This window comes from Marinobacter litoralis (genome assembly GCF_016427555.1).
GTDB lineage: Bacteria > Pseudomonadota > Gammaproteobacteria > Pseudomonadales > Oleiphilaceae > Marinobacter > Marinobacter litoralis_A.
Genome location: NZ_JAELVS010000002.1, coordinates 288,358 through 346,028, shown reverse-complemented (window position 1 = coordinate 346,028; position 57,671 = coordinate 288,358). Strand labels below are relative to the sequence as shown.

Annotated in this window: 53 protein-coding genes and 2 tRNA genes (2 of these 55 only partly in view); 16 read left to right on the top strand and 39 right to left on the bottom strand. The window is 51.1% G+C overall.

Annotated features, from left to right (window positions below; all coding sequences use genetic code 11):
* The 6 genes from JAO79_RS09210 to JAO79_RS09185 form a co-directional block, all read left to right on the top strand.
* Positions 1–2,864, top strand: the 3' portion of a protein-coding gene (locus tag JAO79_RS09210; protein WP_199006962.1) for a kelch repeat-containing protein. The gene continues 1,642 nt to the left of window position 1, outside the view; 2,864 of the gene's 4,506 nt are visible here — the last part of the coding sequence; its start codon lies off the left edge, out of view; the stop codon is at positions 2,862–2,864.
* A gap of 103 nt (positions 2,865–2,967) precedes the next feature.
* Positions 2,968–3,948, top strand: coding sequence for a glycosyltransferase family 2 protein (locus JAO79_RS09205; protein WP_199006961.1), 981 nt, complete (start codon positions 2,968–2,970; stop codon positions 3,946–3,948).
* Between the two features lies 1 nt (position 3,949).
* Positions 3,950–5,470, top strand: coding sequence for a lipopolysaccharide biosynthesis protein (locus JAO79_RS16510; protein WP_199006960.1), 1,521 nt, complete (start codon positions 3,950–3,952; stop codon positions 5,468–5,470).
* Between the two features lie 52 nt (positions 5,471–5,522).
* Positions 5,523–6,482 (top strand): hypothetical protein, encoded by a 960-nt coding sequence (locus JAO79_RS09195; RefSeq protein WP_199006959.1) that lies wholly within the window; start codon positions 5,523–5,525, stop codon positions 6,480–6,482.
* The gene (locus tag JAO79_RS09190) at positions 6,482–8,047 is read left to right on the top strand and encodes an oligosaccharide flippase family protein (protein ID WP_199006958.1); all 1,566 of its coding nucleotides are present in this window, start codon (positions 6,482–6,484) and stop codon (positions 8,045–8,047) included. Before JAO79_RS09195 ends, JAO79_RS09190 begins: the two co-directional genes overlap by 1 nt.
* 75 nt (positions 8,048–8,122) lie before the next feature.
* Positions 8,123–9,070 (top strand): glycosyltransferase family 2 protein, encoded by a 948-nt coding sequence (locus JAO79_RS09185; protein WP_199006957.1) that lies wholly within the window; start codon positions 8,123–8,125, stop codon positions 9,068–9,070.
* Between the two features lie 23 nt (positions 9,071–9,093).
* Here JAO79_RS09185 and JAO79_RS09180 read toward each other — a convergent pair whose 3' ends face one another.
* Both JAO79_RS09180 and JAO79_RS16420 read right to left on the bottom strand, forming a co-directional pair.
* Positions 9,094–10,449: an O-antigen ligase family protein gene (locus tag JAO79_RS09180; protein ID WP_199006956.1), complete on the bottom strand. Its 1,356-nt coding sequence runs from the start codon at positions 10,447–10,449 to the stop codon at positions 9,094–9,096.
* Positions 10,446–11,591 (bottom strand): glycosyltransferase family 4 protein, encoded by a 1,146-nt coding sequence (locus JAO79_RS16420; RefSeq protein WP_199006955.1) that lies wholly within the window; start codon positions 11,589–11,591, stop codon positions 10,446–10,448. Before JAO79_RS16420 ends, JAO79_RS09180 begins: the two co-directional genes overlap by 4 nt.
* A gap of 273 nt (positions 11,592–11,864) precedes the next feature.
* Between JAO79_RS16420 and JAO79_RS09170 the strand changes: the two genes are divergently transcribed.
* Positions 11,865–12,956, top strand: a complete 1,092-nt coding sequence (locus JAO79_RS09170; protein ID WP_199006954.1) for a hypothetical protein — start codon at positions 11,865–11,867, stop codon at positions 12,954–12,956.
* A 77-nt stretch (positions 12,957–13,033) separates the two neighbouring features.
* Here the strand turns inward: JAO79_RS09170 and JAO79_RS09165 are convergent, their stop codons facing one another.
* From JAO79_RS09165 to JAO79_RS09070, 20 genes are all read right to left on the bottom strand, one after another.
* A complete protein-coding gene (locus JAO79_RS09165) occupies positions 13,034–14,014 on the bottom strand; it encodes a glycosyltransferase (RefSeq protein WP_199006953.1) in 981 nt (326 codons plus the stop codon).
* Positions 14,004–14,846, bottom strand: coding sequence for a polysaccharide deacetylase family protein (locus tag JAO79_RS09160; protein ID WP_199006952.1), 843 nt, complete (start codon positions 14,844–14,846; stop codon positions 14,004–14,006). The genes JAO79_RS09165 and JAO79_RS09160 overlap by 11 nt, the downstream gene beginning before the upstream one ends.
* A 186-nt stretch (positions 14,847–15,032) precedes the next feature.
* A complete protein-coding gene (locus JAO79_RS09155; RefSeq protein ID WP_199006951.1) occupies positions 15,033–15,920 on the bottom strand; it encodes a glycosyltransferase family 2 protein in 888 nt (295 codons plus the stop codon).
* The gene (locus tag JAO79_RS09150; RefSeq protein WP_199006950.1) at positions 15,917–17,266 is read right to left on the bottom strand and encodes a phenylacetate--CoA ligase family protein; all 1,350 of its coding nucleotides are present in this window, start codon (positions 17,264–17,266) and stop codon (positions 15,917–15,919) included. Before JAO79_RS09150 ends, JAO79_RS09155 begins: the two co-directional genes overlap by 4 nt.
* Positions 17,263–18,363 (bottom strand): glycosyltransferase family 4 protein, encoded by a 1,101-nt coding sequence (locus tag JAO79_RS09145; protein WP_199006949.1) that lies wholly within the window; start codon positions 18,361–18,363, stop codon positions 17,263–17,265. The genes JAO79_RS09150 and JAO79_RS09145 overlap by 4 nt, the downstream gene beginning before the upstream one ends.
* Positions 18,360–19,502: a glycosyltransferase gene (locus JAO79_RS09140; protein WP_199006948.1), complete on the bottom strand. Its 1,143-nt coding sequence runs from the start codon at positions 19,500–19,502 to the stop codon at positions 18,360–18,362. The genes JAO79_RS09145 and JAO79_RS09140 overlap by 4 nt, the downstream gene beginning before the upstream one ends.
* Positions 19,503–19,507: 5 nt before the next feature.
* A complete protein-coding gene (locus tag JAO79_RS09135) occupies positions 19,508–20,587 on the bottom strand; it encodes a glycosyltransferase (protein WP_227664480.1) in 1,080 nt (359 codons plus the stop codon).
* Between the two features lie 93 nt (positions 20,588–20,680).
* Complete coding sequence (locus JAO79_RS09130; RefSeq protein ID WP_199006946.1) at positions 20,681–21,538, bottom strand: XrtA system polysaccharide deacetylase; 858 nt, start codon at positions 21,536–21,538, stop codon at positions 20,681–20,683.
* A 29-nt stretch (positions 21,539–21,567) separates the two neighbouring features.
* Positions 21,568–22,860, bottom strand: coding sequence for an outer membrane beta-barrel protein (locus tag JAO79_RS09125; RefSeq protein WP_199006945.1), 1,293 nt, complete (start codon positions 22,858–22,860; stop codon positions 21,568–21,570).
* The gene (locus JAO79_RS09120) at positions 22,853–23,758 is read right to left on the bottom strand and encodes a hypothetical protein (protein WP_227664479.1); all 906 of its coding nucleotides are present in this window, start codon (positions 23,756–23,758) and stop codon (positions 22,853–22,855) included. The genes JAO79_RS09125 and JAO79_RS09120 overlap by 8 nt, the downstream gene beginning before the upstream one ends.
* Positions 23,758–25,278, bottom strand: a complete 1,521-nt coding sequence (locus tag JAO79_RS09115) for an XrtA system polysaccharide chain length determinant (protein ID WP_199006944.1) — start codon at positions 25,276–25,278, stop codon at positions 23,758–23,760. Before JAO79_RS09115 ends, JAO79_RS09120 begins: the two co-directional genes overlap by 1 nt.
* 41 nt (positions 25,279–25,319) lie before the next feature.
* Entirely contained in the window at positions 25,320–25,964 is a 645-nt protein-coding gene (locus JAO79_RS09110) for an XrtA/PEP-CTERM system exopolysaccharide export protein (protein ID WP_199006943.1), read from the bottom strand.
* Between the two features lie 55 nt (positions 25,965–26,019).
* Positions 26,020–27,432, bottom strand: a complete 1,413-nt coding sequence (locus tag JAO79_RS09105; protein WP_199006942.1) for a TIGR03013 family XrtA/PEP-CTERM system glycosyltransferase — start codon at positions 27,430–27,432, stop codon at positions 26,020–26,022.
* Positions 27,433–27,609: 177 nt separating this feature from the next.
* On the bottom strand, positions 27,610–28,449 hold the full coding sequence (locus JAO79_RS09100; protein ID WP_199006941.1) for a PEP-CTERM sorting domain-containing protein: 840 nt from the start codon (positions 28,447–28,449) through the stop codon (positions 27,610–27,612).
* Positions 28,450–28,458: 9 nt separating this feature from the next.
* On the bottom strand, positions 28,459–29,949 hold the full coding sequence (gene prpD, locus JAO79_RS09095; protein WP_199006940.1) for a 2-methylcitrate dehydratase: 1,491 nt from the start codon (positions 29,947–29,949) through the stop codon (positions 28,459–28,461).
* 49 nt (positions 29,950–29,998) lie between these two features.
* A complete protein-coding gene (prpF, locus tag JAO79_RS09090) occupies positions 29,999–31,177 on the bottom strand; it encodes a 2-methylaconitate cis-trans isomerase PrpF (protein WP_199006939.1) in 1,179 nt (392 codons plus the stop codon).
* A 107-nt stretch (positions 31,178–31,284) separates the two neighbouring features.
* On the bottom strand, positions 31,285–33,909 hold the full coding sequence (gene acnD / locus JAO79_RS09085) for a Fe/S-dependent 2-methylisocitrate dehydratase AcnD (protein ID WP_199006938.1): 2,625 nt from the start codon (positions 33,907–33,909) through the stop codon (positions 31,285–31,287).
* Positions 33,910–34,016: 107 nt separating this feature from the next.
* A complete protein-coding gene (prpC, locus tag JAO79_RS09080; RefSeq protein ID WP_199006937.1) occupies positions 34,017–35,150 on the bottom strand; it encodes a 2-methylcitrate synthase in 1,134 nt (377 codons plus the stop codon).
* Between the two features lie 41 nt (positions 35,151–35,191).
* A complete protein-coding gene (gene prpB / locus JAO79_RS09075; RefSeq protein ID WP_199006936.1) occupies positions 35,192–36,076 on the bottom strand; it encodes a methylisocitrate lyase in 885 nt (294 codons plus the stop codon).
* Positions 36,077–36,092: 16 nt separating this feature from the next.
* Positions 36,093–36,773, bottom strand: a complete 681-nt coding sequence (locus tag JAO79_RS09070) for a GntR family transcriptional regulator (protein ID WP_199006935.1) — start codon at positions 36,771–36,773, stop codon at positions 36,093–36,095.
* A 231-nt stretch (positions 36,774–37,004) separates the two neighbouring features.
* Here JAO79_RS09070 and galU point away from each other — a divergent pair, with 231 nt between their 5' ends.
* On the top strand, positions 37,005–37,841 hold the full coding sequence (gene galU, locus JAO79_RS09065; protein ID WP_199006934.1) for a UTP--glucose-1-phosphate uridylyltransferase GalU: 837 nt from the start codon (positions 37,005–37,007) through the stop codon (positions 37,839–37,841).
* A 4-nt stretch (positions 37,842–37,845) separates the two neighbouring features.
* Here galU and JAO79_RS09060 read toward each other — a convergent pair whose 3' ends face one another.
* Positions 37,846–38,262: an XRE family transcriptional regulator gene (locus JAO79_RS09060; RefSeq protein WP_199006933.1), complete on the bottom strand. Its 417-nt coding sequence runs from the start codon at positions 38,260–38,262 to the stop codon at positions 37,846–37,848.
* Between the two features lie 213 nt (positions 38,263–38,475).
* Between JAO79_RS09060 and JAO79_RS09055 the strand changes: the two genes are divergently transcribed.
* Entirely contained in the window at positions 38,476–39,435 is a 960-nt protein-coding gene (locus JAO79_RS09055; RefSeq protein WP_199006932.1) for a DMT family transporter, read from the top strand.
* Between the two features lie 45 nt (positions 39,436–39,480).
* A tRNA-Val gene (locus JAO79_RS09050) sits at positions 39,481–39,557 on the top strand.
* Positions 39,558–39,746: 189 nt separating this feature from the next.
* On the opposite strand, the gene JAO79_RS09045 is transcribed toward JAO79_RS09050, so the two are convergent.
* The 3 genes from JAO79_RS09045 to JAO79_RS09035 are packed head-to-tail and all read right to left on the bottom strand — an operon-like array spanning position 39,747 to position 42,517.
* On the bottom strand, positions 39,747–40,988 hold the full coding sequence (locus JAO79_RS09045; RefSeq protein WP_199006931.1) for an NAD(P)/FAD-dependent oxidoreductase: 1,242 nt from the start codon (positions 40,986–40,988) through the stop codon (positions 39,747–39,749).
* A 5-nt stretch (positions 40,989–40,993) separates the two neighbouring features.
* Positions 40,994–42,079, bottom strand: a complete 1,086-nt coding sequence (locus tag JAO79_RS09040; protein ID WP_199006930.1) for a hypothetical protein — start codon at positions 42,077–42,079, stop codon at positions 40,994–40,996.
* 42 nt (positions 42,080–42,121) lie between these two features.
* Positions 42,122–42,517 (bottom strand): RidA family protein, encoded by a 396-nt coding sequence (locus JAO79_RS09035; RefSeq protein ID WP_199006929.1) that lies wholly within the window; start codon positions 42,515–42,517, stop codon positions 42,122–42,124.
* 95 nt (positions 42,518–42,612) lie between these two features.
* Between JAO79_RS09035 and JAO79_RS09030 the strand changes: the two genes are divergently transcribed.
* Positions 42,613–43,245, top strand: coding sequence for a helix-turn-helix domain-containing protein (locus JAO79_RS09030; protein ID WP_227664524.1), 633 nt, complete (start codon positions 42,613–42,615; stop codon positions 43,243–43,245).
* A 276-nt stretch (positions 43,246–43,521) separates the two neighbouring features.
* Positions 43,522–43,644, top strand: a complete 123-nt coding sequence (locus JAO79_RS16415) for a hypothetical protein (protein WP_265091647.1) — start codon at positions 43,522–43,524, stop codon at positions 43,642–43,644.
* A 2-nt stretch (positions 43,645–43,646) separates the two neighbouring features.
* On the opposite strand, the gene JAO79_RS09025 is transcribed toward JAO79_RS16415, so the two are convergent.
* Positions 43,647–43,823, bottom strand: coding sequence for a DUF2897 family protein (locus tag JAO79_RS09025; RefSeq protein WP_199006927.1), 177 nt, complete (start codon positions 43,821–43,823; stop codon positions 43,647–43,649).
* A 135-nt stretch (positions 43,824–43,958) separates the two neighbouring features.
* On the opposite strand from JAO79_RS09025, the gene JAO79_RS09020 reads away from it, so the two are divergent.
* Together JAO79_RS09020 and JAO79_RS09015 are read left to right on the top strand one after the other, a co-directional pair.
* The gene (locus JAO79_RS09020; RefSeq protein ID WP_199006926.1) at positions 43,959–44,774 is read left to right on the top strand and encodes an RluA family pseudouridine synthase; all 816 of its coding nucleotides are present in this window, start codon (positions 43,959–43,961) and stop codon (positions 44,772–44,774) included.
* Positions 44,775–44,968: 194 nt separating this feature from the next.
* Entirely contained in the window at positions 44,969–45,793 is an 825-nt protein-coding gene (locus tag JAO79_RS09015) for a vWA domain-containing protein (protein WP_199006925.1), read from the top strand.
* 72 nt (positions 45,794–45,865) lie between these two features.
* Here the strand turns inward: JAO79_RS09015 and JAO79_RS09010 are convergent, their stop codons facing one another.
* Genes JAO79_RS09010 through dapA form a run of 5 tightly spaced genes read right to left on the bottom strand, consistent with a single transcriptional unit; the run spans position 45,866 to position 50,461 of the window.
* A complete protein-coding gene (locus tag JAO79_RS09010; RefSeq protein ID WP_199006924.1) occupies positions 45,866–46,873 on the bottom strand; it encodes an NAD-dependent epimerase in 1,008 nt (335 codons plus the stop codon).
* A 48-nt stretch (positions 46,874–46,921) separates the two neighbouring features.
* The gene (locus JAO79_RS09005) at positions 46,922–47,659 is read right to left on the bottom strand and encodes a TIGR04219 family outer membrane beta-barrel protein (protein WP_199006923.1); all 738 of its coding nucleotides are present in this window, start codon (positions 47,657–47,659) and stop codon (positions 46,922–46,924) included.
* 35 nt (positions 47,660–47,694) lie between these two features.
* Positions 47,695–48,408 carry a phosphoribosylaminoimidazolesuccinocarboxamide synthase gene (gene purC, locus JAO79_RS09000; RefSeq protein ID WP_199006922.1) on the bottom strand — a complete coding sequence of 238 codons (714 nt, stop codon included), beginning with the start codon at positions 48,406–48,408 and terminating at the stop codon, positions 47,695–47,697.
* Positions 48,409–48,452: 44 nt separating this feature from the next.
* Entirely contained in the window at positions 48,453–49,547 is a 1,095-nt protein-coding gene (gene bamC / locus JAO79_RS08995) for an outer membrane protein assembly factor BamC (protein ID WP_199006921.1), read from the bottom strand.
* Positions 49,548–49,582: 35 nt separating this feature from the next.
* Positions 49,583–50,461, bottom strand: coding sequence for a 4-hydroxy-tetrahydrodipicolinate synthase (gene dapA / locus JAO79_RS08990; RefSeq protein ID WP_199006920.1), 879 nt, complete (start codon positions 50,459–50,461; stop codon positions 49,583–49,585).
* 74 nt (positions 50,462–50,535) lie between these two features.
* Between dapA and JAO79_RS08985 the strand changes: the two genes are divergently transcribed.
* Positions 50,536–51,003, top strand: coding sequence for a peroxiredoxin (locus tag JAO79_RS08985; RefSeq protein ID WP_199006919.1), 468 nt, complete (start codon positions 50,536–50,538; stop codon positions 51,001–51,003).
* A 3-nt stretch (positions 51,004–51,006) separates the two neighbouring features.
* Here JAO79_RS08985 and JAO79_RS08980 read toward each other — a convergent pair whose 3' ends face one another.
* Positions 51,007–52,083: an AI-2E family transporter gene (locus JAO79_RS08980; RefSeq protein ID WP_199006918.1), complete on the bottom strand. Its 1,077-nt coding sequence runs from the start codon at positions 52,081–52,083 to the stop codon at positions 51,007–51,009.
* Between the two features lie 15 nt (positions 52,084–52,098).
* Positions 52,099–52,326 carry a sulfurtransferase TusA family protein gene (locus tag JAO79_RS08975; protein ID WP_199006917.1) on the bottom strand — a complete coding sequence of 76 codons (228 nt, stop codon included), beginning with the start codon at positions 52,324–52,326 and terminating at the stop codon, positions 52,099–52,101.
* 116 nt (positions 52,327–52,442) lie between these two features.
* Between JAO79_RS08975 and JAO79_RS08970 the strand changes: the two genes are divergently transcribed.
* Positions 52,443–53,912 (top strand): M48 family metalloprotease, encoded by a 1,470-nt coding sequence (locus tag JAO79_RS08970; protein WP_199006916.1) that lies wholly within the window; start codon positions 52,443–52,445, stop codon positions 53,910–53,912.
* Positions 53,913–53,931: 19 nt separating this feature from the next.
* Here the strand turns inward: JAO79_RS08970 and nadA are convergent, their stop codons facing one another.
* From nadA to tolB, 5 genes are all read right to left on the bottom strand, one after another.
* Entirely contained in the window at positions 53,932–54,996 is a 1,065-nt protein-coding gene (gene nadA, locus JAO79_RS08965; RefSeq protein WP_199006915.1) for a quinolinate synthase NadA, read from the bottom strand.
* Between the two features lie 153 nt (positions 54,997–55,149).
* Positions 55,150–55,225: transfer RNA gene (locus JAO79_RS08960), tRNA-Lys, on the bottom strand.
* Positions 55,226–55,343: 118 nt separating this feature from the next.
* Positions 55,344–56,108 (bottom strand): tol-pal system protein YbgF, encoded by a 765-nt coding sequence (gene ybgF, locus JAO79_RS08955; RefSeq protein ID WP_199006914.1) that lies wholly within the window; start codon positions 56,106–56,108, stop codon positions 55,344–55,346.
* Between the two features lie 25 nt (positions 56,109–56,133).
* Positions 56,134–56,709 (bottom strand): peptidoglycan-associated lipoprotein Pal, encoded by a 576-nt coding sequence (gene pal, locus JAO79_RS08950; protein WP_199006913.1) that lies wholly within the window; start codon positions 56,707–56,709, stop codon positions 56,134–56,136.
* Between the two features lie 48 nt (positions 56,710–56,757).
* Positions 56,758–57,671, bottom strand: the 3' portion of a protein-coding gene (gene tolB / locus JAO79_RS08945; RefSeq protein WP_265091658.1) for a Tol-Pal system beta propeller repeat protein TolB. It continues 343 nt past the right edge of the window; the window shows 914 of its 1,257 coding nt (coding positions 344–1,257); its start codon lies off the right edge, out of view; it ends in the stop codon at positions 56,758–56,760.

Here is a 57,671-nt window from a genome sequence, read left to right as displayed (position 1 = left end):
CTGTTCAATTAACCGTTGCAAGCTCAGACAAATGTGCCCCGGTGCAATGCAGCGATGTCCGTATAGATCTGCCTTATCAGCTCAGCTTCACCGAGGGCCAAGGCTACTACATGGATAAGAACGGCAGAGGTACCGGATTTACCTGGGTGGATAAACCGACCTCAGGAACCGGCTACATCCAGGACAACCTTGAGATGTTTTTCTTGCAGGGTTATCTGGAACTGACCACCACCTCTGGGCTGAATATCGGCGGGGTCAACTCGCTGGATAATGCTCTGGCCGTTGGTTTTGCTGCGCCGAACCAAATTACCCGGATCACCACTCAAGTACTGGATGTACCGCAGGGTACGGGCAACTATGAACAGGCCGGGCTTTGGTTCGGAAATGATGAGGACAACTACCTCAAACTGGTTGCGGCCTCTACGCCCAGTGGCACCGTTCTGCATTACTTGCTGGAAGTAAACGGGCAAAAACTGATCGAAAAAAATGTTGCAGTGGCGGGGCTCGTTGGCTCGGATGCTAAATTCGGCCTGATTGTAGACCCCTACTCCCGTAGCATTGACTTGAATTACAGCCTTAATGGGGGATCAACCTACAAGCTCGATACCGTATATCCGCCTGACGAGTTCTTTAGCTTCGACGCCGCAGGTATCGACCCAGAAATAGGAACACGGAGTTTTACCGGTATTTTTGCGACTCATCGCCATGCCGCCGCACCAATCATCTACCGCTTTAACGAATTCACGTTACAGGAAGGTGAGGCTCCTCTCGCACCAAATTCTGGTGTCGACTTCATCAAACGGCAATACAACATAGACTACCCGACATCGATGGTCTGGGGGCCTGATGATCGGCTCTACGTAACCCAACTATTCGGTACCATTCGGGCTCTTACCTTTGACGGCGAGCTCAACGTTATCAACGATGAAGTCATTAACGCACTTGAAAACGACCTAGGCCCAAGACTAACCCTAGGAATCACCGTTTCTCCGTACTCCACAGCCAACGACGTAGAACTGTGGGTAGCCCATAGCAGCCCATCGATCGATAATGGCGAACCGAATTCCGGCATGGTGACGCGCATTGGCGGTCAAGGTTTCGGAACGGTTGAACACGTTATCACGGGGTTGCCAAGGGCAATAGCCAACCATTCGATCAACTCCATACACTTCGGCCCGGATGATAATCGCCTGTATATTGCCATGGGCGGCAATACCGGCGCTGGAGCGCCCAACGAATCGAATTCTGAATTCGGGCAAATGCAAGAACAGCCTCTGAGCGCGGCTATTCTTGTGGCCGATGTGTTTTCCGCCAACTTTGACGGCACATGCCATAATGCTAACGATTTATTCGGCCCCCCACCCTGCGATGTCACCACCTACGCAACCGGCCTGAGGAATAGCTATGACTTTGTGTTCCATTCCAACGGGAACATGTACGCAACCGACAATGGCCTTGGTGTAACCGGCACCTTCCCGCCAAAACCAGAGCCCCAGTGTCTCGGATTAGCCAGCACAGCGAGCTACCAAAACGGGGGACATAACCCTGGCGCTCAGCCTGATCTGCTGCTGCTTATCAAACAAGGTGCCTATTATGGCCACCCCAACCCGCACCGCGATGAGTGCGTCTTTAAAGACGGCTCCTACCAAAACGTCGCGCCTTTACCGAACTACGAAGAGCCCGCTTATCTTCTTGGCGAACACAAATCGTCCAATGCCATTATTGAATACCAAGGCGGTCAAGGTTGTGTGGGCGATTACTTGAATGGCCAGCTGTTGATCACAAACTACTCGGTAGGAGACGATATTTTCAGAGTCAAACTCGACAGTACCGGAAACTACGGCATCGAAGGCAGCCCGTTGGTAACAGGATTCAACGACCCGCTGCCCATGACAAAGTCACCATCTGGCAACCTGTTTGTCGGCGAATTCGGTGGCGGCAACCTCACCTCGCTTAAGCCCGTTAGCCTGGGCTGCTGGGAACCCAAGGCACCTGCGCCCATTGCGGTACTGGATGCCTCCGGGGCAACTATCGACGGCAAGTTCTACGCTGTGGGCGGCAAAAACAGCAGCGGACACCTGAACAACTTGCTCATATACGATCCGGCATCAGACAGCTGGAGCCAAGGAGCGCCGCTTCCCGGTGCCGGGGTTGAAAACCCTGCTGTCGCAGCTTATAACGGCGAACTTTATGTATTTGGCGGATCAACGGCACCTTTCTCAGGTGCCGTGACCAACGCCTCAGTGTACAACCCCTTAACCAACACTTGGGCAACGCTTCCTTCCATGCCAACCGCAAGGGGTGGCGCAACTGCCCAAGCCCTCAACGGCAATCTTTACATCATTGGCGGTATGGGGACTGCCGGCAATTCTCTAAATACAGTGGAAGTGTTCGATCCCCTTTCAAATACCTGGCAGCCTGGCCAATCCCTGACGTATGTTCGCGACAACCCCGGCTCTGCAGTTATGAACGGAAAGATCTACGTCTTTGGTGGTCGTCATCGTGAAGCAAGCGGCACTACAATTGAAGGCGCAATGAAAACGGTTGAGATGTTCGACCCGGCAACCGGCAATTGGTCGAACATGAGCCCAATGCCAACCGGCAGACGCACCATGAGTGTCGGTGTGATTGGGGGCAAAATTCAGGTGGCCGGTGGCGAGTTCAACGCTAACAATACAACCGGCGTGTTCGAGCAGAATGAAGAGTTCGATCCGACCACGAACACGTGGCGCCCTCTAACCAATGTTCCAACGCCCAAGCACGGAGCCGCGGCAGCGACGATCAACGGCACACTCTATATAATGGGTGGTGGCGCAACAGCTGGGTCATCGTACACCAGCTCCATGGAAGCATTAAGATATTAATTCAAGGAATCATCAGAGAGACGGTTTGATTTGCCTATCGAATGCCTATGAAACTGGCTATACTTTAGGCAATCAAACATCCTCTGAAGTGGCAAGGACGCAAATGCCAAAAGCTTCAATCATTGTGCCCGCGTTCAACGCGGCACAATACATCGGTAAGACACTGGATTCGATCCTGAATCAGTCATTTCAGGACTTCGAGGTAGTGATTATTGACGATGGATCGTCTGACGAGACCGCCAGCATTATCTCCCAGTACGACGACCCCAGAATTCGATACTTCCATCAGGACAACAGTGGCAAACCGGCCATCCCCAGAAACCGTGCAATACAGAAAGCTCGGGGCGAATTCGTTTTCATTTTCGATTCAGACGACATCATGCTGCCGGGAAAACTGGCAACAACGGTTGAATGCATGGAAAAAGCCCCAAAAGCCGGACTGGCTTTTACAGGGTTTGCATGTATCGATGAGGTCGGGCATGTCATCAATCCGGATTTTCTAGCCCCATATAAGACCCTGCATAATCTGAAAAAGAGCGCCGTATCGAACAATGCCTATCTGATCCAAGCTAGTGAAGCGCTGAAAGGTCTGGCTGTATCAAATTACTTAGGTACATCAGGTGTAGCTATTCGGCACGAAGTCTTCGAGCAGGTGGGCGGTTTTGATGAGGACGTCCGAAATTCAGACGATTACTTAATGTGGCAAGCTGTCGCGAGCCGCTACGACTTTATCTATATCCCTGGCATTTTTCATCAGTACCGCGTTCGGTCAGGCAGCATTTCACTCCGGAGCATTCAGGATCGTGCACCCGGATTAATCGCCTGCACCGAGAAAATGATGCAGTACCACAAGGGCGACACCATATCGTTGAATCATTTGAGGCAAAGGGTTGGGCGATTCCACTTTGAAGTTGGCTATTCACATTTCAAACAGCAAAGCATGGCGTTAGCACGGAAATCGTTCTTCAAAGCGCTTGTCAAACGAAAAGATCGAATTAGCCTTTTTTACCTTTTTTTATCTTGCCTTCCCCCTTTCGTCTTAAACCAATTAAAACAACTAAAAGCAACAGGTAGTAACGGCTAACGTGTCAACCGCCATTGAACTTTTAAAAGGCTCCGTCACCAGGGTTTCACAAACATTCGTGAGCATCGTCGTCGCTTTCTTCATGATGCCTTTCCTTATTCATGAACTTGGTGACCACTGGTACGGCATCTGGACGGTCGTAGGAAGCTTAGCTGCCGCCTATCATCTTTTCGACATGGGCATGGCCAGTGCCGTAACCCGGTATGTCAGTCGGGCTTTTGGCCTGAACGATGACCAACAAGCCAACGTCACGATTAATACCGCACTGGCCATATATATCGCCATCGCCGTTGTAATCATCCTCGTGAGCATTGTCGCAAGCGCAATAAGCCGTGGATTCATCGATAACGAAGCTGACAAAGATACTATTCAATGGCTCGTGCTTATCATAGGAGTATCCGTCGCTCTAGAATTTCCCTTTAACGCCCTGGCCGGCGTAGCGAATGCGAAGCTGAAGTTTCATCAAGTAGCCTTGGTACGAATCATCATGACTCTGCTCGGAGCAGTACTGACGTGGTGGTTTATATCTATAGGCTATGGAGTCGTTGCCTTAGCCGTCATCACTTTCTGTACTGCCAGAGTGTCCAATATCCTCTATTACCTTGTCTGCAAATCGGCCTTCCCCGCCCTCAGAATTTCGCTGTCGTTAGCCGCCCGTGACAACAGTAAGGAATTATTTAAGTACAGTATTTGGTCGTTCGTTATTGCCATCGCCTACCAAATGCGCAACAACGTGGACAACTTCGTGATTGCCGGGTTTCTTTCTGCCGCGAGCGTAACGCCCTATGCAATAGGCTTGCGGCTCGTGGACTACGTGGCCCAGTTTCTCAGCCAGGCGACCAACATGTTCGTGCCTATTTTTACGGCTTACCACGCCAAAGAGGATAACCGCGAGTTACATTCGAAGCTTCTCTTTATCACTCGCCTGAATCTTGTACTGGCACTCATCGCAGGAGGAGGATTAGTGATATTTGGCGAAGCGTTCATTAATCGCTGGATGGGGCCAAGTTATTCAGAAGCCTATTGGGTGATGGTGATACTACTCGTTGGCCGAATGATTGGCTTCGCCAACCATCCACTCAATTCGGCTATGTACGCGGCGAACAAGCACAGCATCGTCGCAAAAATTGACGTTGTGGAAGTGAGCTTTAATTTGGTGCTAAGCCTTATTTTAGTGCAATATTATGACTTGATCGGTGTTGCTTTAGGCACCATGATACCGCTACTAACCCTTCGCGCATTCGTACTTCCTTTCTTCGCTTGCCGATCCATAGATATGCCTGCCTATCACTACTACGCCTGCTTAATTCGACCTTTCTTGGCAACAACCTTGCCACTTGTGTCCATTTATCTTTGGGTGCATGCCACCGTTAAGCCTGAAGATTATTTTCAGCTCGCTGGATTATCAGCTCTGATGATAATCATAGCCGCGGGTATAGGCGTAAAATTCGGCTTTTCCGACAGCGAAAAGACTGAATTGCGCAAACTGTTACCAATTAAACAGTTAAAAATTCTTATTTAACTAAAACTCACGTATTGACTAGCAATGTTGAGTTATAAGTATGCCACACTGTTTGAACCCTAAACTTTGGTTAAAAATTTGTTTAAAACGCCTTGCTGGGCTTATGGGCTATAAGCTCTCAAAATATGGAGAGTTACCCCCGATCGATGTCCGATCAAGTGGAAACCATCCAGCGCTACTGCTTTACCAGAGCACTACCCAGCCAGTATTAGTTGACGTTCCTATTTCCAAAGGCCGAGGCCTGCGCACCCTACCGCTAGATATTACGTCCACACACCCGTTCGTGCTAGCGTCGAAAGCAGGACTCTCAGCCCAAAATAGTGAGCAAAGCATTCACCATGCGTTAAAGCATTACTATACCTACGTACAACCCAAGACAGCAGCTGAGTGGCTAGGACTTGCAGAACATCACCATTCAAGGCTCCACAATGAGGTTCCTTGTGGCATATCTATGCCATGGGATACACGAACCCCTACCGAGTGGCGTGAAGCAAGAGAGTTATTCGCTCAATCTGAAAGCAAAGCAGCAGGCCGAAACCTCTCTATTGAAAACGGCTGGCACTTCTGGGGCCCGGTTGATGAACAGAAACTTTTAGTCGAGGCCCGGCGAATCCACAGATTGATGGCGTCGCTCGAAGCGAACGGCCATCATCGTCATAATGGCCACGATGGGGACATTCGCGGCATCATGCTACGCGTTTCGAATGATGAATGGTGTTGGCAAGTAGCAGGAGGAGAACACCGAGCCGCCGCCCTTAGCGCACTTGGATTTAAGACTGTGCCGGTAAGAATAATACAAGTTGTGGACCGTAAGGACGTTGATATCTGGCCGGGTGTAATCTCGGGTGTGTTCTCTCGCGAAGCCGCGTTAAGTGTCTTCGACCGGATACTTGAGGGTGCAATCCCTTATTCTGTTCATCAATGGAGTATGACTATTGTAAACCGCAATACTCACTCTGCTCCCAACACAAAGCCGCGGTCGGCCGCCGAAGAACCTGCTGGCGCACTCTGATGACATTATTAGGAAAACTGATAAAAAGCTCCGCTTTTCGCACCATCGAGACGGCGATCAATATAGGCATCGGATTCCTGATGTTGCCACTTCTGATGCACCATTTGGGAGAGGAAATCTATGGTATTTGGGTACTCGTGGGGAGCATTACCGCGTCGTTCTACCTGTTTGACCTCGGTTTCGCCTCAGCAGTCACTCGTTTTATCGCAGCCTCATTGACCCGAGGGGATCGAACCGAAGCTCAGTATGTGTCCTCAACAGCCTTCGTTCTCTACTGCGCACTAGCGTTGCTCATCATCCTTACCACGATTATCATTGCTAGCCTTACCCCGAATATAACCAGCTCGGGCGATCATACCACTCTCATCCAGTCGTTGATTATCATTACAGGTCTTAACCTTGCGTTAGAGTTTCCGTTCAAAGCCTATGCCGGGATAATTTCCTATCATGTACGGTACGATCTAATGTCGGCTGTACGGATCAGCGTTAAACTAGCCTCAACAATAGCAACGATTGCCGCGCTACTGATTGGCAAAGGCATCATTGAAGTGGCTCTTATTGGGCTTGCCGGCTCACTAATCTCAAACCTTGCATTTCGGTATTTCTCCCACCGCCTTGAACCTGATGTCCACGTTAAAATTTCCCGTTTTCGACGTGCTCACCTAAAAGACCTTTTCAATTTTAGTACCTGGACATTCTTGATCGATGTATCTCGTTTGCTCCAAGAGCGCGCCCCACTCTGGTCAATTGGTTTTTTTCTTGGCCCGCAATTGTTAGCAGTATTCTATGTAGGGCAGCGCCTAGTGGAATACCTCTTTCAGTTTTTATATCGGGCTGTGAGCATGTATACACCAATACTGACCCGTGAGCACGTAAACAACAACATACACGGTTTTACGAGCAAGCTGATCATTTTCACTAAACTCAACGTAATTCTTGCATGCACATCTATGGTCGGGTTTATTACTCTCGGAGAACCATTAATCAAATTATGGATGGGCAATAATTTTGACTATAGAACCGCCTATTTGTCAGGGCTTTTTCTTTTAGCTGGAAAAATGCTCTTATTCATAACCATGCCGATTAATAGTGCCTTCTTATCAAGGCAGAAACCTCGCGTTATGTCGTTTGTCAGCATGGCAGAAACTTCATTCCTTGGCGCACTATTAATTGTAGTTCCCATATTATTCGATACGAGCCTTATTAACATCGCATTTTCCGTGATGGTTTCGTACGCTCTAACACGACTCATTCTTGTCCCTGCCTTAATATGCAAAGAACTCAACTTGTCTATAGGTAAAATAACATTTCTTTGGGGTCGCCCCCTGCTCGTATCGTGCGTCGGTTACTATTTGATAAGCTCACTGTATTCGAACGTACAAACAGAGATTCCACAGATAACAGCAATACTGATTTGCGCCACATTCTATGGTTTTTACGTGCTTATGACCCTACCTTTCTTGCTTTCTGCCCTTGAACACACCCAGCTAGCCAGAGTCTTGCCGGAGAGGTGGATGCTTTTACTCAATTGGCCGACACTATTCGCGAAGCATGGCGAAACATGAGCAACGAGCTATACTTTGATTTGCCCACTAGAACACGCTGCCGTGCTCCAATGCCAAACTTAGGATGGTCGTTCTATGGATGAACCTCTAGTCAGCATAATTATCGCCGCTTATAACGCTTCTGAATTTATCACCGAAACGCTCGACAGCGTTTTTTCTCAAAGTTACAAAAATTTAGAAGTCATCGTCGTAGACGATGGTTCAACCGATAATACTGCCGAGATCGTGAAAAATTACGGCACTAACATAATATACATACACCAACCGAACAGCGGTAGCTGCGCAGGCCCCAGAAACCACGGTTTAGAGTATGCTACTGGTGAGTTGGTAAACTTCTTCGATGCCGACGACATCATGCTTCCTGAGAAAATCGAAACCCAGGTAAAAGCTCTGCAAGCCCACCCCGAATCTGCTTTATGCGTAGTGAACTACCGAAACTTTACCGGCGGGACTCGATCAGCAGACCATTTCAGCAGTTGCCCAAATCTAGTTCCTTATTTACTAGCCTATAAGAACAAGCACTTTACCCTAACGTCAGAAGAATGCCGGAACATATTGATTGACGACAACTTCACAATTGCCTCTTCTCCAATATTCAGGACTGCTTACGTTAAGCAAGAACAAGGATTTGATGTATCGCTAACGGCATGCGAAGACTTCCATTTAATATACCGAGTCGCTATGCACGGAAATATCGTAATTGTCCCTGGGATAGGATTTGAGCGTAGAGTGCATGGCGCGAATATGAGCAATGATAATGAACGCATGTTAAGAAATTTGATAGATAGCCGAAAACACCTATCATCAATAGAACCAAATATCGAATTAAGAAAGCGGTTAGAGATCCGTGTTATTAGATATCTACGAACACTACAATCATGCTTTGTTAACGAAGGCATGCTTATTTCTGCATTAAAGATGTATAAAGAAACCTTCCCCCCCAGCTCAAAATCGGAGCTAAATCATGATCTGCGACAAGGCGTGAAGATCCTATTACGCAGAGTAGGCCCGAAAAAAAACTAATAAAACAGTATTCTACGATCAGATCATCTTACCTTCTTTGCTAATATAAATTTTTCGTTAGTTTTTGGACCGACTGAAAAATCTTTTTCAGCACCTAGGCTAGAGTTAGCAATCCGATCCTTCGTAATGTTAAGCAAAGCCACAGAAAGCCCCCCAAAAAAGTACCACTCATAGCTTTTCAAGCCATAGCTCGCCAAACTAAAAAGTAAATTCATTAATAACCAAACCTGCATTGCCTGGGAACAACGGAAAAGAAAATCATTGGTTCCCAAACTTATCTTGATAAGGCTAGCTGCTTCACGGAAATTTTTGACCATTGATTTCAAATATAAAACAAATATAAGAAGTCCGATCATCCCTATTTCTTGCCAAATTTCAGCCCAAAGAATATGCGAGATCTGATCTTTACCCCTAACATTCCAATTAGCCTCTCTGGAAGTACCTAATCCATGACCAATGATAGGCCTATTCATCGCCACCTTGAAATCTGCTGACCACCCGTCAATACGGCCCTCCGCTGAAGCGGACTGACGAGCATCATCACTAACTAGAGACAAATAACGATCTTTCTGAATCTCATTTAAATTCATACCTATAACTAATAGGCCAACCAAACCCAACATCAGAAGCCTAAACTTGTATTTGCTTTTTACCCAGATCCCAAAAGCTATAATTCCGAGCGCTAGAATACCGGACCTTGAAAGAGTAAGCCCCATCGCATAAAGTAGAACAGGGATGAGTAGCGCGTAGATGAAAAATGCTTTCTTTCCGCTTGGGGCAAAAACGTAATGTAGAAATGGAAACACTGTCGCAATTATAAACGCTAAACCATTAGGGTTCACAATATCCGATGGTGCTCCGGAAAGCCTGCCCGCAAATTCCCCCCCCCCTAAATGCGTAACAGAACCCAAATAACCAGATGTAATATTTAACAATAAAGGTTCCAATATTCTTATAACATTACATGCCACAAAAAATGAAATTACAGCCTTCAACCTCCTTTCACTGACAACAAGATTTACTGTAAAAAAATAGAATATAGCCGCTTTTATAAATTCTATAATTCCCTTATTTAAAACCGATCCTGGCCACTGCACTAACGGAATCGTGATAATTGCATATAAAAGTATCGCTAACAAATATTTTGATGCGTCATCAATGCGAGTCCCTTTCTTTGATTGAGAAGAAAGTATTAAAAACGTTATCACGCCGACCAAAATAAAATCCAGCCTGATCGCGCCTAAAATAGAAATACGAGACGGCAAATGAAGAAAAAAGCTAACTAAATAAACAAGAAATAGAGCGAAAGCTACCTTCGTTTTTTTCTCTATAACTCCATCTCTTTCCTTATTATTAAGATCAACGCCAAGGGGATTCATCGACAAACCTGTTCATACATCAGCTGGATCTGCTCAACCGTTTTACTAACCTCGAACCGTTCAACAGCCTCTGAAGAAAAATTATCAAATGGTTGGCGCCCTTTTTCCAGGCAGTCTACAATTCCTTGTGCCAGACTCTCAGCACTCCCGGCCTCAACCACCACAGCAGGCGTATCGGCAAGCACCTCTCTAAGCCCAATGCAATCGCTGCCAACAAAAGGAACTCCGGCACAAAGAGCCTCCATTGGTTGAAGCGGACAAGCTTCCCAAAGCGAGGGCATTACTACTAAATCGCAAGCTTTCAGATAACCTCCAATATCCGGTGTAAATGGAAGGAAATAGAAGTATCCGGACAGACCTCGCTTTTCCAGGCGAGCCATTTCTTCTCTAATAAAACCTCCCGATCCTACGCAGACTATCTTAATGCTCACTGACGGCATAAACGTCTTCAAATATTCGACCGCGTCAACGAGAATAGAAAATCCTTTCTGTCCCATGAAACGGCCGAAAAAACCAATTAGCACGTCTGTTTGCCCGAGACTAAGCTCATCTTTTAGATCAATTTTTTTGGCATTTCTGAATTTTCTCGCCTGAATACCGTTCCGAATGACGACATGTTTGCTACGCGAGAGAATCGGCAACGTCGCTTTGAGGTTGGCCTGCGCATCTGACGAAACTGAATGTACCTTACTACAACCGCAAAGAGCCAAACCCAATACCACTTTTTTCAACCACCCCCCTGGCCCTTTAAACTGGACGCTATTGAGGACGTCGTGAGAGGTACAAATCAAAGGAACTCTTAATAAACGCGCGGGGAGCACACTCGAGATTGCGGAAGTAAAACCGTGCGCATGCACGAGGTCATATTTGTTATTCTTCAGAGCGTTGAGCACCGCATTGAAGCAACCCCAAACTTCCGTACCATTTTCGGGAAATAAAACCCACTCAGAAAATATTGAAGAAAGGTCACTCTCCAAAGTACCTGAATTGCCTGTGCTCGCACCGACAAACGTAAATTCAAATTGTTCCTTATCAAAGTGTTGATACACATACCTGAGAAACGTTCTTATTCCACCCACAGGCCATCGCACCACCACGAGTACTCGAAATCGCTCATCACTCCTTAAGGAATTATCGCTCACAAATTTAGCTCCATTTCTGCGCTTAGATCAAATGCTTTTACCAAATTTCGTCAATAAACATGTAAAACCTATGTCCTATTTCGGCACCACAGTCGCCTTTACATTATAGACATTGAAAGCATAAATTGATTGCTAGGCGTTCAAAAATTCCAATTAACGATAAAAAAAAACGATTTATTCCCAATAAGTCTGCTCTATCGAAAAATACACGTACCCGAGAACGATGATTTTTTAGTAAACTGAAGGAGATTTAAACCTGACCTTGGGGGTTACATGATTTCTCCAATCAACCGAAGAGCTCAGTGCGTTTCAACACTAGTTTGCACTCTGTTCGCTTCAACCACGGCGATGGCCGTTCCAAATATTACGGGTGTCAGCCAAGTTTCTGACTCGCCCCCAACGCTTCTGGTCACTGGATCAGGGTTCACAGAAAAGAATCGTGGAGCGCCTCTTTACTATTTCAATTTTGAAAATGGATCGAAGAATCAGAGTAAATTATCATTTATTACTAAACCACTAGCTGCAAATGGTACGATTACTTCGCAAACAACACCAACAGGCGAAGGAAACGTTCTAAAATATAGGATATCTGATGATTACCGTGAGGTAGCTATCCCAAGAATTGAAATAAGCCCAGCCCCTGATAAATTATATTTATATTTTCACAGACGCTATGACTTTTCGATTGGCGATTCATCTACTTGGGGGCCAATGGGTTTCAATCTTAAGGTGAACCGACTCTGGGGAAGTGATGGCAACAACATATACTTGGGATATCAAGGTAAAGAAGGCGCTAATTCTGCGAGAATCTATGCTGAATACACCGCGGAAGGTGGGTCGGTATGGCCAGGAAGCCAACTCGGTCAAGTGAAAGATGAGTGGACTCAGGAGGAAATAATCTATTCGTCAAGCGGCGTAAATGTTAAAAATGGACAGTTTGATTTTATTCGTAATGGAATACTACCATATAGCCGCACTTGGAGAATGAGGACAAGTGACAGATCGAGCATGTATGACGAAATTTATTTTGATCAAATCAGCAATGGCGCCAATACATCGCAAGATTTGAACATATACTACGACAATATTTACATTGATGATTCTCATCATCGCATTTACGTTTCTGAATCCCCGACGTTCAGTAATGCAAAAAAACGCCTGATTCAGGTACCCATTTCTTGGGACAACAATAGTATTCAATTCGCCTTTAGTCCTGGCGGAAGTTCCGTCGATAGCCTTTACGTGTACGTTGCAGACAAAGACGGCAAAATCAATGAGAAAGGTGCTAGGATTTGTCAGAATAACTGTCCCCAGCTTCCTACAATGGATGCACCACCGGCAGCTCCTGATTTAAGTATTGAATAGTAGGCGTTTCCTGTTCGATATAAAATTTACCGGACAGGAAACAAATGTTATTCTAAAAAAAATAATAAACCACCCATTCATAGATGATAAATAACATCCTTAAGAGCTTCAATCTTTTTGTGATACCTAACTTCATAGTCACCTCTAAACCATTCAATATCTGACTTTAATGCATCTTCTTTATCAATCGCATATAATATTGAATCCTTCAAACCTCCAGAATCATTTTCACTATACACATACCCTTTACTAAAAGTATCAGATGAACATAAATTATTGGAGATAATGCAAGGAGTGCCAACCGCTGCTGCCTCGTAGCCACCGCAAACTAAACAATCAGGGCGATTCGTTAGATCTATAATAAGATTCGATCCTGCCAAAAGATCGATATAATCCTGCTCTGAAAGGAAACCTGTTAACTTTACATTATTCGGAATGGGTTTATTAAATACGTATTCCGGAGGCCTTCCGGTTACGAAAAGCATGACGTCTTTATCCGACAAACTCTTAAAAGCTTCCATAACTTCCATATATGGCTCATCTTTCGCCCAACTGCATACGAACACTAATTTTTTCACTTTACCTTTTGAGGTCTTCACCCCCTTAGAAACATCGAGCTTTGGTATTGGATCTTCTAGAACAAAAGGACGACCACCTCTATCTTTTATTGATTCTATAAGAAATTGATTAGTGATGATGGTCAATTTTACTTTCGAAATCAGCACCGAACACAATTTGTTTAACAGCCAAAACTTACCCTCCAAAGGAAATATTGCAGCATTATGCGCATCCATAACAAGATCTAACTTTGAAAAGCGAGAATAAACCAAAATAAATACAGCAAGAACTATTGATGGATTCTGAAAGATCACGATATTGGGCTTTTCTTTTTTCAATATCCGAAATGTTTCGATTATCGAACGATAGTATCTAATCAAAAAAAAATTATCATGCACCACTTCAAAAATAGGCACACCTAGTTCTCTAGAAATACTACGGCTGCGTGTATGTATCTCCCACGACAAGAAGATACATTTCTTATCTTTATCAATATTCATCCGAACTCATACTCCGACGAAACATAGCTGCAACATAAGATATTCCAAATATTGTTTTAGTAAATCTCTCAAGATCTTTATCGACCGAATATCTTCCGACAGACAAAACATCGTCAAGGGGGTCCAAGGTTGGGTAAGCCGCCACGCCATATTTATATCCTGAATTTAACAGCTCGCGCTTTACCTTATCATTGAAATCAAATTTCGTTCCATTTGGATAACATAAAATAGAAACATCGACACCCAAATTACAATATATCGATTTCTTAGAGAACATCAATTCGTAACGTAATTCGGACAGACTTAGGCGGGTCAAAACCGGGTGAGTGCACGTATGACTACCAATATCAACTGATCCACCTTCTATAAACCTATTTAGCTGTTCCCAACCGACAGCTTCAAATCCTTCAGGAGCATATTCCGGTAGACAAACGTCATTTAATGAAAAAAGATCAGATATATACGCTTCCTTAACCAAATTATCTAATGTTAAACAATAATTCGATATATCTTTCCAAAGTGATATCGAACTTTCTTCGAGCCTTATATCGTCATCAAGTTTAGACGGAATTTTTATTTGCGACTTCTTAGAGAGTAAGAACTTGATTTTATCCGGCCACAACCAGACATCACCATTCACAAACCCGGTAGTTATAAAGAGAGTCGCGGGTATCCCCTCTTCCTGAAGTATCGGAAATGCATACTCCGCAAAATCACTATAACCATCATCAAAGGTTACGGCGACTGCGTGCTTAGGTGTAATTCCCTGCTCATGTAATTCGATGAGATTCGACAAAGAGATCGGATTAAAAGACCTTTTGATCAGTTTCATCTGCTTTCTAAACTGATCCACAGAAATAGTCCCAGGTGATCCGTCCGGAGATATTCTGTGATACATCAATATCCGAGGATGGTTACGTGCGAGGAAGCGTGCGACCTGCAAACCGCCTAATGGCTTTGAAACCTTGTATATGAAATTGTTTAACGTCACAGTCCATCCCTCGACTTGGCCATGGCTCTAGACTCTCCGTATCATCAGCTTAATCAGGCTTTTCCATCCGCGCATATACGATGCGTCGTGCTTTAATCCGGTGAAAATGTCAGATAAGGGTTCAGAGATTGTTTTTTCAGCGCTGGCAATAGCCATCGCTCGGCCAATGTACATGTCTGCCCAGGCTCGCGAAGCTAAACGCTGGGATACTTTGCTTGGGTTCGCGTTGATAAACTTTCTGAGGATGCGGAATGCATTGTCATAGCGGCCTCGATAGTTTTTGGACATCTGCCCTGGCCATATCCGGTACACATAAGTGACCTCCGGACAGTAAACGAACTCCCAATCAATTGAGTACCTCAGCCACAAATCCCAATCGATGCCCATAGGTAACTCTTCGTCGAACCCACCATTTTGCTCTAGACACTTTCGACGAATGACCGAGGTTCCAAAAGGTATGAAATTGGAGATCACCAATGCATCCGTTACTTTCCCGCTGTAACGAGTGTAAGGCGCCTCTTTTTCTATAGCTGTAGAGTTCTGGTCGATGTATGACACTTCGCTATACACCACCCCTACTCGAGGGTCTGAGAACTTAGGCATTTGGACTTCAAGCTTATTATTCGCCCAAAGATCATCAGCATCGCAAAACGCTATAAAATCACCTCGAGCTTCTTTAAGGCCAAGGTTTTTGGCTTTGGGTTGGCCCCGGTTTTCAGTCCGGATGTAGCGAACACGTTCGTCGTTGTCGAACAACGCCATACGCGCTGGCGTGTCATCTTCAGAGCCATCGTCGATGACGACGACTTCTAGGTTGCTCCAAGACTGCGCAAGCACTGAAGCAACAGCATCCGGCAAATATTGGTCCGTGTTGTAAGTAGCGATGACTACAGAAACCAGCGGTTGATCACTCATTGATTAACCCTGCAAATAGAAAACCTGTATTTACCGGATGCCTCTTGGGGGATTTCATCTACGTTGTTGATGGTCAAGCCAACGTCTTCACCGAATACCTCTCGCATAGCGCTCGTCAGCTCTTTGTCAGTCTGCTCGGTGAATTCACGCCCTTTCACTCGATTGATCACAACTTCGTAAATCTGCTCTTGAATCAACTGCATTTGTTCAATGCCGGGTACTTTCGTCAGCGTTCGCTCCACCAGCGAGATTCCGGCAACCTGGCCGCCATGCGGAAGCCTGAGGAAGTCCGCCACTCGGCCTTCCAACTTCTCCAAAAGTGGAAAGCCGCGGCCGCATTTACACGTGCGCTCGCTGTATACGCCCACATCCTCAACACGGTAACGAATCAGCGGCATTGCGTAATTGTTTAGGTCCGTTACGACGATCTTGCCAGGCTCTCCCGCCGCAACCGGGTTATTGTTGCCATCCAAAAACTCCACGTAGACGTGGGGAACATTAATGTGCATCCCGCTGTGCTGATCGCACTCGCACGCGATTAGGCCAACCTCTTCACATCCGTAGCGATTCGTAACTTGGCAACCGAAGGCTTGTTCAATGGTTTTGCGTTCGTGCTCTAAAAGCATCATAGAGGTCGCAACAATGCCTTGAGGTCGTAAATCGGTGATGTTTTCGTGAAGGAGGTATTTCGCAAAAATGTAGATTGAGTGCGCGTGTCCGAATACGGCTCCCGGTTTTTCTTTTCTCCAGCGAGTTACAAACGCCCCCATAGATCGGCTGTTTAAATCCATGGTGTCCAGATAGATGGTTCTGTCGAGCAGGTTATGGCGCAGTTTCTGTTTTACGCTGTCGGGTACGGGGGGGTTACCCCACACCGAAGCCCTTTTCATACCGAGATCCCATCCTGACCAACGGTCTGCCATTAGTTGGGCCGCGTTTCTTTTTTCCTGGCAGGTGTCATCAAAATAAAGATTTAACGAGACGCCGGTAGATCCGCCCGTTTTGGCCGAAACCAGTTGCGTTTTCTTGCATTCATCGCTGATGAACTGATCCCCGCCATTCCGGATCGCTTGTTTGGTGGTTACTGGTATCCGCTCAATGTCCTTTAACGTTCGGATATCCGATGCTTTAATTCCATGCTGGTTAAAAAGTTCTCGATAATATGGGCTGTGTGTTTCCGCGTAGATCAGCAAAGAATTCAGACGGCTTAATTGCAGATCCTCGAGATCTTTCTGGGCCCACCATTGTTGTTTTTCGAGCTGGCGCCACTCCAGGAGCCGATGGCTGCCGTCTTTTAGATCCCAAGCCGGGTAGAAGATGTACTTAGACAACGCGTTCATCATCATTGTGGGGCCCCTGGTCGAAGCGTTTTATAGAGCGAGATATGCTGGTCAAGCATGGTGTTCAGGTTGTATCGTTCCGCCACATCAACTGCCCCTCTTCGCCCCATGCGCTCTCTCAATTCGGGATTTTCAATAAGCTTTTTGAGCATTTCTGCCAAGGCTGAAACATCACCTACGTCCACCAAGTACCCATTCTCTCCGTGCTGCACAATCTCTGGGTTACCACCGGTACGGGTACACACCACGGGTTTGCCGCAGCGTATATACTCAATAATGGCGTTGGAGAATCCTTCTGTTTCCGAACAAAGAACCGCTACATCAAAGTCTTTTATGAACTTTTCCGGCTCCGCCTGAGAGCCCAGAAAGTGCGTGCAGTCCCGAATGCCAAGTTCATCAGCCAGCTGTACATAGTGCGTAGGGTCTCCCCCTCCCACAATATTTAAGCTAGACCTCAAACCCGCCTTTCTCAACTTGGCCACGGCTTTGATTAAGTCCTCAATTCTTTTGATCGGCCTAAGATTCGCAACTACGCCGATGACGACAGGATCGCTTTTTTTGTATTCAGCATTGGGACCGTTCTTTTGGATTTTTGTGGCAGGATAGCCGTTGTAAATGACTTTGATTTTTCGGGCCGGAATTCCTTCAGAGGAGGCGGTGATATTGGCCACTGCTTGGCTGTTGCAAACTACTGCAGCTACAAAGCGCTTGGTTAGCCTTAAAGCCTGCAGATATTTTTTGTTGTACCAAAAGCCCATATCGCGACGGGAGATAACGGTTTTTAAACCGGCCAAACTCATAGCAGGCGGGCACAATACAGATGCATCGTTAAAAAATACGTGGACCAGATCGAAGCCGTTCTTCTTTAAATGCCGGCCATAACTGTAGGTTTTAACCCAACTTCCGGGGTTTGAGAGCGAGCCGATGTCCAGCTCTTCAATTGCAACCGGGAACTCTCCATTACGGGTGTACTTTGTTCCCCTGAATACTGCGAACCGCACTTCCCAGCCTCGCTCGACTAGCCCTGCGACCAGCTTAAGCACCTGGCTTTCGGTACCTGCATAGGGGTTGTTGTATTGATCCATGATGATGCTGAGTTTCATCCGATAGCCTGCTGATAGACTGCGGAATACTGCCGGGCCATAGAAACCGAGGAATAGGCTGATTGCACCCGGTCCCGGGCCCAGTTGGCGGCAATTTTCTGGGCTCCCAGGCTAGAGAGCACTTCTTTCATACCATCCAATAACGCCGCACCGTCATTTTCGGGAATAACCACTCCTCCCGAGGTGTGGGTGCCCGTTCGCCCCAGCACCTGGCCAATTTCACCCACGTTGGTCGCGAGAATCGGAACTTCCACAGCCATAGCCTCGAGCAAGGTAATCGGCAGCCCTTCTGTCAGAGACGGCATGCACAACATATCGACCTTCGACATTAAGGCTGGAACTTGATCGGAATAACCTGGAAGTAATAAGTTTGATGAAAGGTCAGCCTCTTTCGCCTGGCGTTCAAGCTGCCCTCGCATCGCGCCCTCGCCAATGATGATCAAGCCCGCATTCGGGTAATCCTCAATTACCAGGCTAAAGGCCTGAATTAGCCGATCAAAACCCTTTTCCGGAGATAACCGCCCCACCGCCAGCACCACAGGCGAATGCGCTTCAAGAAAGTCTAAGTAGGTTTCACTTAGTGGACATTGTGCTTTTAACTGAACAGCGTCTACGTCCAGCCCATTCGGTATCACGGCCACTCTTTCAGACTCAGAAATGGCCCGTGGTATTTGCTGCCTCATCGTCTCAGATACCAATACCACCGCTCTCATCTGGTTTAGGGCGAACCGATCTACGCTTTCATAGAGCCAGGATTTGGTAAAACGCGGAGCTTTAATGTAACCGTGCAAAGTTGTGACCAAAGGCAACGAACGAATCGATTCCGGCCATAGGCCCATCAGCACGTTAAATTTATAGCCATGGGAGTGCAGTAACTGAAAGCCGTTGCTCCTGGCCCAGCGGAAAATGTCCTTGGCACCCATCAGGTTGAAACCTGCTTTCATGCGCCACGGGGTAACGGGCAAGCCCAGGTTTTTGGCCTCGGTTTCGAGTGGTTTCTCGGGCTGCTCTGGTTCCCCGGCGCTAAGTATCATAGGAGCCAGTCCCTGCTTTATCTGCTCGGAAACAAGCGTTAGTAGCATCTTCTCAGCACCGTAAAGACCGCCACTATCAATTAAGTGCAACACCTTGATCGCCATGTTGCTCAGCCCTTCCTTGGGTTCCAGACGACTTTCTTTTCCCCCTTTAAAAACGAGATGGCCGCTTTCAAGGAGGCGTAGTTCAGCAACAAGAAATAATACGGTACGGTTAGAATCACAGAAGTAGCTTGATTACCCTCAGTTTTGGTATGACCTATCCAGGCCAACACATAAAACGCGACGGCGCCGATGAAACCCAAGGAATAAATGCCTCCTCGCCCGGCAAGGAGCAGCGCGGCCAAGGAGAAGGTAGCAAGCGGCAAAAAGGCGGCATATCGCAACAATTTGTGTGAAATAAGCTGGATTGCGAAGATCCCATAAGTGAACGGATTCATCAGATGGCGCATATCCTTTAACGCCCACATTGCTCGCAAGCTAACCCGAACCCGCATACTGAATTCGCTGCCGCCATCGTCCAGCGCTGACTCCTGCAACAGTGCGCGCGGTTGGTAAACAACACGATAGCCCTGCTCGATCACTTTGAGTGGTTGTACAAAATCGGGCAGTTGGTCGGCTCGGAGTGGCTGATAAAGATCTTTTCGCATGGCATCGATGCCGCCATCTACACCTACAATCGAACCAAGTTCAGTCTCTTTTTCACGCAGCCAATTCTCGTACTTCATATACGCGCTGCAGCCATCTCCCACTAAGGAACCGTCATCGTTTACATAGACCATCTTGCCAGTGACGTAACCTGTGCTGGGATCATCAAAGCAGCGCACCAAGTGGCGAACAGCCTGCCGGTCCCAATGCGAGTTGGCATCGGAAAACAGCAAAATGCTGCCTTTTGCCGCAGGTACCAGCGTGTTCAAGCCGGCAGTTTTACCTTGTCTCGGGCACTGACGATAAAGGCGAACGGGAATCGAAGCCTGCGCACTAAAACGCCGGACAATGTCATCCGTACCGTCTTCGGACTCATCCGAGATGACCAACACTTCAATTCTGTCTGAGGGATAATCGAGTTCTTGTTTGTTAGCGAGCGTTGCTTCGATATCGGCAGCTTCGTTATACGCAGCGATGAGTATGGACACGAAAGGCAGGTTTTCATCACCACTGCTTGCAGCAGCTGACTGCACTGTGGGCATGGTGTTCGCCAACACCGTAACTACCAAGGGGTAACCGACGTAGACATAAACCAACAAAAACAGTGATAACCAAAAGATTAGATACAGCATGGGTTAGTTATCCAACACGCCGCGGTTCCGGAGAACCTGCGTCATCGTAGTGAACTGGAATTGCGATAGCAGCTTTTGCAAACGCGCTTCGCACACATCCAGATTGTTGTAGTGCCGAAACCGGGAAAACCACTTTACATCCAGTCGTGGTTGCCCGGGATCGACTTCCCATGGGTGTAAATAAAATACAAACGGCTGCCCCTTCCGGTTAATAGAACCTAATCCCCATTGGCTGAACCAGTATGGAAATAGCCGGAAGTATCCGCCGCCAGCAATTGGTAACGTATATCCAGGTAACTTCAGCGTACTCAACGGAAATTCCGCCAGCTCGTGGCCATTATCGGTTTTAAGCCGGTGGGGCCATCTCGGGGTGCCGGGCATGCCATAACGGTCATGATGTACCGGAAAAATCGACGAATCCCAGGTAAAACCCTCTTCACAAAGAATATCCAGTGCCCAACGTGACTGGTGGGTGATTGAATAGCTCGCGGCGCGATACCCCGTCACGGCCTGCCCGGTTATGTCTTCCAGAATTTCCTTCGATTTACGGGTTTCTTCACGGAAAACGTCGGGGGTCTGGTTGTAGATGAGCTGATGGCTGTAACCATGACTCGCAATTTCATGGCCCTGCGCGACAATACGCTTAACTAATGCTGACGAGCGCTCGGCCACCCAGCCTAAGGTGAAAAAGGTCGCTTTGGTTTGAGCTTCGTCGAGTAAGCAAAGGATTCGGTCGGTATTCGCCTCTACCCGGTACTCCATGGAGGGCCAATCGTCATACTGAACGGCTTCAGCGAGAGCCGCCACCTGGAAGTAATCTTCCACATCGAATGTTAATGCATTTGTTATTTTTTGCGTCATGCTCAAAGCTCTTCCCTGTGATGGTTGATTCAACGAAGCTGGTACTCCAAACCAACCAATGCCCAACGCTCCTCGTACCTCCTTGATACCACGTCGCTACCCTTCTCTTCGTGCCCAACACTGGCGAATACGTTGAGCCTGCGACTGGCTTGATATTTCAAGCCAAGCTCAATATTAAGCTGCTCATCATCCGATTCATCTTTTTCGAATTTGGTGTATCGGTACCCATACTTTGCATATAGCGACACCAGCTGCGACAGAGACTTGGTGGCACTTAGCCGAACTCCCGCACTCTGCTCCTCTTCGTCGGAGTCAAGATAGTCGGAGCTGTTTGTGAACACCCCAGCGCTGAGGCGACTACCATTAGAGAATCTTTTGTTCAGCCCTGCCTCAAGCGATGTCGTTTCAACCGCCAGACTTTCGGTAAGATTGAACTCGAACTCTTCAAATCGAATATCAAAACTCGAGGTACTATCGGTCAACTCCCTTGCCCCCCGCAGATACCACTCAGCACTGCCACTAATCTCACGGATGAACTCAAGGTTCCCCACACTGCCACTGCTGGTGGACGACGATGCACCAAATTCTGTTTCGATCTCGCTCACTCCTATAGCGCTTGATAATGAAGCCGTTGCCCACCGTTTTCCCAAGTTCACTTGAGCCGATCGCACCTGTACGTTGGCGCTGGTGTCATACTCGGTATCACTCACCGAAAGACTAAGGCCACCATTCAGAGTGGGATTAAATAAATGGCTCCAACCAGCCGTACCGATTACTCGTTCGCTATCACGTTCTTCTGGTTCGCTGAATTCGGTGTTTTCGTATCGGGCCTCGAAACTCACCGAATCCACGGGACTCACCTGAAAAATATAGTTAGGGCCGGTGGAGAACAGGTTTTTGCGCGTCCTGTTATCGGGGGTGTCGTTATCCGAAGTATCCTGCGTGACTTCCCGCAAGTTGTTCGTGACACTCCAACTCAAACTTTCGGATAACTCGCATCTACCCCGCGCATCTACCTGAGCGTCGGTTTCATTGTCGAAGGATTCGTCCGACCAAACGGTATAGCCAACACTCCCTGAAAGGCCGCCAACGCATCGACCATCGCTCTTCTCGTAAGTAGCATTCAGGTAAGTTCTGCTTTTCGTATTGTCCTGTCTGTCCTGCTCAAGAACTTTAGTTGCGTTATTCGTGGTTAGAATCGTTTGCCCGACGGCCAACTGAACGGGGTCAGCGATTGCCGTTGAAGACAGGAACCCGAAACACCATCCAACCGCACACATCCGCGAAAGACAAAACTTGCTTGTGAGGTGTGGTCTAACCATTGATAACAGCCCCCACAAATTTATCCGGATTAAACGCCGTGGCCGCTTTCTCAACGGTTGATGGCGTGATCTTCCCGTGTGGCACCACCAACATGCCGTAGTCACAAAGTTCCGTGAGAATACGGGCATCCGGAGATTCGGAAATTGGTGCCGTGTCCAGCACAATAAAGCGGTCCGGATACCGCCGGCGGATGGCTTGGAGGAATTGCTTCATACGAAACGAGGTGAAGAACTCAGCAGGTGTTTCGCGGCGACTACCCGCCGGGATCAAACGGAGCCTGGGAATGCCGGTCGGATACAAGATTCTGCTGATATCGAAGTTCGGATCATCCAGAAAATCGGTTAAGCCGGTCTCGGGTATGACGTCCAAAGAGCTATGAATGGAGGGTTCTCGCAGGTTGCAATCAATGACCAGCGCCGTTTTCGCCTGATCAAAAGCGAAAGCCGCAGCCAAATTAAGCGCTACAAACGAAGAGCCTGCGCCCGGGGAAGCTCCGCTGACCACCATCGTAAAATTGTTGCCGCCGGACAACTCTAATAACTTGGTCCGCAGATCACGAAACCTGTTAACAAGCACTCGGTTCGAAGATTCAGGGTAAATGATTCTCCGTTCATCCAGATCATCAGGAGTGAGCTTTCGGGGCTCCTGCATCTTTGTAATTTGCTTGCTGATCAGATACCGGTCAACAGCTCCCGGCCCAAGCTCTAAGGAGCTGGGTACCAAAAGTTTTGAATCTTCCTCGCCAGATGCTTCGACTTCCTTTTCCAACCGTTCCTTGCGACGTTGGAAGTACGGATGCCGCTCTACATGATCAGGTTGGTTATTGCGATGTTCACGATCAGGGCCACCTACCCCCGCATCGTCAACTCTAGAGGTCTCGCTCTTCCAATCCGCCATTACAGAACTCCCATGTATGCAGCCGCCACGATGGCGCCATACACAGCCACAATCACTACCGCACATATCCCGATTAAAACGGTTACCCGTCGGTCCCGACGTTTTTCGAAAGGCGTTCGAACTGCGGGGATATCAATTAACACAGGCAAGCCAATCTCTTCCTCCAGCTGCTCTCTCACCCGTACTCGAGGATCGATTTGCAATAGGCCAGCGATAGCGCCAAAGGGAATAAATGCTCCTGCCAGCAGCCCCGCAGCTGCAAAGGCCGAAAACCGGGGGCCGGAGGGTTGATTAGGATATTGCGCGGCCTCGTTGATTCGATAGCTGAGGCCCTGCCCTTCCACATCCAGATGCATAGACACTCGGGCCTTCTCGCGCCGCTTCAAAAGATCGTCGTATATTTCGCGGTTTACCTGCAGATCTCTCGTAAGATCGGAGTACTGGGCCTTGTTCTCTTGGATTCTCTCCATTCGGCGATTTTGCTCGGCGATGAGTTTTTCTAGCGAGGAAATTCTTATGTCGATTGTGGCGACATCAGCACGCGCTTTGGTGATGTCGGCAGTGATTTCCTGATACAACGGGTTAAAGGTTTGCACGCCTTCATCCTCACCAGAGGAACGTTGACCGCCCGCCAAATGAGCTCTGCGCTGTTTTTTTAATTCGGCAATTTGCTCACGCAGAATCACGATATCAGGATAAGTGTCATGGTATTGCAGACGCAGCGTGTCCAGACGTTCTTCAAGAACACTGATCCTTTGACGGTACACATCCTCTGTTTTTCCTTGGCGGATGGTCTGACGAACCCCACCGCGTTGTTGCTGCAGTGACTCCACTCTTGCATTGAGTTCTTGCCGTTGAAGGCGGGCGAGCTCGAGTTGGTTCCGGAGCTGGGCCAAGCGGGCGTTGGCCTCGCCTTCGGTGCCATCGGTATTTTCAGACAGAAATTCTTTAAGTTGCTGCTCCACTTGCGCCAATTGTTGCTCGTAGCTCTTCACTTGTTTATCAATAAAATCGTAAGCACCACGACTTTCCTTTCGCTTACGGTCATTGGATTCCTCAATAAACAACTGAGCCAGCTTCTGCGCCACCCTGAAGGTTTCCAGTTGCGATTCTGATGAGAACCCGATGCTGAAATAGCTATCGCCCCTGGGGCGGACAAACAGGTTGCCGCGAATACGGCCGATACGCTGCTCAACGGCAGCATCTTCCATGGAGGAATCGGGATAGACAGTCGTATCCCGAGCCAAACGCTCAATTACCGATCGGGTCAATAACAGTTCTCGAGCACCAGAGATGCGATCATTGATTTTGGTAGTAACCGCCCGGCCTTCCATGAGTGGGCGGATGATATTGCTGTCATCCACAAAGATCACAACAGAAGCCTGGTACTTATACGGAAAGACAAACCCCACACTCAATACCGTGAAGCTGATTACCAGAAAGGCTAACAGCACTAACCATTTGCGCTCTCTAACCTCACGAATAATCTCGTTCGGCATTTTCGATAAGGGTAAAGCCATAATCACACCTGGCCGGATGGGCGATTGGTGGTCGTAGGGGGTTAGAAACTTCGCTCAGGTATGGTCAAAATATCTCCCGGGCGCATCGAATAGTTGGTGGCTATCCGTCCCTTACTCAGGATGTCCTCTAGCTGAACGGGTATTGCTACAACCTTGTCGTCAACCTGCCGGTACAACATCGAATCGTTCAGGTTCGCAAATTGGTTAGCGCCGCCCGCATTCAAAAACAGGTCAAGAACGGTCATACCGCTTCGGTGAGGAATCGAAATCGGTTGGCGAACGGCACCGGTTACCCGCACCCGGTCTGTGAACTCATGACTTCCCATGGAGGTGACGACGACACTTACCTGCGGCTCCCGAATATACTCTGACAATTTCGCCCTGATTGACTGAGCAAGCTGCTCGGGCGTTTCTCCGCTCGCCCTTACGTCCCCTACCAGAGGCACAGAAATCATGCCGTCTGGCCTAACCGGGACAGAAATGCTGATATCTTCGTTACGCCACACGGAAACCCGTACAACGTCTGTGGCACCTAAAACGTATTGGTCAACACTGTCACGCGCTTCCATCGCCAAAGCGCGCTGCACCATTTCTGGTGAAGACGGGGAATTGGACGCACAGCCTGCCAACATAAAGGCGACCATGAATGAAAAAACTGCTGCAGAGACGAAGGACTTCAGAGACATTGTTTTTCTCTCTTTTATTAGTGCTGAGTTCCGTGTTCCGGGGATGCCCCCGAAGCTACCGTGAGCCTTTCTTGAACAAAACCACCTCAACCGTCTGAATCACAATCAAAAGATCAAGAAGGAGACTCTGATTCTTTATGTAGTATAGGTCATACCTGAGTTTTTCCCGGGTATCCTCCTCACTGTCGGCATAGGCAAAACACAATTGCGCCCAACCGGTAAGGCCAGGCTTTACTCGATGCCTCTCAGAGTAGAACGGAATGGACTGGGCTAATCGCTCTACAAAAATGGGGCGTTCCGGGCGCGGGCCGACGAATGCCATCGTGCCGTTTAACACGTTAAAGATTTGCGGTAGCTCATCGATCCGCACGCGGCGGATAAAGTCACCGACTTTTGTCACCCTCGAATCATTCTTCTTGGCCCAGACTGCTCCATTTTTTTCCGCGTCTAACCCCATCGAACGAAACTTGTGAACTCTGAACGGTCGATTATTCAACCCAACCCGCTCCTGGCTGTATAAAACCGGAGCAGAAAGACCGTCTTCCACCTTAATGGCAAGTGCTGTCAGCAACATGATCGGAAAGGTTGCCACGAGCAGAAGAGCCGCGGCTAGAATGTCGAGAACTCGCTTACCGATTCCGTACATGGCTGAAAACGTATAGCCATCTGAGAACACCAGCCAGCCTCTGGTGAGCATCTCCAAGGCCACCTTTCTGGATTCGCGCTCATAAAAATTTATACCGTCAATAATGCTGACACCGGCCATTTTGCATTCAAGAAGGTCATCCAAAGGCAAGCCACGACGGCGGTCATCAACCGCGATGACAATCTCCCTGACCGGATGACGCATAACGTAATTGTGGAGGGAGGCAGGCAGGTTAATGAGATGCTTGGCATCAACCGCTACGGCTTCATCTGGCATAGGGATAAAACCATCTAACGTAAAACCCTTGCGATTAAATGGGGTGGTAAGATCCTGAAGCAGTTGTTTGGCTTGTTGACCTGCACCCAATACCACAACCCTGCGCTTAAACCAGGCCTTGCCTACCATTGCAAAGAAAAGCACGCGACTGATGCCCAGGCAAAAAATGGATAGAACCGTGGCCGAGGACAACAATTCAAAACTGCCCAAATACCAGAACCATTCACTGGCGACGAAATAGGCGAAGCCACTGACCGGTATGGAGAGGATCATCGCCATGATCGTACGCAGCATCATGCCCGACATCCCTTCCTCAATACTGGCCTGGTAAACGCCTAGCGCCATCATGACAAGAAGGTTTACTACCGCAAAAACGAGAAGTGAGGGGAAAATAAAACCGATATGGGCATTAAAAAACTCTGCGTCGCCAAAAAAGCGGAAGAACACAGCTAAAGCACAAGAAAAAACCAGAACAACCAGATCAATCAGACCTAGCAGAATGAAAGGCAGGTGCAAATAATGTTTAAACAACCTGACGTGGGCCACGCCGACTCCTTGTCCAGTTCACAGTAAAATCAACCCGCATCCCATGCGATTTACTACTACTTGTGAACATTCAGTTTAATGCATAATTTCGCTACCGCAATAACATTTAGAAGCACGAGTTAACAAAAACTTACAAAACCCTCCAGGCCACACGTGCTCACCTAGAGGGCTGTAAGCTTATACCTTGTGTTTCTTGCTACGAACCAAAACCAGTCCTACCAAGCCCAACCCCATTAACGCCAGGGTACCTGGCTCTGGGACCGTACCTATCGTTACATTGTCGAGGCCGTAACCATCGTTCGAGTTGTTTGCGTAAATAGTCAGGTCTCCTAAACCGCTGTCATCGTACAAAGAAATGTAGAAAACTTTGCCATTACCCAACGCCGAACCGAAGACATCCGCAAAGGAGAAATTCACGCCGCCAATCGAGAAACGCCCCCCTGCATCGTTAGGGTCTGTCATGTAAAAACCCATCGCGGTGTATCCACCGGCAGGAGAAATGGTCATTTCCTGCGCATCCATGCTGTCAAGCCAGTTGTCCGGAGAGATGTCGAAGCGACCGGAATAAGGTGACGTTGCGGTATCGAGAACTGCCAAGCCAGCAGAGCATGAGTACGGTGCGGAGTCACATGCACCGCCTGCGCCGGCCACATCCATCGTGAACATTCCAACACCGGCCAGCGAATTGATAGATGTTGACTGCGCGCCTGCCGTGTAGCCACTGTCGAACGTTTCAGTGATATACCCTGCATTCAAGTTGCCAAGAAATGCCGCTTCCGCTGCCTGCGCTGCACTCGATCCTTCGGCACTGATATTGATGACCGGGGCCGCCGCCGCAGTACCAATACTGCCGGCAAACATTAATGCCGCTACTGCCGTTGCCATGTTTTTCATTGCTAACGCTCCATGATTGTTATTAATCAAAAGAGACGAAGCAGCATCTATGCCAAAAAAAAACAAACGAAATAACAAGGAGTTAAAAACAAAGGCATTCAGAGGCGTAAAGAAAGCTGACAAGGCCCGGTCTTAACGAAAATCCGAAAACAACCCCACAAACTCCTGCACCGGTATAACCTCCAACGCTCCTAAATCCTCACAACTGGCCATAATCGCCTGGCATTTCCTGGGTACGAATCGAGTCTTCAAGCTGTTCTCGAACTTCTCCACCAACAACGGCATACCCTCCTCTCGCCTTCTCCGATGCCCGATCGGGTATTCCACCGCCACCTTCTCTGTACTACTGCCATCGGTAAAAAACACCTGAATGGCGTTGGCAATTGAGCGCTTGTCAGCTTCTAGGTATTCCCGGGTGTATCGCTCATCTTCGATTACTTGCATCTTGTCACGGAGGCGATCAATTTCCGGGTGAGCCTGATGGAAACTGTCTTCGTAGTGCTCGGCGGTGAGGCCACCAAAAATCAGTGGCACGGCGGTCATGTACTGCAGGCAATGATCACGGTCGGCCGGATTGGCCAGTTCGCCCTGCTTGGAGATGATGCGTATAGCGGATTCATGGGTGGTCAATTCGATGCGGTCAATTTCATCGAGCCGGTCTTTCACTTCCGGGTGAAGTTTCACAGCGGCCTCGGCCGCGGTTTGGGCATGGAACTCCGCCGGGAACGAGATTTTGAACAGCACGTTCTCCATCACATAGGAGCCAAAAGGCTGCGGTAATGAGAACTTGCGGTGTGCGTCAGGCTTTAGAGCCTGATCGCGATTGGTCTTGCTAAAGAGTACGTCGTAGAAACCCCATTGATTGGCGGTCAGGGCTCCGGGAACACCCATTTCGCCTCGCATGGCAATATCGGCCAAGCGCACGCCACGTGATGCGGCGTCACCTGCGGCCCAGGATTTACGGGAGCCAGCGTTTGGGGCGTGGCGGTATGTGCGAAGGGATTGCCCGTCTACCCACGCGTGGGACAAAGCCGAGAGCATTTGCTCTCTATCCGCCCCCATCAATTTGGCGCTTACAGCGGTGGAGGCCACCTTTACCAGTACAACGTGATCCAGCCCAACCCGGTTAAACGAGTTTTCCAGAGCGAGAACACCCTGAATTTCGTGGGCCATGATCATGGCTTCCAGCACGGCTTTCATGGCTAGGGGCGCTTGCCCGTTGGCGACGCGTTTCTGGGAAAGGTGATCGGCAACCGCGAGAATGGCGCCGAGGTTATCAGAGGGGTGGCCCCATTCGGCCGCCAGCCAGGTATCGTTGTAATCCAGCCAGCGCACGATGCAGCCGATATCCCAGGCCGCTTTAACCGGGTCTAACCGATATGGCGTGCCGGGCACCCTCGCCCCGTGAGGAACAACAGTGCCTTCCACATAGGGGCCAAGGTGTTTGGTGCATTCCGGAAATTTTAAGGCGAGAAGCCCGCAGCCAAGGGTGTCCATCAAACAGTAACGGGCAGTCTCCCATGCCTCGTCACTGTCGATTTGGTAATTGAGGACATAGTCCGCAATTTCCTGTAACACCTCATCGTAATCAGGACGTTTGTTCTGGTCTACGTTGGCTCCCATGGCAAAACCCTCCTATTTCCGGAATCGTCAGGGCATGCCTCAGTTTAGTTCAGAAACTGTCTTGAGGCACCCTCACCCAACCTTCCATGATAATCCGCGCACTGCGGCTCATGATGGCTTTGGTTGCAGTCCACTGGCCATTCACTTCTTTGGCTTCCGCGCCTACGCGCAAAGTTCCTGAAGGATGGCCAAAGGTCACTTCGGTACGGTCACCGCCGCCAGCCGCCAGGTTCACCAATGTGCCCGGGATAGCCGATGCTGTCGCGATAGCCACCGCCGCCGTGCCCATCATGGCGTGATGCAGCTTGCCCATAGACAGAGCGCGTACCAGCAAATCCACGTCCGAGGCGTTGATCTGCTTACCGCTGGACGATACATAATCCACTGGCTTGGCGACAAAGGCCACCTTCGGGGTGTGCTGACGATTAGCCGCTTCAGCGATGTCTTTGATCAGGCCCATTTTGACCGCACCGTGGGCACGAATGGTTTCAAACATGGCCAGCGCTTTCGGATCGCTGTTGATGTCGCCCTGAAGTTCGCTGCCCTTGTAACCGATGTCTTCGGCGTTCACGAAGATGGTGGGGATACCGGCGTTGATCATGGTCGCTTTGAGCGTACCCACACCCGGCACGTCCAGATCATCTACCAGATTACCCGTGGGGAACATGGAGCCTTCGCCATCGGCTGGGTCCATGAACTCGATCTTCACTTCAGCGGCCGGAAAGGTCACACCATCCAGCTCGAAATCGCCGGTTTCCTGCACTTCACCGTTGGTGATGGGCACATGGGCAACGATGGTCTTCTTAATGTTGGCTTGCCAGATGCGAACCGTGCAGATGCCGTTTTCAGGAATGCGCTCTTTCGCAACGAAGCCGCTGTTGATGGCGAACGCACCGACTGCCGCGGTCAGGTTGCCGCAGTTGCCGCTCCAATCCACGAAGGGTTTGTCGATGGACACCTGACCGAACAGGTAGTCCACGTCGTGGTCGGGCTGAGTCGGTGCCGCCAGAATCACGGTTTTACTGGTACTGGAGGTGGCGTTGCCCAAACCGTCGATTTGCTTCTCGTAGGGATCGGGGCTGCCGATGACTCTGAGCAACAGCTTATCGCGAGCCTCGCCGGGAACTTGGCAGGCTTCGGGCAGATCTTGCAGACGAAAAAACGCGCCTTTACTGGTGCCGCCGCGCATGTAGGTAGCGGGGACTTTAATTTGTGGGGGGAAGCTCATGAAATGCCTCTCTTTGAAAGCATTTGGATGGGTGGGGTCTGACCCCGAGGGGTCAGACCCCTTTGCCAGTTTGGCTTCGGAGTCAGATTTGAAGCTCTACAATCTGATTACGCAGCGCCTTCGGCTTCCAGGAAGTCCTGGGCGAAACGCTGCAGTACACCACCGGCCGAGTAGATGTTCAGCTCAGCAAAGGTGTCCAGACGGCAGGTCACCGGCACTTCAACGGACTCGCCGTTTTTGCGGTTGATCACCAACGTGAGTTCCGCACCCGGGGCGATTTCGCCTTTAATATCGAAGGTTTCAGTGCCATCGATGTTATAGGTGTGGCGAGTTTCGCCTTCGCGGAACTGCACCGGCAGTACACCCATACCAACCAGGTTGGTACGGTGAATACGCTCGAAGCCTTCCGCGACAATTACTTCCACACCAGCCAGACGAACACCTTTGGCCGCCCAGTCACGGGAGGAACCTTGGCCGTAATCAGCGCCGGCAACAATGATCAGCGGCTGCTTACGTTCCATGTAGGTTTCAATGGCTTCCCACATGCGGGTGACCTGCCCTTCCGGCTCGATACGTGCAAGGGAGCCCTGCTTCACTTCGCCGTTTTCATCCCGAACCATTTCGTTCAGCAGTTTCGGGTTGGCGAAGGTCGCGCGCTGCGCGGTCAGGTGATCACCACGGTGGGTAGCGTAGGAGTTGAAGTCTTCCTCCGGCACGCCCATTTTGTGCAGGTATTCACCGGCCGCAGAGTCCATCATGATGGCGTTGGACGGCGACAGGTGGTCTGTAGTGATGTTGTCACCCAGAACCGCCAGCGGGCGCATGCCTGTCATGGTGCGCTCGGCAGCCAACGCGCCTTCCCAGTATGGCGGGCGGCGGATGTAGGTAGACATCGGGCGCCAGTCGTACAGCGGGCTCTTGGCCTGCTCAACGGCATCCAGGTTGAACATCGGGATGTAAACTTCTTTGAACTGCTCTGGCTTCACAAATTCGCCGACGATGCGGTCGATTTCTTCATCGGAAGGCCACAGGTCTTTCAGAGTAACCGGCTTGCCGTCTTTGTCGTAACCCAAGGCATCCTGCTCGATGTCGAAGCGCACGGTACCGGCAATGGCGTAGGCCACAACCAGCGGCGGTGATGCCAGGAAGGCTTGCTTCGCATACGGGTGGATACGGCCATCGAAGTTACGGTTACCAGACAGTACGGCGGTGGAGTACAAATCGCGGTCGATGATTTCCTGCTGGATTTTCGGGTCCAGCGCGCCAGACATACCGTTACAGGTGGTGCAGGCATAAGCTACGATACCGAAGCCCAGCTTTTCCATTTCTGGCAACAGGCCGGCTTCTTCCAGATACAGACGAGCTACTTTGGAGCCCGGTGCAAAGGAAGACTTCACCCACGGTTTGCGTACCAATCCCAGTTCGTTGGCTTTTTTCGCCAACAAACCCGCTGCTACCACGTTGCGGGGGTTCGAGGTATTGGTGCAAGACGTAATCGCCGCGATAATGACAGCACCATCCGGCATCAGGCCTTTTTTCTCTTCTTCCAGGGCCTTGTCCAGATTTACGGCAATGCCACGCTCTTCCAACTCTGACGTTGCCACACGACGATGCGGGTTGGACGGGCCAGCCACGTTGCGAACAACCGTAGACAGATCAAATTCCAGCACACGCTCGTACTGGGCTTCGGTCATTTCGGTAGCCCACAGGCCGGTTTCTTTCGCGTACTTTTCAACCAGATCAACCTGCTCTGGCTCACGGCCGGTCAGCTTCAGGTAATCGATGGTCTGTTCGTCGATGTAGAACATGCCCGCGGTGGCACCGTATTCCGGTGTCATGTTGGAGATGGTAGCCCGGTCGCCGATGGTCAGGCTGGAGGCACCTTCACCAAAGAACTCGAGATACGCGCCGACAACGCGTTCTTTGCGCAGGAATTCGGTAATGGCCAGAACGATGTCGGTTGCGGTGATGCCAGGCTGGCGCTTGCCGGTCAGTTTCACACCTACGATGTCCGGCAGGCGCATCATGGATGGCTGACCCAACATAACCGTTTCAGCTTCCAGACCACCCACACCAATCGCAATAACACCCAGCGCATCGATGTGCGGGGTGTGGCTGTCGGTACCGACACAGGTATCCGGGAAGGCAATCGGATGCCCGTCTTCATCTGGACGATTCTGGATCACCGGAGACATCTTCTCCAGATTGATCTGGTGCATGATGCCGTTACCAGCCGGAATCACGTCAACATTACGGAAAGCGGTGCGTGTCCAGTTGATGAAGTGGAAACGATCTTCGTTTCGGCGCTCTTCAATCGCACGGTTTTTCTCAAAAGCATCCGGATCACAACCCGCGGCTTCAACCGCCAGGGAATGGTCCACAATCAGCTGGGTCGGAACAACCGGGTTTACCTTGGCGGGGTCACCGCCCTTCTCGGCGATGGCGTCACGGAGGCCGGCCAAGTCAACCAATGCTGTCTGGCCAAGAATATCGTGGCAAACCACACGCGCCGGATACCACGGGAAGTCGAGATCGCGCTTACGCTCAATCAGCTGTTTCAGCGAATCGGTCAGCGTTTCGGCATCGCAACGACGAACCAGTTGTTCAGCCAGAATCTTCGATGTGTACGGGAGTTTGGCGTAGGCGCCGGGCTGAATGTCTTCAATGGCCTGCCGAGTGTCGTAGTACTTCAGGTCAGTACCCGGAAGCGGCTTTCTGTATTCGGTGTTCATCTTGTGTCCTCTAGTTCGGAGATCGGCTCAGGCAACATGGATGGGGTCTGACCCCGTGGGGTCAGACCCCAACGGGGAGTCAACAATTCCCTAAAATTGCTTAGCCTTTAGCTGCGCTTTTCAATCGGCAGCCATTCCTGATTTTCCGGGCCGGTGTAGTCCGCGCTTGGGCGGATGATACGGTTCTTGGCACGCTGCTCTTTAACGTGCGCGGTCCAACCGGATACTCGCGACATCACGAAGATGGGCGTAAACAGTTCGGTCGGGATGCCCATGAAGTGATAAGCCGAGGCATGGAAGAAATCCGCGTTGCAGAACAGTTTCTTCTCGCGCCACATAACTTCTTCACAACGTACCGAAACCGGGTACAGAACGGTATCGCCCACTTCTTGTGCCAATTTCTCAGACCACTTCTTGATGATGCCGTTGCGGGGGTCCGATTCGGTGTAGATCGCATGACCGAAGCCCATGATCTTTTCTTTGCGCTCAAGCATGCCCATCAGACCCGCTTCGGCTTCATCCGGAGTCTTGAAACGCTGGATCAGTTCCATGGCTGCTTCGTTGGCGCCGCCGTGCAGAGGTCCTCGCAGGGAACCGATCGCACCGGTAACACAGCTGTGAATATCCGACAGCGTTGAAGCACACACGCGGGCGGTAAAGGTAGACGCGTTAAATTCGTGCTCTGCATACAGGATCAGAGACACGTTCATCACGCGCTCATGCAGCTCGCTCGGCTTCTTGCCGTGCAGCAGCTCCAGGAACAGGCCACCAATGGAGTCGGACTCACTGTTCGCAGTATCGATACGCACACCTTCGTGGGCGAAGCGGTACCAATAGGTGATGATCGCTGGGAACGCCGCCAGCATGCGGTCGATCTTATCGTCCTGCTCACTGAAATCGTTTTCAGTTTCCAGGTTACCCAACATGGAGCAACCGGTGCGCATCACGTCCATCGGGTGGGCGTTGCTCGGGATTTGCTCCAAAACGGTTTTCAGGGCGTCCGGCAGAGTGCGCAGGCTCTTGAGCTTAGCCTTGTATGCATCCAGCTCCTGCTGGTTAGGCAGCTTGCCACGCAGTAGCAGGTAGGCGACTTCTTCAAACTGGGCATTTTCGGCCAGATCTTTCACGTCGTAGCCGCGATACGTGAGGCCCGCACCGGTTTTACCTACCGTACATAGTGCTGTTTCACCAGCTACCTGGCCACGCAGACCTGCTCCACCTAGTTTCTTTGCTTCAGCCATGTTGGTCTCCCTCAATGTTCAGTTGTTAGAGTTTTAACGATTCAGTCTTTTTTCTGAGTGAACAATTCGTCCAGCTTCTGCTCGAAGTCGTGGTAGTTCAGGAAGTCGTAGAGCTCCATGCGAGTCTGCATCAGATCCACCACGTCTTTCTGGTCACCTTTTTCCAGGATGTTCTGGTATACCGTCAGCGCCGCCTTGTTCATCGCGCGGAAGGCACTAAGTGGGTACAGAACCATAGCGGCACCAGCTTCCGCCAGCTCAGCCTTGTTGTACAGCGGCGTAGCACCAAATTCGGTGATGTTTGCCAGAATCGGCGCGTCGATCGCTTCAGCAAACGCCTTGTAGTCCGACAATTCATGTACAGCTTCGGCGAAGATGCCATCGGCACCGGCTTCGATGCAGGCTTTGGCGCGGTCAATAGCAGCTTCCAGACCTTCTTTCTGGAAGGCATCGGTCCGGGCCATGATGAAGAAATCTTTGTCCTCTCGGGCATCGGCTGCCGCACGAATACGATCTACCATTTCTTCTTTGGAGACAATTTCTTTGTTTGGGCGATGGCCGCAGCGCTTCTGGGCAACCTGGTCTTCAATGTGAACAGCAGCTGCGCCTGCACGTTCCATTTCGCGAATGGTGCGAGCAATGTTGAAAGCACCACCCCAGCCCGTATCGATATCAACCAGTAGCGGCACATCGGTGGCGGCAGTAATACGGCGCACGTCTTCGACAACGTCGTTCATGCTGGTCATGCCCAGATCCGGCAGGCCGTAGGATGCATTAGCAACACCACCACCTGACAGGTAAATGGCCTGATGCCCTACCCGCTCAGCCATCATGGCTGCGTACGCGTTGATCGTGCCGACAATCTGCAGCGGTTGGTTTTCTTTAAGAGCTTTGCGGAAACGAGCACCTGCGGAAATCTTAGCCATAACAATTACCTCTTAATCAGATGGTTAGAACGCCTTCTTGAATCTTTTTCTCAATATTTTGACGGGCGGCGTTGATGTGTCTTTTCATTAGAAATTCGGCGAGTTCACCATCACGCTGGGCAATGGCTTCGACGATACTGCGGTGTTCGCCCAGCGCCATATGGGGGCGCCCGGCGGATGTGCTTAACCGGTAACGGTACATCCGCACCATGTAATAAAGATCGCCCAGAAGCATCTGGGCCAGCTTGGTGTTTCGGCTGCCGGTGGCAATACGGTGATGAAAGTCATAATCGCCTTCGGCCTGATAGTAAGCCTGCCCTTGGGCTTCTTCGATCATCGCTTCATGACTGTCCAGAGTCGCCAGCAAATCCTGGATTTCCTCATCGGTCATGCGCTCGGCCGCTTGCCGAGCCGCCAGGCCTTCCATCACTTCACGAATTCGGTACAGCTCGATCAACTCATCCGCACTGACAGAAACCACCTTCACCCCGGCATGAGGCCGGCGCACCAACAGGCCGCGAGATTCCAGCCGGCCCAGCGCTTCCCGAAGCGGCCCACGGGTCAGATTAAAGCGAGAGCATAGCTCCACCTCACCGATTTTTTCACCCGGCGCCAGATCACCTTTAACAATGGCGGTTTGCAAACAATCGAACGCTTCGTCTGCTCGGGTTTGAGTTTGTAACTGAACTTCAGCCATGTTTTGTCAACAATCCATGCTATGATGCTTCGAAAACTACGCCACAACTCATGGATTGTCAACAATATGGCTTACGGCGAAAGTATAATTGTTAGCATGATTTTGGCCAAAGCCTGCACTTCCCTCCTTTAAGCCCACGAAACCCTCCATTTAGCGCCGCAACTTCGCTACACTTAGCGCACTTTGTGGGAAGGCTCCCAACAAGCCCGAATCGAATAAAGGATGAACCCTATGATCAAGAAGTGTCTCTTCCCCGTTGCCGGTTATGGCACACGCTTCCTCCCGGCCACCAAGGCCATGCCCAAAGAAATCCTGCCGGTTGTTAACAAGCCGCTGGTTCAGTACGGCGTTGAAGAAGCGTCAGACGCTGGTATACACGAATTCGGGTTCGTGACGGGCCGCGGTAAACGCGCCATCGAAGACCACTTCGACATCAGTTACGAACTGGAGCATCAGATTGCTGGTTCAGGTAAAGAAGGCCTGCTTACCTCAATCCGCGATCTGATTGACAACAACACCTTCGCCTTTACCCGCCAAAGCGAGATGAAAGGTTTGGGGCACGCCATTCTGACGGGCCGCAACCTGGTTGGTGACAACCCGTTCGCGGTGGTTCTGGCCGACGACTTCTGCGTGGGCCCGGAGGACGACGACGGTGTACTGAGCCAGATGGTGAAACTGTACAACCAGTTCCGCTGCTCAATTGTCGCCATCGAAGAAGTGCCTATGGATGAAACCCACAAATACGGTGTAATCGCCGGTGAATCCATGAAAGACGGCTTGTACCGCATCACCGACATGGTGGAAAAACCAGCGCCGGAAAATGCACCCAGCAACCTCGCGATCATCGGCCGCTACATTTTGACGCCGGACATCTTCGAGATTCTGGAGCGTACTCCCCCAGGCAAAAACGGCGAAGTACAAATCACCGACGCCTTGCTGGAGCAAGCCAAGAACGGCTGCGTGCTAGCGTATCAATTCAAAGGCAAGCGTTTCGACTGCGGCAGCATTGATGGCTTTGTGGAAGCCACCAATTACGTGTACGAAAACATCTACAAGAAAGGCAAGTAAGGGCTTAGCCCCCTAGCAGCTGCAATACCATGCGCCGGTTATCCATTGAGGCTTTACGGAACCGGCGCAGAATCTCCCTCTCCTCGTCTGACAGCTGCACCCGCTCTATCTCCTGCTCCAACTCTTTTAACACCTCGGCCAGCCCATCCCCATTGCTGACAACCAAACCGGGCAACTCCAGCTGATCAGCATCGCTGTCTTCGTTCATGTCGAGCAACTGCTCAAGGGGCGTTTCTGTTTTTACACACAAATCCAGCAGTTCGGCCACGCCCGGGTAACTCCGCTGTTTGAGTTCCGGCGCCTCCCAGCGCTGAACCACAGCCTCCTCAACGCCGCAGATTGCCGCAATGTCGGAACAGGAGAACTGGCCTGTTTCGCGCAGATAACGTAAACGACGATGAAATGATTGCAGGTACCGCATCCTGTTGCCTCTGACCTGTTAACTGTGGCCGCCTTTAACCGCTACTTAGCGTTGAGCACGATGAAGAATGTTATACGGCAATGTAGCGTATATGTCGCTTTAGGCACAATGCACGAGTTCTCATCATCCGCCTATCGGTTTTCGCTGCTTTCTTTTTTAGCGACCTAACGATAAATTGGGCGACCTTTTTATCGAAGCAGGCTTTGCTCAACCATGTCTGACGCTCACAAATCCGACTTCCTCTTGGTTGTTGTCACGCTTCTGGCGGCAGTCGGCTGGATGTTCTCTAAAGAAGCGATCCTGATGATGCCGCCGCTGTTATTTATGGCCGTTCGCTTTTTAGTTGCAGGTGGCGTGTTATTTCTTTTGGCCTTACCCGCTTTGCGCCGCCTGAGCATGGATCAAATTCAGCGCAGCATTGGCGTTGGGGCCGTGTTCGGAATTGCCATGACCTGCTGGATTATGGGGCTTTTTCACGGCGACAGCATGGGCGAAGGCGCATTTCTGACCAGCCTAGGCGTAGTGATCGTGCCGATACTCGCAAGGCTCGTATTTGGTGAAGCGCAGCCCATCAGCACTTGGATTGCGATCCCAATCGCAATATCCGGGCTAGCCCTGCTTTCACTGGAAAACGGTTTCAGGCCGGACCCTGGCCAGCTCTATTTTGTAATGGCCGCGTTTATTTTTGCCCTCTATTTCACCTTGAACACTCGTACCGCTAACCAGCGGACGGTGGTGAACAAGCACGGCGAAACCATCGAGAAAAAGAAAGTCCCTGCCCTGCCGCTCACTGCTATGGCGCTTCTGACCGTGGGATTCGTAACCCTGGCTGAATCCGCCATCAGCGAACCGTGGGCGGCCACTTTCAGCAATCCGCCACCCATCCTATACGTATGGGTATTGGCCAGCGCTGTCATTGCCACCGCGGGACGCTTTCTGCTGCAAACCTATGCTCAAAGCCTGTCTGCGCACAGTCACGGGGTGGTAATTCTCATACTGGAGCCGGTATGGGTCGCGCTGTTTGCCGCTCTATGGTTTGGCGAAAGCATGACGCTTCTCCAAATCGGCGGTTGCGCCCTTATATTTGCGGCTTTATTAGTCAATCGCTGGAGTGCCGTGCGGCGTGCGATTAAAGGCCTGATCAAAGTGAAAAATACTACTCAAAGTAGTTGACCAGTAACGGGATAATCAGTATATTTCGTCCCCGTTGCAGGACATAGGACCATAGCTCAGTTGGTTAGAGCGCTACCTTGACATGGTAGAGGTCCCCAGTTCGAATCTGGGTGGTCCTACCACTTTTCAATAAGTGAGTTATTTACTGCAGCCCAATCTCGATGTTTTCTCACGAACTCCCCCGCATACCATATCGCTCTGGACACTAGTACCACTAGTTAACCAACAAGCTAAAACAATCCAATTCATTGGCGACATGATCACCGAGCGCTTTCTAGCCGTTACGCTTGTCATAATTTCGTTTATTGAAGCTAAAAGCGCTCCACCCGATAGGGCCCCATGTCGACATCAGGGGTTTCGCCATCCATCATCTGACCCAGCAGTTTCCCGGTAATGGGGCCTAGAGTAAACCCCTGATGGCCATGACCAAAGGCAACCCAGAGCCCCGGCAAATCCGCTACCGAACCAATGACCGGCTTCATGTCCGGCGTGCAAGGCCTTCCTCCCATCCAGGGCTTCGGGTCGAGGCGATCGCCCAATGGAAAAAACTCACGTGCCGCCGCTTCAGCAGCGGCCAACTGGCGATAGCTCGGTGGTGACTCTTGGGCGGTAAGCTCGGCGCCAGTGGTCAACCGGATGCCCGCCCGCATCGGAGCCAACAAGTACCCGACCTCAGCATCCAACACCCAATGCGTTAACACTGCGCCGCCACGGGGAGAGTAATGCATGTGATGCCCTCGTTTGACAAACAGCGGTACGGCTGGGCCCTGCTTTGCCAACCACTGGGCTGACCATGGCCCCATTGCTAGTACGACCTGCCGGGCGACAACATCCTTGCCATCGATCGTCGCCTGCCAGCCTTCACCCTTGCGACTCAGTTCTTGCAGCGAGCCACGAACGAGTTGGCCGCCCAATGCTTTGAAGGACTCTGCGTACGCCGCAACTAGCGCACCCGGGTCTGTCGCTGTCCAGGGTTCGATCCAATGGATCGCCCCGACCAACCGCTCAGTAAGATCTGGCTCCATCCGCCGCAACGCTTTGGCATCCAACGCCCGAAACCGAACCCCAAAACGTGAAGCAATTTGCTCCGCATCCTGACACGCAGCCTCAAACGCCTTTACCGTGCGAAAAACCTCCAGGTAGCCCTCTTTGCGGATCAACGTGTCTGCATTCGCTGCGGAGATCATCTCTGCATGACTGGACTGTGCGCGCCGGATCAAAGCTGCATACTCAGGCACGAGCCGCTCATAGCGGTCAGGCGCCGAGTTGCGCCAGTACTGCAACAAAGGTACAGCAGACTCAACGAGCGCTCCCGGCCGATAGCGGATATCAACGCGGCGATTGGGCAGCACTCGCACCAACGTCATCAGGTCACGAGGAAAGGCGTAGGGACGTACCGCTTCACTCTGAATAATACCTGCATTACCAAACGATGTTTCGCGACCCGGCTCACAGCGATCCACCAGCGTCACCCGATGTCCCCGGGCTTGCAAGTGCCAAGCGGCCGAAACACCAACCATGCCAGCACCCAGAACGACAATATCGTGAGGCATCCTAATTACTTCCCACCTTGTTTAATGGTCTCGCGCCAAGGCACACCCTGCCAACGCTGTCGGAACCATGCGACCATTATGGACGCTATAAGAAAGAACCCGAGGTACCCGAATATCGGATAGACCATTCCGACCAGACTGACAAACCCGAGCAAGCTGCAAACAAAGGCAACCAAACCCGTGCCGACAGAGGCCAGCCGAAAAACACCGGTACCTTTGGGCACGAAGCGGGCGATGAACGAATAAAGCATACCCACCGCAGTGTTAAGAATCATTGCCAGGATCACCAGAGCGACGAAAGTCGACAAAACCGGAGAGGCCTCGCCAACCAGCAGCAGTGTCGGCATTGCCGCACCTGCCACCGTGCCTAAGCGCGACAACAACCCTAGGCCGAGAATTAACATCAGGCTTCCCAGAATTAAACCTCCAAGCAATCCACCCCAGGCCGCGCCTCGCTCGTTGCTGGCCATGCCGCCCATAATCGCTAGAATCGGCACCCCGGCAACCACGTTATACGATACGTAAAGTAAAGCTCCAAGCCACCAGTACTGAGCGCCGGCGACTTGAGCGGAGGCCAGGCTCTCAATGGCCGCGATATCGGCTTCGCGAGTATATATGGCATAGACAGCCACACCGAAAGATGTCAGCACCAGCAAGGGGGTTATTGCGCCAATAAGAGCGATTACCCGGTGAATATCCAGGCATACGATTGCCACTACCAGAATCGTCGCGAGTGCGCTGCCAACTAACACAGGTATACCAAACTGCTGATCAAGAAGAGCGCCGGCACCAGCCAGCATCACGACTGTCACGGCGAACATGAAAAAGGTAATCAGACCGTCAACCATCTTGCCAAAATGGGGGCCACAGATACCGTAAACAACTTCTTTATGGGATGTTGCTTGCAAGCGCTTACCCATACCGGCCAGAGCCATGCCGATAAAAACGAATACTGCCGCACTCAATAGAGTGCCAGCCAGGCCCCAGAGACCAAAATTAACGAAAAAAACCAGTATTTCCTGACCAGAGGCAAAGCCCGCTCCGACCAAGACACCTACAAAAGCACCCGCAATTTTGAACATCTCTTTCATAACCTGCGACTCCTTCTTGTCGTTATGGTAGTTGCCGAGGTTTCAGCCTTCTCTGGATTGTTCGGCCTCTCCAACCCAAGCCTGCACCTCCACCTCCACATCGACCCCCAGAGCCAGACCAGCAGTTACGGTCGAGCGCACTGGCAGACCGGCTTCAAAATAACGCTTGTACACCTCATTGAAACCGGCAAAGTGGCTCATATCGGAAAGCCAGACAGTCGCCTTAATTACCTGTGAGTAATCCGCCCCACAATGCTTCAGAGTTTCACCGATGCGGGTCATCACCGCTTCCGTTTGCTCTTCAATAGTGCCTTGAATGACTTCTCCCGCAGCGGTCATCGGTATCTGCCCTGAAAGCATTAAAAAGCCACCTGCACGAACGGCACGGGAGAACGGAAAGGGCAATTCACTGGGGTAACGCACTAGACTTGAACTCATCGATTATGATCTCTCGGGTGAATTAATTCTCTAATCAGAGAATATCAGATATGAGAACTTTAAAGTCAAGGCGCAATCGAGATAAACTATCTTTCATGACAAGACTGCCCCATCACCAACACACACATTCTCTTGCCGACAGAGCCGATGTCGGTGCGCGCCTGCGGGAACATCGCAAACGCCAGGGACTCACGTTAAAGCAGCTTTCGGAACAATGCGGTGTTGCCCTATCGACGCTTTCCAAGATGGAGCTTGGGCAAGCAACCGTGAGCTATGACAAACTCGCCGCGGCCGCTCGCGCACTGAAAATCGACCTCTCGAGATTGTTCTCCCCAGAGGATCACCACTTCTGCCCTGAACAACCTACGGTCGTAACGAATAGAATTGATGAATTAACCGGCTATGGAACCGGCAGCTATGAATATCACATGATGGCTGGAGACTTTCCAGGGCGCAGCATGACGCCACTGTACGCTCGCATCATCGCCCGTGAGCTCAGCGAGTTTGATGATTTTGTGCGCCATCCAGGGCAAGAATTCACAATGGTTCTATCGGGGCGCATCCGCATTCAGTTTGAGAACGGTGAGCATATCAGCCTTGGCGAGCGCGAAACGGCATATTTCAATAGCGAGATTGGCCATGTGTATCTAACGGAAGGCGACTCCGAAGCGGAAGTCATTGCCGTTATGTCTGATCGCCGAATGGCCGAAGAGAAACCAGCCACCTAAACCGGCATCCCCATAGAGAATTGACCTCCACTTCGCCCTCCCCCCCGGCAAACTCCGCGGACAGCGGATACTAACCCATTACCAATTCCGAAAAGCCTCCCAATACGCACAAAAACTGTACATAAAAAATGGTAGGCGACCCATCGTCGGCTATTCTTACCAATGAAGGCACTGAAACCTGAAAACAATCAAAACACACCGTACGACTATGGGTGTGTCGCTTAGAGGGAATTCAGCGTGGGAACCGGAAAAAAGTGTACTTGTGCAGCGGGAATAATGGCCCTGGCAGTGATCTCGGACCACCCTGAGTTGCTCCAAACCAAATACCTGGATCCGTATTACTATTACGACTGGGCTTTTTATTTCGCCCGGGATTACGTGTTGCTGGCTGGATTCTGAGCCTAACCCTCACGCTTTTCCTCTTCTCGCTCTTCTTTCTCGAGCTGAGCTTTTCGAGCGCGGATTTTTTCCAGCTTCTCTTCCGGGATTTTCATATTAGCGCTGTCCCTGAGAAATAACAGGCTGCCAACCACCAAGGCAAACGCGGCCAAAATGAACAACCATCCTATGAGCGGCATCTCCAATCTCCTTCTATGCGTTTCTACTGAGTGTACACCCTACCCACTAATTGGTTAACTCAGCGCGAAATCACTTGTCCGCCGCCCTGTCGATTCGTACCATTGCTCCGTCAACCGCTCCCTGCAGGTCACCCGATGCGCAAACAGATTGATATCACAGTTAATGTCCCTCAAACCGCAGTGGACGCGCTGGCTGAGGCGTCGGATCTGCCTAAACAGCGGATCAAGGATGCCATGGCGAAAGGAGCGTGCTGGTGGTTGCAGAAGGGCAAACGGGTTCGACTACGAAAAGCTAAACGGGAATTAAAACCGGGAACCCGCATTGAGCTGTTTTATGATGACAATGTATTGGCCCGCGAACCAGAACACCCAACACTTATTGAAGACAAAGGTCGCTACAGTGTTTGGAATAAACCCCATGGGCTGCTATCGCAAGGCTCCCAATGGGGAGATCATTGCAGCCTGCTGCGCCTCGCGGAAGTACAATTGAACCGCGCCTGCTTTCTGGTGCACCGCCTGGATGCAGACGCAGCAGGATTAATGCTGGTTGCCCACGATGGCAAGGCGGCAGCGGCTCTTTCTACTCTGTTTTCAAGCCGGGCCATGATCAAAATTTATCGGGCACGAGTTACCGGACAGCTGCTCTCCAAGAACACGACAATTGACGCCCCAGTTGATGGCAAAGCATCGGTAAGCCACGTCACGACCATCAAAGCCGATCCTGAAACAAACACTACGCTCGTTGAAGTTAAGATAGAGACTGGCAGAAAACACCAAATACGGCGCCATCTCGCATCGGTTGGACATCCGATTGTGGGTGATCGCATTTATGGCGCCAAAGCTTCCTCAGGACTTCAGCTAGTTGCCAAATATCTGGCCTTTGATTGCCCACTCCAAAAGCATCCTGTTCGCTACGCCCTCGACTGCGAGCCGCCGCCAGTCAGCACCTGAGACCAAGAATTCATCCCTCAACTTGTCAGCTTTTTATACACTTATTCTCAAAACCCGCTTCAAGACCTTCGTAACATACTGTTTTAATATAAAAATATTGTTCCCTAAAAACATGGCACGCGGCGTGCTGGTACTCCCTTACGCTCAAACTCATAACGGGCGATTTCGAATAAAATGGAACGAGGGATCCAACCATGAACCTAAAAAAACTATTCTCAGGGCTCCTGCTGGGAGCATCCATAGCACTATCGCCGGCGCATGCAGCCCCCATTCTCAGCGACATCGTATTTGTTGTAGATGAGTCGGGCTCCATGGGTAATGTTCAAACCAACCTACGGAACAACATCGGGTTGTTTGCCAGCATACTGACGGGAACTGGCCAGGTTAATGCGCAGTATGGTTTAGTAGGATACGGAAGCGCATCACCTGCCCCCAGAATGATCACCGATTTCACCGATGCCACCAACTTCTCGACCGCAGCGCAAGGGCTATTGACCAACGGTGGATCAGAACCAGGCTACACCGCAACCGCCTTTGCACTAAATGCGCTGGACGGCCAGACCGACCTTTTCTCTTTCCGCGGTAATGCAGTCAAGAACATCATCATACTGACAGATGAGCCCTCCAATGGCGACTTCGTCTCACGCGGAGCTGTCGGTGGTCAGGCGGTCTCAGAAACCATCCTCGACGGGCTTCTGACCAACAACAACGCGCTGTACAACGGCGTGCTCAGAAGATCCAGCACCATTAATTCCTACCAGCAACTGATTACCGATCATGGTGGCACCGTGTTCGACCTGAACCTGTTTAACACCAATGACCAGAACGTCGTTCAGCAGTTCGTCACTGACTTCGCAAACAAAAAACTGCAGGAAACTCTGGATTTCTGCCAACTCAACCCAACCGATCCGGCATGTCAGCCATCCGCCTCGGTGCCTGAGCCGTCCTCTTTGGCTCTCATCGGCCTGGGTTTGTTGGGACTCGGGCTCCGAGCGCGCCGCAAAGCAATTACTGCTTAAATAAAACTGGTAGCCTACGAAAACGGCCGACATAATTGTCGGCCGTTTTTTGTTGGGGAACTCGAGGCGTATTCAGACCTTGTAGAAATCCCGATACCAGTCCACGAAGTTGGCAATGCCCTCTTCAACCGGCGTTGACGGCTTGTAGTCCACATCATTGATCAGGTCGTCAACATTGGCATAAGTAGCCGGCACGTCGCCGGGCTGCAACGGTAGCAGGTTCTTCTGCGCTTTCTTGCCCACTCGCTCTTCGATAATCTCGATAAAACGGGACAGCTCTACCGGGTTGTTGCTACCGATGTTGTAGATGCGGTACGGCGCCTTGCTGGTTCCGGGGTCTGGCTGAGCGCCTGACCATTCGGTGTTTGGCTCTGCCACGTGGTCCAGCGTACGGATTACACCTTCCACGATATCATCAATGTAGGTGAAATCGCGGCGATGCTGGCCGTGGTTGAATACATCAATCGGCTCGCCCGCCAGAATTTTCTTCGTGAAGATAAACAGCGCCATGTCCGGGCGGCCCCAGGGGCCGTATACGGTAAAGAACCGCAAACCGGTGGTCGGCATGTTGTACAGATGGCTGTAGGTGTGGGCCATCAGCTCATTGGCCTTCTTGGAGGCGGCGTACAAGCTCAACGGGTGGTCCACGTTATCATGCACGGAAAACGGCATGGTTTCGTTAGCGCCGTACACAGAACTGCTGGACGCATACACCAGATGCTTCACGTCGTTATGACGGCAACCTTCCAGGATATTGGTAAAGCCCACCAAGTTAGCGTCTATATACGCGTGCGGGTTTTCCAGGGAATAGCGAACACCAGCTTGCGCTGCCAAGTGAACTACCCGCTCGGGCTTGTGCTTTTTAAAAAGCGCTTCCATTGCCTCACGGTTGGCCACGTCTTCGCGTACTTCAGTGAAGCCCGGCTTATCCAGCAACCTTGCCAGCCGCGCCTCCTTCAGGTTGACGTCGTAATAGTCGTTAACGTTGTCCACACCGATCACTTCGTCGCCACGATCCAGCAGTCGATGAGCAAGGTGTGAGCCGATAAAGCCGGCCGTGCCCGTTACGAGGATTTTCAAAATCTGTTCTCCAAAAAAATGGCGCCCGAAGGCGCCTTTATAACTTGCTTAGAAGTCCACGCCGATACTTGCAAACGGGCCGGACAGTTTCACATCCAGTCGATCATCGTCGTCTTCGTAATCAATGGCCATCTCGCGGTAGCCGGCGCGCAGGCGCAGTACAGCTACATCAAACTGACCGTAGACATTAACGTCGTACAAAGAGTCACCGCTGTAGGAAATCACGTTGCCTTCGCCACCAACGGATACGCCGGTGAACGGTAGGTCGAAGCGAACGGACGCGTAGCCTAAAGGCAATACTGCGTCGACTTCGGTTTTACTGACTCGGCCATTCGCAATCTTTTCCCGGACAATCAACTCAGCGTCCATACTCCGAGCCGTCAGGCCCAGATCAAGATTCACCCAGTTGTCCAACACTTCGTAATAGAAGGTGGCGTCGATCTGCTCGATGTCGAGATCGGATTTAACGTCGGCGCCGGGCAAAATACCGTCAAAAGCCCCTACACCCACGGTGCCGCTACCACTCTGAGAAATACCGGTGTAATTCAATCGTACGTTCGGCAGAACCGGGATCGGGTGTTCAAAGTTAGCGGTAAAGTTGGCGTTGCCGTCGCTGCTCATGTTGAGGTCTTTGTCGATATCGACAACGTCGCCTTTGTTGACCACATCACCGGAAAAATCCGAGTTCCAGTAGCTAACACTTGCACCCGCACCAACTACATCAGCGCTGGCCAAAGGAGCGGCAAGTACCAAAGAGCCACCCACAGCAATCATCAATTTACGCATAACACACCCTGTCGTTTGGTTATTTATTATAGTGATCAGTCAAAACTGATGCCGAGACGACGACCTACTTCTTCGTAGGTTTCGATCACGCTACCCAGCCCCTGACGGAACCGGTCTTTATCCATCTTTTTACGGGTTTCCTTATCCCAGATTCGACAGCCATCCGGGCTGAATTCGTCACCCAAAACGATCTTGCCTTCGCTGCGGCCAAATTCCAGCTTGTAGTCCACCAGCAGCATGCCAGCTTCATCAAACAGGGTTTTGAGCACGTCGTTCACTTTGTAGGTCAGCTCTTTCATCTGCGCCAGCTCGGCTTCTGACGCCCAGCCGAAGCTGACCGCCAAAGATTCGTTGACCATAGGGTCATGCAGGGCATCATTTTTCAAGAACAGCTCGTAGGTCGGCGGATTCAGTTCGACGCCCTCTTCCACGCCGATTCTGCGGCATAGGCTACCGGCTGAGATGTTGCGCACAACACACTCTACCGGAATCATATCGAGTTTTTTCACCAAAGACTCGGTGCCCGACAGCAGCCCTTCAAAATGAGTGGGCACACCGGCCGCCTCAAGCTTCTCCATGACGAAGGCATTGAACTTGTTATTCACCATGCCTTTGCGGTTCAGCTGTTCTTTCTTCTCGCCGTCGAAGGCGGAGGTGTCGTCCCGGAATACCAGAACGAAACGATCAGGGTTATCAGTGCGGTAAACAGATTTTGCCTTGCCCGCGTATAGCTCTTCGCGCTTTTCCATTAGGGTCTCCAAACGGTCAGCGGCCTGCCCGGCCGCTCCGTTAATCAGTACAGATGTTCAAACAGTTTGGTAAGCAGGTCGGCACTGGTATGTTCACCATTATAGGCGTCAACGCGCTCTGCCGTAACCACCATGGCAGGGGCTGCCTGGCTGATTGTTACCGTGTGGGTATGAGTGAGCTTTTCTTCGTCGCTGAACCAAGAGAACCAACCAGGCGAACGCTCGTCTTCGGTACGGAAATCCACCTGAATCCAGCCGGCGCTGCGGTCGATATCGACAATGTTGGCACCAACCTCTTCCAGTGAACGGTTCACTTCTGCCCAGGTTCGGCCGTAATCGAGCTCTACTTCAATCGCTTTCGCCTGTTCGTCTTCAGACTTGAGGCGAACCAATGGCTTGGCCACCATGCCTGAAGCGGCTCTGGAGAACGACTTGCTGTCTTCTCTTTGCTTCAAAAACCCGGCAAGTTCGCCCAACAGTTTTTTCTGAAGGTCTTGCGAAGGCTCGTTGTTGGTTGAATCCGCGTTCCAGGCGACCAAGCCCTCCGGCTTTTCAGCGAACTCCAGCACCTGGGCCCGAATTTCGGTGGTTTTCCGGCGAATGCCGGGCGCCAATCTCAGCTGAACAAGCACCTTGGGTTCAGAAGCAGATGGCGCGTTATCCAGCTCAACCAACGCACGGGCTGCCATACTGAAATTGGCCAGCTCGCTTTGCAGAACACCCAGTTGTGGGCTGTCGTGTGCAACTCCTAAACCGGACTGGTTCATCCACGCGCTCGCCGCAGGCCACAAGCGACCCGGCACATCGTTGACCAGCAACCACAATCGACCATCCAGCTCCTCGATCACGTAGTTTTCGTCGAGGATCTCGGACGTCATGTCGGGGGGGCGAGGAATAGAAGACGGATACATCCGGCGAGAGTCGTCTGTGCGAATGCTACGAATCGGCATAGCTTCACCCAAACGGGAACTGTCATAGCCGGCTGGCACCTGGATCGGTGTTCCTTCCGGTGCGTTCACATAGTCTTCAGAACGGTCGTGCAGAAAACCACAGCCTGCCAGGGCGCCAGCAAACACAAACCCGGCAACAGGCCGGGCTAGGGATACAAGTTTGTTACGGGTTCTTCCAGGAACCTGCATCGGGTTACTCCGGTTGAAGAGAAAAGGGGTTGGCCTCAGAGAACACCTGAAGCCTTGAGTGCGTCTTCCACTTCACCGTGGAACTTATCGCTGAGCGGAGTCAGCGGCAACCGAATTCCTTCACCGATCATGCCCATACGCTGTAGAGCCCACTTGACCGGAATCGGATTGGCTTCCAGGAACAGCTTGTGGTTCAACGGCATAAGCTGTTCATTCAGACGGCGAGTCTCTTCTTCGATTCCGGCGATTGCAGCTTCACACAGCTGTGACATACCTTTGGGTGCCACATTTGCAGTGACTGACACGTTCCCTTTGGCGCCTGCAAGCATCAACTCTGCAGCGGTAGCATCGTCACCGGAGTACACCGCCAAACGCCCTGCCAAGCCTTCAATCAGCTCGGTTCCGCGGGGAATATTGCCGGTGGCATCTTTGATGCCCACGATGTTTGGAATATCAGCAAGGCGCAGCACCGTTTCATTCAACATGTCACAGGCGGTACGCCCCGGCACGTTGTATACGATCTGGCTCATGCCCGGCACGGCTTCCGCAATGGCCTTGAAATGCTGGTACAAGCCCTCTTGGGTGGGCTTGTTATAATAGGGCACAACCAGCAAACACGCGTCCGCGCCGAGCTTGTGCGCTTCCGTGGTCAGGTCGATCGCTTCCCGGGTGCTGTTACCGCCGGTACCGGCAATGACAGGGATTCGGCCATCCACTCGTTTTATGATATGGCCAATAACCCGACAATGCTCTTTCGGGTCCAGAGTGGCGGACTCACCGGTGGTGCCCACAGCCACAATGCCATGAGTGCCATTTTCGATATGAAAGTCCACTAGTTTGTCCAAATCTTCCCAGTGGATGTCACCATTGGGATGCATGGGCGTTACTAGTGCGACGAGGCTACCCGTAATCATAAAAACTCCGTCCGAATAAAACCGATATGGTAATGTTGGGCTCGAACTGACACAAGGGAATTAAAGGAGATGTCATGTCATCCGTAGCATTGAATCAGCCTGTACCCGATTTTCAGGCTCAGGCCACCGGTGATCAAACTATTACCCTGAATGGCCTTAAGGGTAAAAACGCTATTATCTACTTTTATCCGAAAGACAACACCCCCGGATGCACCACCGAAGGCCAGGATTTTCGTGATCGCATGGCACAATTCACCGCTTTGAACACCGAGATATTCGGCGTTTCCCGCGACAGCTTGCGTGTACACGAGAACTTTCGGGCTAAGCACGAATTTCCGTTCCACCTGATTTCAGACAAAGACGAAGATCTGTGCAAGCTTTTTGATGTTATTAAGCTCAAAAAGCTTTATGGAAAAGAGTATATGGGCATTGAGAGAAGCACCTTCCTGATCGACAAGGAAGGTGTCCTCCGTCAGGAATGGCGTGGCGTTAAAGTGAAAGGCCACGCCGACGAGGTACTAGACGCTGTCAAAGCTCTATAGGTTTTAAACCTTCGCTGCCGGTGAGGAAACATCGTTCTTCACCGGCCAGGCTGCAAACACAGCTTTAAGCATTGTCGCCAGGGGTATGGCAAAAAAAACGCCCCACAAGCCCCAGACACCCCCAAAGAACAGCACGGCCACGATAATGGCGACCGGGTGAAGGTTATTAACCTCCGAAAACAAAACCGGCACCAACACGTTACCATCCAGCGCCTGGATAATGCCGTACACCACCATTACCCAAATGAAATGGCTCCCCCAACCAAACGCGAAGAGCCCGATCACCGCAACCGGAATGGTGACCACAGCTGCGCCGATGTAAGGAATGACCACGCTCAACCCCACCAGCAAAGAAAGCAAAGCAGCATAAGGCATGCCTAACACCTTGAACGCGATATAGGTTACCGAGCCTACGATCAGAATCTCGACTGCTTTGCCCCGGACATAGTTGGCGCACTGCAGGTTCACCTCGTGCCAGATACCAATCATCATCGGGCGCTGCTTAGGCAACAGACGTGCGAACGAGCTAACCAACAACTCACGATCTTTCAAGAAGAAGAACACGAGTATTGGCACCAGCACCATGTAGATCAAGAGTGCAACCAGATCCGGTATGCTGGACAGCGAAAACGACACCAGCCACTGGGTGATATGGGCAACTTCGGTCGATACCTGCTGGTAAACCGCATTGACGGCCTCAGAAGAGATCAAATGCGGGTATTCATCCGGCAAAACCTCCAGATAGGACTGCAGTTCGCGGATAATTCTGGGCGCCTCTTTCGCCAGATTCGAGACCTGAGACCATACCAAAGGCAGCAGACCGAAAAGAAAACCGACCAGCACTCCCATAAACATCAGGAACACGCTGATGACCGCGATAAAGTCCGGCACCCCCCATCGTTGCAGCTTAAGCACCAAGCCCTGCAAGATGAAAGCGACAATCAGTGACGCAATAGCGGGCGCCAGCATGGCCCCGAACCAAACAATAAAAACGGTGCCCGCAAGCAAGATGAGAAACAGCACCACAGCTTCTTCATCTGAGAAATATTTATTCGCGAGATCTCGCAAGACTCTGATCATGAAACGCTCCGACGATTATCCGCCGCACTCTATCACGAACCGGTATTCACCGTTATCTTCCTTATAGCTAAGGAGTTCGTGTGCGGATAATTTTATATAGGCAGGAATATCCCGTGCTGACCCGGCATCTGTAGCGACCACTTCCAGGCGCTCTCCGGAAGCCATTGAATTAAGCTCTAACTTGGTTTTCAGAAGCGGCATGGGGCAACGCAACCCACTTGCATCCAGAATTCTGTCGGCCATTTCGGGAAACACCATTAATATTCATTCAACAATGGGCAGGCATTATGCCGAGAGTGTTACTCTATTGCATCAAAACACTTAGTAATGCTTTCCGGCACGAGGCAATATCCAGGCTCATGAAGCTCGTTCGCAATTATCGACGCACACTAACACGCATCAGTGCGACCGCTCTGCTCACAGTGTCTCTCGCTACACCTGCGTTAAAAGCTGAACCCTCGCCCCTGCCCTCCTTCGGCGGCAGCGGCGGGCTGATCGCTGGCCAGCAGGAAGCCAGCATTGGCGAGCAGGTGATGACCTCAATCCGGCGCTCCGCCCCGCAAATACAAGACCCGTTGGTTTACGACTACCTCTACAACGTGATTTACCGACTCGTCCCGTCCGCCCCGCTGGATAACCGCGACCTGCAACTTGTGCTCATAGACAGCCCGGCTCTTAATGCGTTCGCCGTACCGGGAGGCGTAGTCGGTGTTAATGGCGGACTGTTTCTCAACGCCGCCACTGAACAGCAATTTGCCTCGGTACTCGCCCACGAGTTGGCACACCTGAGCCAGCGCCATTTTGCCCGCAGAATGGAGCAGCAAGAAACCAGCGCCCCGCTGACGCTGGCCGGCATGATTGCGGGTATCGTTCTTTCGGCGGTCACTCAGTCTGACATTGGCATTGCCGCCATAGCCGGAACACAGGCTATGGCCATTCAAAACATGCTGTCCTACAGCCGGGCTCATGAGCAAGAGGCCGACCGGGTGGGGCTTGAGATTCTCGCGAACGCGGGCCTCGACCCAAGAGGCATGCCCGAAATGTTCGAAATCATGATGCGACAGAACCGACTGCAAGGGAACAAGATGCCAGAGTACCTCTCTACGCACCCCCTGACGCAGAGCCGTGTTTCTGACACGCAAAACCGGGCTGAGCAGTATCCGAGCAAAACCGTGCAAGACAGCCAGGAGTATCACCTGATGCGAAGCCGCTTGCAGGTGCACTACGCGACGTCACCCGCATCCGCGGTCGAAATATTCGAATCGTATTTAAACCGTGACGATACGCGAAAGAATGACGCGATTCGCTACGGGCTTGCCGTAGCGTACAAAGAAAACAACCAGCTGAATGAAGCTCAGCGCATCCTGCAGGAACTGCTGTCGTCAAATCCGGGCCGGATCACCTTCCAGGTTTCCCTCGCCGAAGTGTATACCCAGCAAAAGCGCTATGAAGAGGCACGGCAACTTTTGACCACCGCACTGTCAAGAAACCCGCGCAACTACCCGATTACCTGGGCATTGGCAGGACTGGAAATTGCAGATGGAAACGGCACCGCCGCGGCCGGCTACTTGAAGGAACTGACCCGCCAGCGCCCCTCCGGCGATCAAATCTGGCTGCGACTCGCAGAAGCCGAAGGTATGGCCAGAAACATCGTTGGCGTTCACAGGGCCCGGGCGGAATACGATGCTCTGAGGGGCGATTACCGCTCTGCCCAGCGCCAGCTGCGTCAAGCTCAGGAAAAGCTACCAGCCGGCTCTGCAGAGCGGCAGGTGGTTAGCGAGCGGCTGAGCGAAATCGCCAGCCGCATTCAGCAAGCCAACAGATCCTGATCCGGGCCTGTCATCACCATCAGGAGGCGTTACCAGCCGCCTTCAGGTTCATACCCGCCGTGAAATCCAACATGCGCTTGAGAGGGCGCAAGGCGTCTTCACGAAGGGTTGGGTCAACGTGCACTTCCTGATCGCCGGTTTCCAGCACATGAAGCAGGTTCTCCAAACCGTTCATCGCCATCCACGGGCACTGCGCACAACTACGGCACGTAGCGCCGTTCCCGGCGGTCGGAGCTTCGATCAGCGTTTTATTGGGCGCTAGCTGCTGCATCTTGTAGAAGATGCCGTTATCGGTAGCCACAATGAACTCCTCATTGGGCATGCTTTGCACGGCATGAATCAACTGAGACGTTGAGCCTACCACATCGGCCATTTCGACGACCGCGTCAGGGGATTCCGGATGCACCAGAACGGCAGCATTCGGATACAGCGCCTTGAGATCTTCAAGCCCTCTCGACTTGAACTCTTCGTGCACAATGCACGAACCGTCCCACAAGAGCACATCAGCGCCGGTTGTTTTCTGGACGTAGTGGCCCAAGTGCTTATCGGGTGCCCAAAGGATTTTTTCTCCTCTGGCATCCAGATCTTCAACTATCGCCTGTGCGCAGCTTGAGGTAACTACCCAGTCTGCCCTCGCCTTAACGGCCGCAGAGGTGTTGGCATACACCACCACGGTTCGGTCAGGGTGCTGATCACAGAAATCTGAAAACTCGTCTGCCGGACAGCCAACGTCAAGCGAACAGGTCGCTTCAAGCGTTGGCATCAGCACGCGTTTTTCAGGGTTCAAAATCTTTGCTGTTTCGCCCATAAACCGAACACCCGCCACAACCACAGTGGTGGCTGAATGCTGGTTGCCGAAACGCGCCATTTCCAAAGAGTCAGCCACACAGCCGCCTGTCTCTTCAGCCAATCGCTGAATATCAGGGTCGGTGTAGTAATGAGCAACCAGCACAGCATCTTTGTCTAAAAGTACCTGTTTAATGCGGGCCTCAAGCTCGGCTTTCTCGCTAGTGCTGAGAGGCTTAGGCTCAGCGGCATGAGCCAGGTGTTCCTGAACAAGGATACGGTCTTGCGCTCGTGTCATTGATGGATCTCTGCGTTGAACGTTACAGGCCGAGTATATCACTTCCCCATTTGAATTGAGGACAGCGAGACATCTCCCCAAAAACTGCAGGCAAAAAAAAAGAGCCCGAAGGCTCTTTTTTCGAGCAAAACCACTACTCCGGCTTTGCTATGTTGGTGGGTCGTGATGGATTCGAACCATCGACCAATTGGTTAAAAGCCAACTGCTCTACCAACTGAGCTAACGACCCAATGGAGACGCGTATATTAATGATATTTTTTTGCTGATCAACCCCTTTTTTCAGGGTTTTTTAATTTTTTTCAGATACTGACCAAACAGCGACCAACTTGGTGGTTATGCGAACAATTTCACCCTTCACCAAGAAATTTTCGCGCGAGATCTGCCGCACTGGAGTCGGGATAATGATCCAGCACCATTTGCATACGACGTTTTGCTTCGCCTTTTTCACCCAGTTTATCGAGCGTAACGCCTAACTTGTAGACCGCATCCGCCGCTTTTCGATGATCATCGTAACGGGTAGCAACAATCGTGAAGGCTTGCTTGGCTTGTTCAAGCTGCGGCTTGGCCAGATACACTTCGCCCAGCCAATAATAGGCATTGACCGTCAGGTCGCCCTCCGGGTACTTATCAACGAATTCGTACAGTTGCGTAATGGCCTCGTCATAGGCCTTTTCGTTCCGAATCAGATCGATAATCTTATTGTAGGTTTTCCGCTCTTCCTCATCCGGGGAACGATAATTACGAACTTCCGGTTTGGCCGATGAAGACGCGGCACTGCCTGTTTCCCCGCGGGAAGACGATGCTTTCTCCTCCAGCGTTTTCGACAAATCGAGTATCCGCTGATCGAGATCTACGTAACGGTCCCTCCCCTGTTGCTGCAATTTGCGAATTTCATACTGCTGCTCTTCCACCTTTCCCTGAAGCCGACGCACATCGCCTTGGAGCTGCTGAATCATATAGAACAACTCGGCAGTTGCCTGGCTATTACCAGCGTTCCGCTGGGCTTCTGAGGCAGCATTTTGGTATGCAGGCGTAGACGACTGTGCAAAAACAGCTCCCGCCAGACCGAAGCCTAGCGGGATGAGCACGGCCGCCATGAGTGTATGTCTCATGGGTCAGTCCGTTTATTAACGTTAATTACTTGAAAATCAGCTCAACGCGACGGTTCTGAGCGTAAGCACTTTCGCTGGAGCCCCGAACCACCGGTTTCTCTTCACCATAGCTTACGGTTTCAATCTGGCCACGTGAAGCACCGTTCACAACCAGGAAACGCTCAACGGCTTTCGCACGACGCTCACCCAGCGCCAGGTTGTATTCCTTGCTGCCACGCTCATCTGCGTGACCTTCCAGACGAACCTGCTGGCGCGGGTTACTGGACAGGAAGCGAGCGTGAGTCACCAGAGCGTTCCGAGCTTCTTGCTTGATCTCGGAGGTGTCGAAATCGAAGTAAAAGGTGGTGATGTTACGCAAGGCTTCCTGCTCTGCTTTCGCACGGGCCTCGGCGCGCTCTTCCTCGCTCAGAACCGAAGAGGAAACACCTTCACCGTCTTCTCCACCGTAAACGGTAGAGCCGCCTTCCTGATCAATCGCGGCGACATCTGAGCCGGAGTCGTATCCACCATCTTCCATGGTGTCACCGGTCGAGCTACAGCCCGCAACCAGGCCAAAAGACAGCAACATGGCAAATGCTTTGTTTTGTGCAGACAGTTTCATAACTACTTTCCTTCTTTAAGTGACATTTACTTTATTAGCTTTCAGGGGTTAGCGAGTAATCGGACCCCACGCAGGCTCTCTCACTTCTCCCTCAGACGCTGGCAAGCTATAGGCTGCGCCGCCATCAGCGGAAACCACAGTAAGCACGCCTTTACCGCCCTGCTCATTGGCATAGATCAGCATGCGGCCATTGGGCGACACACTGGGAGATTCATCTGTCCCGGTCCGAGTGACTATAAACTCCTCGTCGGTTTTCAGATTGCGACGCGCAATGTGGAACGACCGGTCCCGCTGATGCACGTAATATAGGAATTCGCCTTTGGAATCCGGACGTGCGCGCGCGTTGTAACGACTACCAAAGGTAATCCTCCGCGCTTCAGCACCCGGGCGCTCCATGTAATAAATCTGCGGGCCACCTGAGCGGTCCGAGGTAAAAAACACGCCCTTTCCATTATGGTCCCAGGCCGCTTCAGTATCGATCGCCCAATGGTTCGTCAGTTTAGTGATCTTGCCACTGGCCAGATTTTTCTCGTAAACCTCTGCATTGCCATCTTTCGAAAGGGTCATTAGCAGCGACTGACCATCCGGCGACCAAGCAGGAGCAGAATTCAAACCCGGAAAATCAGCCGCCTTAGTCCGCTTGCCGGTCGCCAACTCGTGGATGTAGATAACCGGCTTGCCTGTCTCGAACGACACGTAAGCCAGCTTTTTGCCATCGGGGGACCAGGCTGGAGACAAAATGGGCTCAGCACTTTCCAAACGCACTTTCGAACGCTGGCCATCAATATCACTGACATGCAGGCGGTAAACGCTGTTTTTACCCGTGCCGGATAGCGTTACGTAGGCCAACTTGGTGGAAAACGCACCGGGCTCGCCGGTAATCGCTTCGTAGACTCGATCACTGATGTGATGCGCCAATGAGCGCACATTACCCGACGGTGCCGCAGCCGTCGCGCCCAGGA

Excerpts from the sequence above, each read along its gene's own strand:
- JAO79_RS09135 (WP_227664480.1), bottom strand. The coding sequence starts at position 20,587 with ATGCCCACAGTGCAGTCAGCTGCTGCAAGCAGTGGTGATGAAAACCTG.
- JAO79_RS09145 (WP_199006949.1), bottom strand. The coding sequence starts at position 18,363 with ATGAAACTCAGCATCATCATGGATCAATACAACAACCCCTATGCAGGT.
- JAO79_RS09060 (WP_199006933.1), bottom strand. The coding sequence starts at position 38,262 with ATGCGGTACCTGCAATCATTTCATCGTCGTTTACGTTATCTGCGCGAA.
- JAO79_RS09120 (WP_227664479.1), bottom strand. The coding sequence starts at position 23,758 with ATGGCGGATTGGAAGAGCGAGACCTCTAGAGTTGACGATGCGGGGGTA.
- JAO79_RS09005 (WP_199006923.1), bottom strand. The coding sequence starts at position 47,659 with ATGCGTAAATTGATGATTGCTGTGGGTGGCTCTTTGGTACTTGCCGCT.
- pal (WP_199006913.1), bottom strand. The coding sequence starts at position 56,709 with ATGAAACTGTCTGCACAAAACAAAGCATTTGCCATGTTGCTGTCTTTT.
- JAO79_RS09110 (WP_199006943.1), bottom strand. The coding sequence starts at position 25,964 with ATGTCTCTGAAGTCCTTCGTCTCTGCAGCAGTTTTTTCATTCATGGTC.
- JAO79_RS08980 (WP_199006918.1), bottom strand. The coding sequence starts at position 52,083 with ATGATCAGAGTCTTGCGAGATCTCGCGAATAAATATTTCTCAGATGAA.
- JAO79_RS09190 (WP_199006958.1), top strand. The coding sequence starts at position 6,482 with ATGACATTATTAGGAAAACTGATAAAAAGCTCCGCTTTTCGCACCATC.
- prpF (WP_199006939.1), bottom strand. The coding sequence starts at position 31,177 with ATGAGCTTCCCCCCACAAATTAAAGTCCCCGCTACCTACATGCGCGGC.
- JAO79_RS09040 (WP_199006930.1), bottom strand. The coding sequence starts at position 42,079 with ATGAAAGAGATGTTCAAAATTGCGGGTGCTTTTGTAGGTGTCTTGGTC.
- JAO79_RS09070 (WP_199006935.1), bottom strand. The coding sequence starts at position 36,773 with ATGGCTGAAGTTCAGTTACAAACTCAAACCCGAGCAGACGAAGCGTTC.
- JAO79_RS16415 (WP_265091647.1), top strand. The coding sequence starts at position 43,522 with ATGGCCCTGGCAGTGATCTCGGACCACCCTGAGTTGCTCCAAACCAAA.
- JAO79_RS09115 (WP_199006944.1), bottom strand. The coding sequence starts at position 25,278 with ATGGCTTTACCCTTATCGAAAATGCCGAACGAGATTATTCGTGAGGTT.
- prpC (WP_199006937.1), bottom strand. The coding sequence starts at position 35,150 with ATGGCTGAAGCAAAGAAACTAGGTGGAGCAGGTCTGCGTGGCCAGGTA.
- JAO79_RS09015 (WP_199006925.1), top strand. The coding sequence starts at position 44,969 with ATGAACCTAAAAAAACTATTCTCAGGGCTCCTGCTGGGAGCATCCATA.
- prpB (WP_199006936.1), bottom strand. The coding sequence starts at position 36,076 with ATGGCTAAGATTTCCGCAGGTGCTCGTTTCCGCAAAGCTCTTAAAGAA.
- dapA (WP_199006920.1), bottom strand. The coding sequence starts at position 50,461 with ATGATTACGGGTAGCCTCGTCGCACTAGTAACGCCCATGCATCCCAAT.
- JAO79_RS09025 (WP_199006927.1), bottom strand. The coding sequence starts at position 43,823 with ATGCCGCTCATAGGATGGTTGTTCATTTTGGCCGCGTTTGCCTTGGTG.
- JAO79_RS09045 (WP_199006931.1), bottom strand. The coding sequence starts at position 40,988 with ATGCCTCACGATATTGTCGTTCTGGGTGCTGGCATGGTTGGTGTTTCG.
- bamC (WP_199006921.1), bottom strand. The coding sequence starts at position 49,547 with ATGCAGGTTCCTGGAAGAACCCGTAACAAACTTGTATCCCTAGCCCGG.
- ybgF (WP_199006914.1), bottom strand. The coding sequence starts at position 56,108 with ATGAGACATACACTCATGGCGGCCGTGCTCATCCCGCTAGGCTTCGGT.
- JAO79_RS09140 (WP_199006948.1), bottom strand. The coding sequence starts at position 19,502 with ATGGCGATCAAGGTGTTGCACTTAATTGATAGTGGCGGTCTTTACGGT.
- acnD (WP_199006938.1), bottom strand. The coding sequence starts at position 33,909 with ATGAACACCGAATACAGAAAGCCGCTTCCGGGTACTGACCTGAAGTAC.
- JAO79_RS09185 (WP_199006957.1), top strand. The coding sequence starts at position 8,123 with ATGGATGAACCTCTAGTCAGCATAATTATCGCCGCTTATAACGCTTCT.
- JAO79_RS08970 (WP_199006916.1), top strand. The coding sequence starts at position 52,443 with ATGAAGCTCGTTCGCAATTATCGACGCACACTAACACGCATCAGTGCG.
- JAO79_RS09020 (WP_199006926.1), top strand. The coding sequence starts at position 43,959 with ATGCGCAAACAGATTGATATCACAGTTAATGTCCCTCAAACCGCAGTG.
- purC (WP_199006922.1), bottom strand. The coding sequence starts at position 48,408 with ATGGAAAAGCGCGAAGAGCTATACGCGGGCAAGGCAAAATCTGTTTAC.
- JAO79_RS09205 (WP_199006961.1), top strand. The coding sequence starts at position 2,968 with ATGCCAAAAGCTTCAATCATTGTGCCCGCGTTCAACGCGGCACAATAC.
- nadA (WP_199006915.1), bottom strand. The coding sequence starts at position 54,996 with ATGACACGAGCGCAAGACCGTATCCTTGTTCAGGAACACCTGGCTCAT.
- JAO79_RS09155 (WP_199006951.1), bottom strand. The coding sequence starts at position 15,920 with ATGAGTGATCAACCGCTGGTTTCTGTAGTCATCGCTACTTACAACACG.
- prpD (WP_199006940.1), bottom strand. The coding sequence starts at position 29,949 with ATGGGAGCCAACGTAGACCAGAACAAACGTCCTGATTACGATGAGGTG.
- JAO79_RS09130 (WP_199006946.1), bottom strand. The coding sequence starts at position 21,538 with ATGACGCAAAAAATAACAAATGCATTAACATTCGATGTGGAAGATTAC.
- JAO79_RS09030 (WP_227664524.1), top strand. The coding sequence starts at position 42,613 with ATGACAAGACTGCCCCATCACCAACACACACATTCTCTTGCCGACAGA.
- JAO79_RS09150 (WP_199006950.1), bottom strand. The coding sequence starts at position 17,266 with ATGATGATGAACGCGTTGTCTAAGTACATCTTCTACCCGGCTTGGGAT.
- JAO79_RS09035 (WP_199006929.1), bottom strand. The coding sequence starts at position 42,517 with ATGAGTTCAAGTCTAGTGCGTTACCCCAGTGAATTGCCCTTTCCGTTC.
- JAO79_RS09165 (WP_199006953.1), bottom strand. The coding sequence starts at position 14,014 with ATGAATATTGATAAAGATAAGAAATGTATCTTCTTGTCGTGGGAGATA.
- JAO79_RS09170 (WP_199006954.1), top strand. The coding sequence starts at position 11,865 with ATGATTTCTCCAATCAACCGAAGAGCTCAGTGCGTTTCAACACTAGTT.
- JAO79_RS08985 (WP_199006919.1), top strand. The coding sequence starts at position 50,536 with ATGTCATCCGTAGCATTGAATCAGCCTGTACCCGATTTTCAGGCTCAG.
- galU (WP_199006934.1), top strand. The coding sequence starts at position 37,005 with ATGATCAAGAAGTGTCTCTTCCCCGTTGCCGGTTATGGCACACGCTTC.
- JAO79_RS09125 (WP_199006945.1), bottom strand. The coding sequence starts at position 22,860 with ATGGTTAGACCACACCTCACAAGCAAGTTTTGTCTTTCGCGGATGTGT.
- JAO79_RS09180 (WP_199006956.1), bottom strand. The coding sequence starts at position 10,449 with ATGAATCCCCTTGGCGTTGATCTTAATAATAAGGAAAGAGATGGAGTT.
- JAO79_RS09160 (WP_199006952.1), bottom strand. The coding sequence starts at position 14,846 with ATGAAACTGATCAAAAGGTCTTTTAATCCGATCTCTTTGTCGAATCTC.
- JAO79_RS08975 (WP_199006917.1), bottom strand. The coding sequence starts at position 52,326 with ATGGCCGACAGAATTCTGGATGCAAGTGGGTTGCGTTGCCCCATGCCG.
- JAO79_RS09055 (WP_199006932.1), top strand. The coding sequence starts at position 38,476 with ATGTCTGACGCTCACAAATCCGACTTCCTCTTGGTTGTTGTCACGCTT.